Source organism: Litoreibacter sp. (genome assembly GCF_039974535.1).
GTDB lineage: Bacteria > Pseudomonadota > Alphaproteobacteria > Rhodobacterales > Rhodobacteraceae > Litoreibacter.
The window spans coordinates 1-56,910 of record NZ_JBDWIU010000007.1; the positions used below are offsets into that span (position 1 = coordinate 1).

Annotated in this window: 56 protein-coding genes and 1 tRNA gene (1 of these 57 only partly in view); 19 read left to right on the plus strand and 38 right to left on the minus strand. The window is 54.3% G+C overall.

The features are described from left to right. Positions 1 to 184, plus strand: a 184-nt coding sequence (locus tag ABJN86_RS04160) for an antirestriction protein ArdA (protein WP_348364736.1), incomplete at its 5' end; no start/stop codon positions are given. Positions 185 to 219: 35 nt separating this feature from the next. On the opposite strand, the gene ABJN86_RS04165 is transcribed toward ABJN86_RS04160, so the two are convergent. Continuing rightward, a complete protein-coding gene (locus ABJN86_RS04165) occupies positions 220 to 660 on the minus strand; it encodes a hypothetical protein (protein WP_348364737.1) in 441 nt (146 codons plus the stop codon). Positions 661 to 867: 207 nt separating this feature from the next. Here ABJN86_RS04165 and ABJN86_RS04170 point away from each other — a divergent pair, with 207 nt between their 5' ends. Next, the gene (locus ABJN86_RS04170) at positions 868 to 1,425 is read left to right on the plus strand and encodes a recombinase family protein (RefSeq protein ID WP_348365474.1); all 558 of its coding nucleotides are present in this window, start codon (positions 868 to 870) and stop codon (positions 1,423 to 1,425) included. A 169-nt stretch (positions 1,426 to 1,594) separates the two neighbouring features. After that, positions 1,595 to 2,902: a hypothetical protein gene (locus tag ABJN86_RS04175; RefSeq protein WP_348364739.1), complete on the plus strand. Its 1,308-nt coding sequence runs from the start codon at positions 1,595 to 1,597 to the stop codon at positions 2,900 to 2,902. A gap of 608 nt (positions 2,903 to 3,510) precedes the next feature. Here the strand turns inward: ABJN86_RS04175 and ABJN86_RS04180 are convergent. The 4 genes from ABJN86_RS04180 to ABJN86_RS04195 all read right to left on the minus strand — a co-directional run bounded on the left by ABJN86_RS04180 (position 3,511) and on the right by ABJN86_RS04195 (position 6,613). Then, positions 3,511 to 3,861 (minus strand): hypothetical protein, encoded by a 351-nt coding sequence (locus tag ABJN86_RS04180; RefSeq protein WP_348364741.1) that lies wholly within the window; start codon positions 3,859 to 3,861, stop codon positions 3,511 to 3,513. Between the two features lie 64 nt (positions 3,862 to 3,925). Beyond that, the gene (locus ABJN86_RS04185) at positions 3,926 to 4,459 is read right to left on the minus strand and encodes a hypothetical protein (protein WP_348364743.1); all 534 of its coding nucleotides are present in this window, start codon (positions 4,457 to 4,459) and stop codon (positions 3,926 to 3,928) included. Between the two features lie 12 nt (positions 4,460 to 4,471). Further along, complete coding sequence (locus ABJN86_RS04190) at positions 4,472 to 4,741, minus strand: hypothetical protein (RefSeq protein ID WP_348364744.1); 270 nt, start codon at positions 4,739 to 4,741, stop codon at positions 4,472 to 4,474. 75 nt (positions 4,742 to 4,816) lie between these two features. Then, positions 4,817 to 6,613 (minus strand): type IV secretory system conjugative DNA transfer family protein, encoded by a 1,797-nt coding sequence (locus ABJN86_RS04195; protein WP_348364746.1) that lies wholly within the window; start codon positions 6,611 to 6,613, stop codon positions 4,817 to 4,819. A gap of 258 nt (positions 6,614 to 6,871) precedes the next feature. Here ABJN86_RS04195 and ABJN86_RS04200 point away from each other — a divergent pair, with 258 nt between their 5' ends. Both ABJN86_RS04200 and ABJN86_RS04205 read left to right on the plus strand, forming a co-directional pair. Beyond that, entirely contained in the window at positions 6,872 to 7,903 is a 1,032-nt protein-coding gene (locus ABJN86_RS04200) for a hypothetical protein (RefSeq protein ID WP_348364747.1), read from the plus strand. A 12-nt stretch (positions 7,904 to 7,915) separates the two neighbouring features. Then, positions 7,916 to 8,596 carry a hypothetical protein gene (locus ABJN86_RS04205; RefSeq protein WP_348364749.1) on the plus strand — a complete coding sequence of 227 codons (681 nt, stop codon included), beginning with the start codon at positions 7,916 to 7,918 and terminating at the stop codon, positions 8,594 to 8,596. 124 nt (positions 8,597 to 8,720) lie between these two features. On the opposite strand, the gene ABJN86_RS04210 is transcribed toward ABJN86_RS04205, so the two are convergent. The 4 genes from ABJN86_RS04210 to ABJN86_RS04225 all read right to left on the minus strand — a co-directional run bounded on the left by ABJN86_RS04210 (position 8,721) and on the right by ABJN86_RS04225 (position 14,666). After that, positions 8,721 to 9,998, minus strand: coding sequence for a relaxase/mobilization nuclease domain-containing protein (locus ABJN86_RS04210; protein ID WP_348364750.1), 1,278 nt, complete (start codon positions 9,996 to 9,998; stop codon positions 8,721 to 8,723). After that, a complete protein-coding gene (locus ABJN86_RS04215; RefSeq protein WP_348364751.1) occupies positions 9,995 to 10,378 on the minus strand; it encodes a hypothetical protein in 384 nt (127 codons plus the stop codon). The genes ABJN86_RS04210 and ABJN86_RS04215 overlap by 4 nt, the downstream gene beginning before the upstream one ends. Before the next feature lie 425 nt (positions 10,379 to 10,803). Beyond that, positions 10,804 to 12,684, minus strand: coding sequence for an acyl-CoA synthetase (locus ABJN86_RS04220; protein ID WP_348364753.1), 1,881 nt, complete (start codon positions 12,682 to 12,684; stop codon positions 10,804 to 10,806). A 194-nt stretch (positions 12,685 to 12,878) separates the two neighbouring features. After that, a complete protein-coding gene (locus tag ABJN86_RS04225; RefSeq protein WP_348364755.1) occupies positions 12,879 to 14,666 on the minus strand; it encodes an ABC transporter transmembrane domain-containing protein in 1,788 nt (595 codons plus the stop codon). A gap of 154 nt (positions 14,667 to 14,820) precedes the next feature. On the opposite strand from ABJN86_RS04225, the gene ABJN86_RS04230 reads away from it, so the two are divergent. Beyond that, the gene (locus ABJN86_RS04230; RefSeq protein WP_348364756.1) at positions 14,821 to 15,666 is read left to right on the plus strand and encodes a DMT family transporter; all 846 of its coding nucleotides are present in this window, start codon (positions 14,821 to 14,823) and stop codon (positions 15,664 to 15,666) included. Here ABJN86_RS04230 and ABJN86_RS04235 read toward each other — a convergent pair. The 13 genes from ABJN86_RS04235 to ABJN86_RS04295 form a co-directional block, all read right to left on the minus strand. Beyond that, a complete protein-coding gene (locus tag ABJN86_RS04235; RefSeq protein WP_348364758.1) occupies positions 15,651 to 16,679 on the minus strand; it encodes a helix-turn-helix domain-containing protein in 1,029 nt (342 codons plus the stop codon). The two genes, ABJN86_RS04230 and ABJN86_RS04235, sit on opposite strands and share 16 nt — an antisense overlap. A 125-nt stretch (positions 16,680 to 16,804) precedes the next feature. Further along, positions 16,805 to 16,879, minus strand: a tRNA-Gly gene (locus tag ABJN86_RS04240). A 113-nt stretch (positions 16,880 to 16,992) separates the two neighbouring features. Next, the gene (locus ABJN86_RS04245) at positions 16,993 to 18,498 is read right to left on the minus strand and encodes a HAMP domain-containing sensor histidine kinase (protein WP_348364759.1); all 1,506 of its coding nucleotides are present in this window, start codon (positions 18,496 to 18,498) and stop codon (positions 16,993 to 16,995) included. 35 nt (positions 18,499 to 18,533) lie between these two features. Further along, a complete protein-coding gene (locus tag ABJN86_RS04250; RefSeq protein WP_348364761.1) occupies positions 18,534 to 19,214 on the minus strand; it encodes a response regulator transcription factor in 681 nt (226 codons plus the stop codon). A 48-nt stretch (positions 19,215 to 19,262) separates the two neighbouring features. Continuing rightward, positions 19,263 to 21,284 (minus strand): VIT and VWA domain-containing protein, encoded by a 2,022-nt coding sequence (locus ABJN86_RS04255; RefSeq protein WP_348364763.1) that lies wholly within the window; start codon positions 21,282 to 21,284, stop codon positions 19,263 to 19,265. An 18-nt stretch (positions 21,285 to 21,302) separates the two neighbouring features. Next, positions 21,303 to 22,724, minus strand: coding sequence for an exosortase T (xrtT, locus tag ABJN86_RS04260; protein WP_348364764.1), 1,422 nt, complete (start codon positions 22,722 to 22,724; stop codon positions 21,303 to 21,305). Between the two features lie 81 nt (positions 22,725 to 22,805). After that, a complete protein-coding gene (locus ABJN86_RS04265) occupies positions 22,806 to 23,675 on the minus strand; it encodes a dioxygenase (RefSeq protein WP_348364766.1) in 870 nt (289 codons plus the stop codon). Positions 23,676 to 23,687: 12 nt separating this feature from the next. After that, on the minus strand, positions 23,688 to 24,992 hold the full coding sequence (locus ABJN86_RS04270) for a TRAP transporter large permease (protein WP_348364767.1): 1,305 nt from the start codon (positions 24,990 to 24,992) through the stop codon (positions 23,688 to 23,690). Beyond that, positions 24,989 to 25,540, minus strand: coding sequence for a TRAP transporter small permease (locus tag ABJN86_RS04275; RefSeq protein WP_348364769.1), 552 nt, complete (start codon positions 25,538 to 25,540; stop codon positions 24,989 to 24,991). Before ABJN86_RS04275 ends, ABJN86_RS04270 begins: the two co-directional genes overlap by 4 nt. Positions 25,541 to 25,571: 31 nt before the next feature. Next, positions 25,572 to 26,645: a C4-dicarboxylate TRAP transporter substrate-binding protein gene (locus ABJN86_RS04280; RefSeq protein WP_348364771.1), complete on the minus strand. Its 1,074-nt coding sequence runs from the start codon at positions 26,643 to 26,645 to the stop codon at positions 25,572 to 25,574. A 45-nt stretch (positions 26,646 to 26,690) separates the two neighbouring features. After that, on the minus strand, positions 26,691 to 27,149 hold the full coding sequence (locus ABJN86_RS04285) for an OsmC family protein (protein ID WP_348364773.1): 459 nt from the start codon (positions 27,147 to 27,149) through the stop codon (positions 26,691 to 26,693). A 12-nt stretch (positions 27,150 to 27,161) separates the two neighbouring features. Then, positions 27,162 to 27,827, minus strand: a complete 666-nt coding sequence (locus ABJN86_RS04290) for a malonic semialdehyde reductase (protein WP_348364774.1) — start codon at positions 27,825 to 27,827, stop codon at positions 27,162 to 27,164. Beyond that, the gene (locus ABJN86_RS04295; RefSeq protein ID WP_348364776.1) at positions 27,824 to 28,696 is read right to left on the minus strand and encodes a fumarylacetoacetate hydrolase family protein; all 873 of its coding nucleotides are present in this window, start codon (positions 28,694 to 28,696) and stop codon (positions 27,824 to 27,826) included. The genes ABJN86_RS04290 and ABJN86_RS04295 overlap by 4 nt, the downstream gene beginning before the upstream one ends. An 84-nt stretch (positions 28,697 to 28,780) precedes the next feature. Here ABJN86_RS04295 and ABJN86_RS04300 point away from each other — a divergent pair, with 84 nt between their 5' ends. Both ABJN86_RS04300 and ABJN86_RS04305 read left to right on the plus strand, forming a co-directional pair. Continuing rightward, on the plus strand, positions 28,781 to 29,167 hold the full coding sequence (locus tag ABJN86_RS04300) for a YciI family protein (RefSeq protein ID WP_348364778.1): 387 nt from the start codon (positions 28,781 to 28,783) through the stop codon (positions 29,165 to 29,167). Between the two features lie 25 nt (positions 29,168 to 29,192). Beyond that, positions 29,193 to 29,852 (plus strand): GntR family transcriptional regulator, encoded by a 660-nt coding sequence (locus ABJN86_RS04305; protein ID WP_348365476.1) that lies wholly within the window; start codon positions 29,193 to 29,195, stop codon positions 29,850 to 29,852. A gap of 23 nt (positions 29,853 to 29,875) precedes the next feature. Here the strand turns inward: ABJN86_RS04305 and ABJN86_RS04310 are convergent, their stop codons facing one another. The 10 genes from ABJN86_RS04310 to ABJN86_RS04355 all read right to left on the minus strand — a co-directional run bounded on the left by ABJN86_RS04310 (position 29,876) and on the right by ABJN86_RS04355 (position 41,279). After that, positions 29,876 to 30,892 carry a Gfo/Idh/MocA family oxidoreductase gene (locus ABJN86_RS04310; protein WP_348364780.1) on the minus strand — a complete coding sequence of 339 codons (1,017 nt, stop codon included), beginning with the start codon at positions 30,890 to 30,892 and terminating at the stop codon, positions 29,876 to 29,878. A 46-nt stretch (positions 30,893 to 30,938) separates the two neighbouring features. Beyond that, positions 30,939 to 31,841 carry a DMT family transporter gene (locus ABJN86_RS04315; protein WP_348364781.1) on the minus strand — a complete coding sequence of 301 codons (903 nt, stop codon included), beginning with the start codon at positions 31,839 to 31,841 and terminating at the stop codon, positions 30,939 to 30,941. Positions 31,842 to 31,844: 3 nt separating this feature from the next. Further along, positions 31,845 to 32,726, minus strand: a complete 882-nt coding sequence (locus ABJN86_RS04320) for an NAD(P)-dependent oxidoreductase (RefSeq protein ID WP_348364783.1) — start codon at positions 32,724 to 32,726, stop codon at positions 31,845 to 31,847. A 2-nt stretch (positions 32,727 to 32,728) separates the two neighbouring features. Continuing rightward, a complete protein-coding gene (locus ABJN86_RS04325) occupies positions 32,729 to 33,832 on the minus strand; it encodes an FAD-binding oxidoreductase (RefSeq protein WP_348364785.1) in 1,104 nt (367 codons plus the stop codon). Between the two features lie 94 nt (positions 33,833 to 33,926). Then, positions 33,927 to 34,913, minus strand: coding sequence for a Gfo/Idh/MocA family oxidoreductase (locus ABJN86_RS04330; RefSeq protein ID WP_348364787.1), 987 nt, complete (start codon positions 34,911 to 34,913; stop codon positions 33,927 to 33,929). Further along, positions 34,913 to 36,415, minus strand: coding sequence for an altronate dehydratase family protein (locus ABJN86_RS04335; protein WP_348364788.1), 1,503 nt, complete (start codon positions 36,413 to 36,415; stop codon positions 34,913 to 34,915). The genes ABJN86_RS04330 and ABJN86_RS04335 overlap by 1 nt, the downstream gene beginning before the upstream one ends. A 19-nt stretch (positions 36,416 to 36,434) precedes the next feature. After that, the gene (locus ABJN86_RS04340; RefSeq protein ID WP_348364789.1) at positions 36,435 to 38,063 is read right to left on the minus strand and encodes a TRAP transporter large permease subunit; all 1,629 of its coding nucleotides are present in this window, start codon (positions 38,061 to 38,063) and stop codon (positions 36,435 to 36,437) included. Then, positions 38,063 to 38,968 (minus strand): TRAP transporter small permease, encoded by a 906-nt coding sequence (locus tag ABJN86_RS04345; protein WP_348364791.1) that lies wholly within the window; start codon positions 38,966 to 38,968, stop codon positions 38,063 to 38,065. Before ABJN86_RS04345 ends, ABJN86_RS04340 begins: the two co-directional genes overlap by 1 nt. A 29-nt stretch (positions 38,969 to 38,997) precedes the next feature. Further along, entirely contained in the window at positions 38,998 to 40,170 is a 1,173-nt protein-coding gene (locus ABJN86_RS04350; protein WP_348364792.1) for a mandelate racemase/muconate lactonizing enzyme family protein, read from the minus strand. 92 nt (positions 40,171 to 40,262) lie between these two features. Continuing rightward, positions 40,263 to 41,279, minus strand: a complete 1,017-nt coding sequence (locus ABJN86_RS04355; RefSeq protein WP_348364794.1) for a TRAP transporter substrate-binding protein — start codon at positions 41,277 to 41,279, stop codon at positions 40,263 to 40,265. Positions 41,280 to 41,536: 257 nt separating this feature from the next. On the opposite strand from ABJN86_RS04355, the gene ABJN86_RS04360 reads away from it, so the two are divergent. Next, a complete protein-coding gene (locus ABJN86_RS04360; protein ID WP_348364795.1) occupies positions 41,537 to 42,196 on the plus strand; it encodes a GntR family transcriptional regulator in 660 nt (219 codons plus the stop codon). Positions 42,197 to 42,204: 8 nt separating this feature from the next. Here ABJN86_RS04360 and denD read toward each other — a convergent pair whose 3' ends face one another. Together denD and ABJN86_RS04370 are read right to left on the minus strand one after the other, a co-directional pair. Continuing rightward, a complete protein-coding gene (gene denD / locus ABJN86_RS04365; protein WP_348364796.1) occupies positions 42,205 to 43,164 on the minus strand; it encodes a D-erythronate dehydrogenase in 960 nt (319 codons plus the stop codon). Next, positions 43,161 to 44,045: an NAD(P)-dependent oxidoreductase gene (locus ABJN86_RS04370; RefSeq protein WP_348364798.1), complete on the minus strand. Its 885-nt coding sequence runs from the start codon at positions 44,043 to 44,045 to the stop codon at positions 43,161 to 43,163. The genes denD and ABJN86_RS04370 overlap by 4 nt, the downstream gene beginning before the upstream one ends. A gap of 172 nt (positions 44,046 to 44,217) precedes the next feature. Between ABJN86_RS04370 and ABJN86_RS04375 the strand changes: the two genes are divergently transcribed. The 6 genes from ABJN86_RS04375 (at position 44,218) to ABJN86_RS04400 (ending at position 50,317) form a co-directional block, all read left to right on the plus strand. Further along, positions 44,218 to 44,964, plus strand: coding sequence for an SDR family oxidoreductase (locus ABJN86_RS04375; protein ID WP_348365478.1), 747 nt, complete (start codon positions 44,218 to 44,220; stop codon positions 44,962 to 44,964). A gap of 83 nt (positions 44,965 to 45,047) precedes the next feature. Next, on the plus strand, positions 45,048 to 46,835 hold the full coding sequence (locus tag ABJN86_RS04380) for an IlvD/Edd family dehydratase (protein WP_348364800.1): 1,788 nt from the start codon (positions 45,048 to 45,050) through the stop codon (positions 46,833 to 46,835). A 12-nt stretch (positions 46,836 to 46,847) separates the two neighbouring features. After that, positions 46,848 to 47,696 (plus strand): fumarylacetoacetate hydrolase family protein, encoded by an 849-nt coding sequence (locus ABJN86_RS04385; protein WP_348364802.1) that lies wholly within the window; start codon positions 46,848 to 46,850, stop codon positions 47,694 to 47,696. Next, positions 47,693 to 48,649, plus strand: coding sequence for a 2-hydroxyacid dehydrogenase (locus ABJN86_RS04390; protein ID WP_348364803.1), 957 nt, complete (start codon positions 47,693 to 47,695; stop codon positions 48,647 to 48,649). Before ABJN86_RS04385 ends, ABJN86_RS04390 begins: the two co-directional genes overlap by 4 nt. Continuing rightward, positions 48,646 to 49,734, plus strand: coding sequence for a mandelate racemase/muconate lactonizing enzyme family protein (locus ABJN86_RS04395; protein WP_348364805.1), 1,089 nt, complete (start codon positions 48,646 to 48,648; stop codon positions 49,732 to 49,734). The genes ABJN86_RS04390 and ABJN86_RS04395 overlap by 4 nt, the downstream gene beginning before the upstream one ends. A gap of 166 nt (positions 49,735 to 49,900) precedes the next feature. Next, entirely contained in the window at positions 49,901 to 50,317 is a 417-nt protein-coding gene (locus ABJN86_RS04400; protein ID WP_348364807.1) for a hypothetical protein, read from the plus strand. Between the two features lie 136 nt (positions 50,318 to 50,453). Here ABJN86_RS04400 and ABJN86_RS04405 read toward each other — a convergent pair whose 3' ends face one another. Further along, positions 50,454 to 52,028: a bifunctional metallophosphatase/5'-nucleotidase gene (locus tag ABJN86_RS04405; RefSeq protein ID WP_348364809.1), complete on the minus strand. Its 1,575-nt coding sequence runs from the start codon at positions 52,026 to 52,028 to the stop codon at positions 50,454 to 50,456. A 145-nt stretch (positions 52,029 to 52,173) separates the two neighbouring features. On the opposite strand from ABJN86_RS04405, the gene ABJN86_RS04410 reads away from it, so the two are divergent. Further along, positions 52,174 to 52,509 (plus strand): DUF952 domain-containing protein, encoded by a 336-nt coding sequence (locus tag ABJN86_RS04410; protein WP_348364810.1) that lies wholly within the window; start codon positions 52,174 to 52,176, stop codon positions 52,507 to 52,509. Then, a complete protein-coding gene (locus tag ABJN86_RS04415) occupies positions 52,506 to 53,564 on the plus strand; it encodes a quinone-dependent dihydroorotate dehydrogenase (RefSeq protein WP_348364811.1) in 1,059 nt (352 codons plus the stop codon). Before ABJN86_RS04410 ends, ABJN86_RS04415 begins: the two co-directional genes overlap by 4 nt. On the opposite strand, the gene ABJN86_RS04420 is transcribed toward ABJN86_RS04415, so the two are convergent. The 3 genes from ABJN86_RS04420 to ABJN86_RS04430 are packed head-to-tail and all read right to left on the minus strand — an operon-like array spanning position 53,561 to position 55,793. Continuing rightward, positions 53,561 to 54,868 carry an MATE family efflux transporter gene (locus ABJN86_RS04420; protein ID WP_348364812.1) on the minus strand — a complete coding sequence of 436 codons (1,308 nt, stop codon included), beginning with the start codon at positions 54,866 to 54,868 and terminating at the stop codon, positions 53,561 to 53,563. The two genes, ABJN86_RS04415 and ABJN86_RS04420, sit on opposite strands and share 4 nt — an antisense overlap. After that, a complete protein-coding gene (locus ABJN86_RS04425; protein WP_348364814.1) occupies positions 54,861 to 55,352 on the minus strand; it encodes a PaaI family thioesterase in 492 nt (163 codons plus the stop codon). The genes ABJN86_RS04420 and ABJN86_RS04425 overlap by 8 nt, the downstream gene beginning before the upstream one ends. Positions 55,353 to 55,355: 3 nt before the next feature. Then, positions 55,356 to 55,793 (minus strand): PaaI family thioesterase, encoded by a 438-nt coding sequence (locus ABJN86_RS04430; RefSeq protein ID WP_348364816.1) that lies wholly within the window; start codon positions 55,791 to 55,793, stop codon positions 55,356 to 55,358. A gap of 148 nt (positions 55,794 to 55,941) precedes the next feature. On the opposite strand from ABJN86_RS04430, the gene ABJN86_RS04435 reads away from it, so the two are divergent. Next, positions 55,942 to 56,313, plus strand: a complete 372-nt coding sequence (locus ABJN86_RS04435; RefSeq protein WP_348364818.1) for a MerR family DNA-binding transcriptional regulator — start codon at positions 55,942 to 55,944, stop codon at positions 56,311 to 56,313. Between the two features lie 307 nt (positions 56,314 to 56,620). Then, positions 56,621 to 56,910, plus strand: the 5' portion of a protein-coding gene (locus ABJN86_RS04440) for a MerR family DNA-binding transcriptional regulator (protein WP_348364820.1). It continues 112 nt past the right edge of the window; only the first 290 of its 402 coding nucleotides appear in the window; the start codon lies at positions 56,621 to 56,623; the stop codon falls past the right edge of the window.

The window sequence follows — 56,910 nt, forward strand, 5'->3', positions numbered from 1 at the left end:
TGATATTTATCATGCCCGCAGCATGAAGGACCTAGCCGAGGAGTTCGTGGCGGAAGGTCTATTCGGTGACATCCCAGACCATCTGGCCCATTACATCGACTATGACGCCATCGCCCGCGATCTGGCTGTGGATTACAGCGAGACTGAAATAGCGGGCGAGTATTTGATCTATCGGGCAGCATAGCTACTGCCCGACACAGAACAGCAATTGCGACGTGGTTAATGCCAAATCCTGTTGAACGTCATTCTAGAATTCAGCGAGTTGATCGTCCAAATCCCCCGCATGGATGCCCCGTCTTTTTGGGCGATTTCCATCGCTTTGTCATTGCCAGAAATATCCAGATCAACTTTGCAAATATATCTTGAAGTCATGAACCCGCTATCGGTGACCGAGCAAGAAACCGAGTTCGGCACAACGCTGAATTGCATCCCTTGGAATTGCGAATTTGCAACATCCGCATAGGTGCCGCGAAAAGTCCCAAGCTTAAAGTTGGCGAGAACTTTTATGTAGTTTTCGTCAATTTGACGCTCATATTCGCGGACAACTTTTGCAGTATCAATTTGTGGTTCAGCGGTGGCCACTTTGTAGCCAGCAAACGCAACACCAACGACGATGATTGCAACAGCAGCAACAACACCAAAGTTTTCTTTCTTCATCACTTAATCAGTCCATCATCTGGATGAGCGTGGAGAATTCAAAAGGGGTCCCTTGTTTATATCACTAGCACGTACCGATGATCCGATCACCGTCGCCTTGTTTTCCACAGGTTTTTCGGCGGTGATTGGCCACTGAAACCCATGCTGAGTGCTGCATTTGAAAGGGACCCCTTTTGACAAGGAGAAAATGCCATGGATTCCAGTTGTTTGATGACAAAACCGTGTCACTCTAATCAGGTGACACAAGCCCAAAACGCAATTACTGAGTCAGATCAAAAGCATAGCAAGCCAAGGCACCAAAACTCGCACGGTAGAAAAATCGGCTATGTCCGCGTTTCAGACACGGATCAATCCGAAGCCCTCCAGATCGACGCGCTCAAGGCCGCAGGTTGCGCCGTCTTATATCGCGATCACGGCGTCTCGGGGGGCAAGAGAGCGCGGCCTGCTCTGGATAGGATGATGGGTAAACTCAAAGCGGGAGATACGCTGACGGTCTGGAAATTAGACCGCCTTGGGCGATCAACGATCCATCTGCTGTCGATCCTAGAAGACCTACAGCAACGCGGCATCCACTTTCATGCCATCACGCAGGGTATCGACACCTCAACCGCCGTAGGGCGCATGATCTTTGGACAATTGGCGGTGTTTGCAGAGTATGAGCGGAGCTTAATCTCTGAGCGCACTAAGGCGGGCATGGCTGCAGCGAAAGCTAGAGGTGTGCACGTGGGGAGGCCAAAAAAGACTTCAACTAATCTATCGGTCGTATAAGGTGACATCAAAACTACTAGAACGAAGAGCCTGTGCCGTGATGAATGGTTATATTGTTAAGCTTTTAATTTGGTCTACATTTCTTACCTCACTGATATTTATTTTTTTCAGCCTACTCGTTTCACACAGTCATTCGGGTTTTGCGTGGGTGACTTCAACGGCATTACTCATGATCGCCTTCTTTGCATTTACATTAGAAGGGGTACAGCAAGCCGTTAATTCAAGCCGAAAAATTGGAGAAGATGTTATTGATTCTGAATCCGAGCGAAGCGATTTAGCTCAAAACGTCAAAATCCTAACTAAGAATTACGAGGTTTTTTCAGCGGCAAGGCAATTTCTATCCATTTTATCAATATTACTTTTCAAAACGATTCTTGATGCGCAAATACCAACTGAAGCAAAGTATGTACTTTTTAGAGGAAATGACCTAGAGTTCGATATAGCCGAATTGCTTAGAAATCAAATGTTAACCTTAGTTTGCTCAGCATCAATCATTGCTTGGATTCTGCAATTATTGCCAAAGCGCATAGCATCGAACAACCCTATTTCATTTCTGTCACCTTGGAAAATCGCAGTAGGCAAGGCCTTGCTTACTCTTGGCGCATTCGGATTGGAACGTCCAACCTATTGGGTTTTATTTCTAATCAATAAAGCTTTTAAAAAAATACCTCTTGAAGAAAAAATTCTCAAGGTAAGTACTTATGAAAGAGTTCTAGAGGTAGCAAAACAACAGGGAATTTTAGTCAAAAAAAGAGATATTCGAATAGTTGTTGGAAAACGCGTAAAAGTTTTTGAGAAGATTATTTTTGAAGTACTCCCTGAGTTTGTTCAAATAAAATCAAACAAAGCTGTCGCTCAATGCAACTTTGTGGCAGATGGTTACTGGACGCTTGGGGAAGCACAAGGCTGGGCGAACGAAAGCCATGTACCAACGTTTGTTCGACACTCGGAAACTAGATCAAAGACCATTACATTCTACGCAGAAGATGGAAATTTCTTTAGTCGAGACGATACTTCCGATGATTTGGAAGAGCAAATACCGGAACAGGGAATCGAGTTGGAAACAGAATCTGCTGAAAGCCCTTGGAGACAGGCAACTGTATTCAATAGTATTCTGAAGATAAATCCTGCGATGATAAGCGCAAATCACACAGGAATTGAGCTGACATTAGAAGCCGAATACATTCAAGTCCCAGACGAGAATACATCTACCGACGCGGTTCAACATCGTCTCTTTGAATTTTCAGTTATCGACCCCACATCCGAAATTCAAGTTTCCATTTGCTCTGAGCGAGCCCCTGGGCCGGTTCATGCAGAAATCACTATCAACGACTCCTATGGTGTAGAATCGAACTCTAAACTACTTTTTCAACCAATCGAGAAAGAGAACCTTCAAGACCGTGAAACAGAAGGTGTTACAGTAAGCTATAGTAGGCCATTTTTAGATGCCAAAATATTGTTAAGCGTCGATATCTAGGTCTATTAGCCTTTTTACGTCCTCGGCGCCCTACCTTTTATTGGCGTCGTGCATTCTAACTCTTCAAAATTGCGATCAGGAAGCATAATTGATCGATGCGGAAGCCTATAATTCTCACTGTCCAATTCCTCGCGAAGAAATCGGTTCACGACTTCCTCCGTGAGTCTTCCATCAAAAAACTCAGGATACTGCGCCCTCATGTTGAAATGGTCTTTACTATCGTCACTCACCCAAACCCCCAGATATGTTATAAATTTTACTGAGAGTACCATATGTTGATAAAACATCAACATATAGATCACTAATTTTGACCTTGCCTCCTTAACATATGTTGTTGATATTGCGCTAAAAAGGCGTGAGGAAAAGCATGTGTGAAGACACTCAAAACTGCGGTCGCTATACGATATCGGATATTGCAAAGCGCTTTCCGTTCACTCGAAGTTCGGTCAAACGGAAGCTATTTCATTCTAATCATTTACCACAACCAGTCAAAGCACCGCATCCGGGTGGCTTCTGTTGGAAGCTGTGTGAAGAGCACTTACTATATATAGCCCAGTTATCCCGAGAACGCTTCTAGCAAACTCTGTTTTCACTTAACGGAAACATAACTACGCATCATTCGCCCGCTCCCCATAAGGCTCATAGCCCTCTGGGGGCACAGGCGTGGCGGTGGGTTCGCCGTAGCGATGGCGACGACATAGATCGAGCCAGAGCCAGTACATGAGAAGTTGGGAGAGGTTCCAGTCTTCGAACGGGGTTTGTTCGCAGTGAATGACCCAATGGCCAAAGTCGACATCGCCGCGATCTTCTAGCCAATCAGCAATATCCCAGTAGCTTTGCGGCAGATGGATCATCGCGTCCACACCATGGCTGTTTTTGTACAACCGCGTGATGGGTTTATTTTGAGCGTCGGTGTCGTCCTGCGACTTCAAGAATTGCATAAATTCAATGTGGTTCATGTAACGACAGGATAGCATTTTTAGGTACTATCCTGCCATCGGAACATAGTCCTATGCCGTTGATTTATCGCTCAAACCCATGATCCTTACCTTGATCACGTTCAAAACCCTTGAACTCTTTTGCAGGGGTGTCATCAAGGCCATTACGGATGCGGTGCAACGCCTCTCTATGCTCAGCCGTCTTTGGATCATCATCCCAACCACGATCATAATTCATGACCTGCTCACCGTCCTTGCAAACCTGTAGCTTTGAGATTTTTCCACCATCAATCCCAAACTGTGACGGTTCGTCATGCACTTTCGCGGTGAATGTATAACCTTCCATCGTGATGATACGCCCATCGGTCCACAGGCTTGTGTCGTTATCGCGTTCGTTGAATGCGACCCCAGATTGCTTAGATGGCTCTGGTGTGCGCTCTGAGGGCTGTTTTAAACCCGTCCTGATACCCATCATGCCCGCTGGAGCCAGATTGGGCGCAGGTTTTTGGGCAAAGCTTGGTTTGAGCACTGGTGCTGCGTTGTCTTTATCGCACAAAGGCGATCCATCGGGATTGGTCACGGATTGGTTGAACGCGTCCTTTGAGGAATTGTCAGGCATGTTGGCGCACTCCTAAAAGCTATCAAGGATGATGAAGGGGGATGGGTTATCGAAGACATCTTCGAAGTCGATTTGTGCAAGCAAGAGGTGCAGCGCATGCGCTGCTGCTTCTCCCATCTCAAGACACAAGGCGGGGTTGGATTGCATGTGTTCCCACCGATGCGTGATTTGATCTTCATCAATGGGCATGCCGCTAAGTTTGGCGGCTTTGAACAAGTCGGTGGGGGAGAGCAAGAGTTTTACCTCAGCCCAAAACGGCGCATGGGATTCAATGTCTATCATGGTGTGTCTCACATTTTTGGGGGAAGAAGGTCACCACGGCGGCGATTTTGTCCGCCGTGGTTAGTCTTGTGAGGGTCAGTCCTGCTTAGCGTGGAGATTGACGCCTTTGGCAGCCATCTCCGGGTCTTCGAACCATTTAATCTTCGTCGCCATAATCGGGTTGGTATTTTCGATCAGGATCAACTGTTGGTTTGGTTTCAAGCGCATCAGCTCATCGGGGTAAGCCAGCTTACGCTGTGTCGCCGCCCGTGTGTCGGTATCCGTGCTGGAGCTGCTAGATGACCCACCAGAGCCTCCAGAGCTGGAGCTAAACGCCGTGGCTACTGCCGAGCTAAAGTTCCACACCGTGGTCACACCGCACATATCCGAGAAGTAATCAGCCGAAGTCTTATCGGGAGAGCCAAAGTAAGCCACTGCCCCGCTATTGCCGATGAAGCTTTCGTAATCCTCGCCATACACCTTGCGAAGCTGGCAAAGGTCTTGGGTAATCCCCCAAAGCTGGATTCCAAAGCCCGCCATCAAGCCAAAGGCTTGCTCCACCATGGTCAGACGCCCCAAGGCGGGCATCTCATCAAGGATGAACAAGACAGGCTTCTCTGGCTTGTCTTCGATGTTCCGCGCATTGACCGTGATGGCTTGTTGCACCAACAGCCGCAGGAACCGAGCAAATGCGCCCAGCCGATCCGCAGGCAGAATCAAATAGATGGTCATCCGCTTCTTTTTCAAATCCTCGAATTTGAAATCCGACACCGACAGGCTTTCCCGCAAACGCTCACTATCAAGCATGTGCGTCTCGGCCTGAGCCGAGGCCAAGACATTGGCCATCAGCTTTTCTTCCTTTTGCAGTGACCGTGCGCCCGTGGAACGAACAATGTGATGCGGCGACTTCGCCATAAGCTGGAACAACGAGGTCAGCTCTTCTCCACTCAGCAATAGAAGATCACGCATCGTTCCAAGATGGCGTTTGCCTTCGAACTCTTCATCAAAGGCAACGAACAGGATCAGGCCTTGTAGCAAAGCTTTGGCCTCTTCCTGCCAGAAGCTATCACCGTGGCTGTCCTTTTGAACCAAAGCGTCAGCCAGTAGCATGGCGTTTTCGACGGCATCAACATCACCAAGGTCCAACCAATCCAGCGGATTGAACCGCGCCACTGGCAGGCCAGAGATACCCCATGGATCAACGGCGCGAACCTCTTGTCCCATATCTTCCCGCGCTTTAGCGGTGATCATTGCATTCTCGCCCTTAGGATCAATCACGAGAACCGAACCATCGTAGCACAGCAGATTGACGATGATGTGTGAGACGCCCTTGCCAGAACGTGTTGGGGCTGATGTTAAAAGATGCCGATCACCCTTGTATGAGAACACCTCTTCAACCGCGCCATCAATGGCAACAGCCCCAAGAATGATCCCATCACGCCCCATCAAACCACGTTCCATCATGTGGTCCAGATCAGCCCATTCACTAGACCCAAATGTCGTGGGTGTTTGCATCATGGCTTTGACGCCGTGGCCCAGCCAGTAGCCAACGGCGATGGAGAAGCCTACGAACGACACCAGCCATGCTGCGCTCCACCCCAGCATGCCGTTGTTGAACACAGCAATCGCCAGCGTGAGGCATGCGACGGCGACCATGACGATTTTTCGAAACTCTTTGGCTTGCGGCGACAGAAACCATCCAAGGCAAAAGCCGCCGCTAACCGAAACCACCATCATAATGATACGGGCCATAGTCATCTCGAAGGTGTATTGGGACGAGTAGTTATTGTAGCCATTCCCAAACATAGTTTGGGCAATAACGGGTTCTGTTGCGGCAATCGCCGCGATACAGGCCAGCAGGATTGCTGTCTGATTTGTGTTGAGCCAACTCATGGCACTCTCCTTCAAAGAAGTTTCAAGTGCCTATGGGTCTAGGGAATGCGCCAACCCGCTTGCGCGGGTATTGCGCGGGTTAAATCGGGTAGCTCTCAAACTCATTACGCTCAGCTTTCGACCGCAACTTACTCAAGGTACAGAACTCGACGGTGAAGGCAGAATTAGTCGAAACACACCCCCCAGAATCCTTGACACATAAGAAAAATCCATACCTACTATTTCTATTATTTTGATTATTTTGAGGAGCCTCGTAGAATGCGGTTTGGTATCAATCTTTTTGCAGTCATGTTTTTGATATTTTCTGCAAGCTTATCAACAGCTTCAGCACAATCATGTGACGCGAATTACAAAGACCACTTAACTGAAAATGGATTACATTATTCTGTCACTGGGCGAATCGAAGACGCAAGGCGCATTTCTCTCCCAGCGATGAAAAGTGTAGATCAAGACGCCATTGTTGCCCTAGAATCTAAACGACTTCCATATTCCGAACAGGGGAAAATATTTATTCGATCTGGTGCTGGTCAGAAGAATTGGTTGAACTTAGGCAATGCACAGCAACTGCCAGATGCGGTATTAGTGCGTCGTTTGACCCGTAGCATAACCCCATTGACGTCCGATTTCGTAGCCATTTACCGCGAAACACTGGGTGAGACAATTTGTACGGAAAACAACACAGGTGCGCAGTTAGGTACGAACGGACGGTATTTCGTTCCCGAAGCTGAGTACGTTGCGTTTCACAATGGGAAGGCTGCAGGAGGTGGAAAAAATAAGCTTCTTCAACAACGGTTCCACTTTAAATACCATCGTGAAAATGGCTCGGCTTGCCTCTCGACCGACGAAGTGACTGATCTGAATAATATGCCTGTCGCGTCACTTGTGTTCAATGGACGTAAACCTACAAAATCCCTAACCAGAGTACAGGCAATAGTCGAAACCACATCAACACAGATAGCTAGCATTATTCTTCCGTCACCCGCCTATGCGCGTACCGCACCAAAGTCAAAATCGTTGAACGAGGACGAGCAACTACAGGTTTCGAGCGTCGAGGCGTCTCTGCATTACCTTGACGGCTCCCCAGAGAGTTGCATTTCTATGGATGCCCCGGCCCCTACCGCCACCTTAGGGAGCCAGTTCTGGGCAGCAATATCTGGAGTAGGTGTTCATCAGAAAGCAGCGAGAGCATTTGCAGCGTCGGGCGATTGGAAACCTCGCGTGACCGAGCTCCATTTTCAAGAGCTTTCTGGAGACTTTGCAGCAGGCTATATCAGGTTGAGATGGCAATAGTGGAACCAACTAATGATAACTAAAGAGTTGGAAAATATTCTAGATGCCCTGCCTTCGTTCTTAAAAATCATGCGAAGACTTCAGAACCCATTGGTTAAAGTGACGCAAGGCCACAAGGAATACAAACCTCTCGAAACTGCTACAAAAGCTGTTTGGTTGATTGTTCCATTTCACTTTTTAGCATTCTTTGGTATGGTCAACCCACAAAAAGCTGACTTTACCTTTGTGGTCATCTTATCGCTGGCCACTCTGGTACTTTTAATGTGGCTAGGCACGTTAATTGCTGCATTTCTCAATTGGACATCAAACGTTCAAGAATCAGGTATCCGTGATGCCTACACTGGCCATTGGGTTGTGGGTCTTTTCTCGGCGTGGTTCTTTTGCGTCATCATCATCACTCTTGTAAATTTAATAATTTGGGTCAATCAAGATGATACAGCTGGATGGCCAAATGTAGTTGATGACCTAGAGCTTCAAATAAGAGACTGGCCATTCTCTTTGAACCCACTTTTTGTAGTCTGTATATTTGTTCCAACAGCCGCATGCATAGCATTAAGGATATTAGTTTTGCCAAAAGAGAAAAGTGGCACATTTGGTCAATCTGTCTCTTTTCTATTAGTCTGTTGGCTTGTCTGCAGTGGTATCATTAGTGGGTGCGTTACATTACTAGAACCTGTCATTTCGAAGCAATAGCGGTAATTACTTACGACGGCAGTCGCATCGGTCTATTGGATTTTACATGGTCCGAAATTTAAAACGACTTACTCAAGAATCAAGAAGGGGCAAATCTCGTGTATCGCATTCACGACAGCTACGGTTAGGGCGACAGGTTTAGCCTGCGATCACGATTGCGTTGTCGCCTGTGGCTCTGATCATCGGTGTGTCGATGGGTTCGTAGCGCCTGCCCAATTGATCGCGCCAATATCTTCCGATCCTGCGCTTGCTTGTCTCGAAGAGTGACGAACTTACGCTGAAGAGCCTTGCGGCTCCGCATGTGCGCTAGCACCAAACTGTCTCGTTGTACTTGATCGCGCTTGGCGCATTGCATCGCCTCAGTCTCGTTGATCCGTCTGGCTTTGCCGTTCTTGCCAGTCAGCTTGTCAAACAGCCCCCGCAACCCGCCATTGAGCCTCTGTTGCCGTGCAATGGTTTCTTGGGTCCAACGTATCGCTTGACCATCTTTGAGCACCTTGCGTTCATGACGGTGCAGCTTCATCATCTGGGCCTTCTCGTCCAACAAAGGACGCGCATCTTCACCATGTTTGGTCTTGATCTGCGCAATGTATGATTTGAGCTGGCTTGTGACCTTGGATTTCACATCCACACGAACATCCGCCACCGAAGCTAAAACATCAGGCGATCCCAACTTATCTCTGACGTCTTTGGCCTTCTGGCCCACAGGCCTTGCAAGTGAGAATCTCTCGCCGTTTACATCAACCGCGACAAATCCCCGACGATCACCCTTGGCCAGAAAATAGCCCCGTTCTTCAATAGCATTTTTGAACGATTTGAGATTGTCAGACCTCTCCCACGCATCCACAAATAGTTGCTTTATCTCGCGAGGGTCAACACCAACCCGTTTGGCCTGCTGCCATTCCGACAGGGTAAAATTGAGCGGGTTCTTACCGCCGTGACTTTGCAAGCCGTTAGGTAGTTCCCAGCCATGATCCAGATAGAGTTCACGGGAAAGATCAGTCAGTTTGGTTTTGAAATGAGACATGTTGATGGCTCTCATCTCATCTCCATCAATTCGGCTCCACACGGCGTGGGCATGCCTACGATTTTCTTTTTCATGAAGGATGATGGCGCGAGGTTGGCCACCGAGACCCAGTTTCTCTTCGGCGCGGTTAGCGGCGTCCAGTAGTTCCTCTTCGGTTGCGACATGATCTTGTGGCGGACTTAGGCTTAGCGAGAACATGAATTGCGTGCATTGCGTAGCCTTTGAGATCGCATGGGCTTCTGATAACGCACCATGCAGATCATCCGCGACAAAACCTCGAATCTCCATAACTGAGACATGATCGTTATCACGGTCATTCATCAAATGGTCGGCCAGCGCGACAGCGCCAGCTCTTTGAGACCCTTTCAGGATCATGACTTGACCCCCAAAGCCCGCATCAGCGTCACGCGCATCCAAGCAATCTCACCTATGGCCGCGTTGAGGTCAGCCTCTAACTCATCATCGACATAGAGGGTGCCTTGGTGAATGGCCTTGGCAATCTGGTTGAGACTGTTCGCTGATCTCGTCGCACCCAACTTGGCTAGCACCTCAGCCAAGAGCTGTTGCTCCGCAACAGGTGGTTTGGCCCGCTTGCGGTATTTAGGAGCCATATCGGTCAAAACCACAGACTTGATATACGACGCCAAGGGCATAGACCCAGCTTGCGCTTCAAGCTGTTCGCGTTCCTCTGTCGTCAGTCGCAGAGAAAATGGTGCAGGGCGTGAAGATTTGGGATTTGATTGTGAAATGCTCATGGGCGTGGCCCTCGCAATTTAGGTGCCGTTGGCGCATTCGACTTCGCACCGCCCTCTTCCGAATTGGCCAGCAAACGCAGTGCTTTAACCAATTCAGGATCAGATCGCAGGTAGCGTTCCCAACGCTCTAATTCCTCAAACAAATCATGGTGCGAAAGCTGTTCTAGATTTTCGACGCTAAGTGCACCATCTATCCCCCTAAAAAGACTTGAAAACCCCCGTTTCCCTGAGATGTGGGCGGGCGTAAATTGCAGAACGATGCTGCAACTTACATCTAAATTCTGAATAAACCCGTACGAATGGGGATTAGCCAGCACCATCGTCCTTTAGGGCTGTGCAAAAATTCGGAGAACGTTGACCGTGTCACATTCCCCCAGCAACCCCGCTTCGCCCTTTTTTTCTAGAGCGAAGCGTTGTTTTTAGATTTAGTCAATCCATTCCCATGGACGCGTAAATGCCCCCAAAACATGGCTGATAGCGTCTTCGCTCACATCGCCGCGCTTTGCCACCTGCGCCACCAAACCCCGTTTTTTGTCTTCCGCAACGGATACGACCTCCGCCGCAACATCGGCCTTTTCAAGCGCCGCGTTGTAGATGCGAGTGATGGCCATTTTGCGCAACTCAGGCTTGAAGATTTTACCAACAGCGGTTTTGGGCAACTCATCCATCAACTCGATGTACTTTGGATGGGCAGCACGCTCATGCACCTTTTCTTTCGCGAAGGCCATCAAGTCGTCAACCGTCGCCGTACCTCCGTCGATTAACTCAACATAGACGCAAGGGATCTCGCCAGCGTGGGCATCAGGTTGCCCGATTGCACCAGCAAATCCGACCTCAGGGTGTCCGGCCAAGGCCTCCTCGATTTCAGCGGGGTCGATGTTGTGGCCACCGCGAATGATCAGGTCTTTCGCACGGCCAGTGATCCAGAGGTAGCCGTCAGCATCCAAGCGACCCAAGTCGCCAGTGCGCAGGTATTTATCATCGTAGTAAAGACCAATGTTTTTGTCGGCCTCCGTATAGGTGTGCCCTGCAAAGACCCCTGGATTGAACAGACAAATCTCACCGATCTCGTCCACACCGCATTCGGACCCGTCCGTTACACTTCGAATAGTGACCTCTGTATGTGGGAAAGGAATGCCGATGGAACCGACTTTCTTTTCGCCACTTGGGGGATTGATGGACACCAGGCATGTAGCCTCAGTCAGACCGTAACCTTCAACAATGGTCACCCCGCACGCCTTCTCAAATCGGTTGTACAGCTCCACAGGCAAAGGGGATGAGCCAGAGAACGCGATCCGTAAGCTGGAGATATCCGCATCTACGGGACGTTGCATAAGTGCCGAAATCGCAGTCGGAACGGTGATCATAAAGGTCACCTTGTAGCGCTCGATCAGTTTCCAGAAGTTGTCGAAAACCCCGTCACCCCGATACCCTTGCGGCGTTGGGAAGACGACATGCGCGCCTGATGCGATAACCGACATCAGCACCACGTGGCTCGCAAAGACGTGGAATAGGGGAAGCGGGCACATCAGCACATCTTCTTCAGTGAACAACAGCTTGCGGCCCAACCAACCATTGTAAACCACGCCCGAATACTTGTGCTGAGCAACCTTTGGCATGCCCGTTGTACCACCAGTGTGGAAGTAGAAGGCCACGCGGTCACCCACGCTATCCTCAAATGCCAATGTGGTTGGGTGCTTGGCCATCTCGGCGCTAAAATCCAGCACGCGTGCGTGATGGCTGGATTCAACTTTGGGCCGGATAAACGGCACGATAAACTTCTTTATCCCCGAGAGGTATCGAAGCAGGTCTATTTCCAACACCGTCTTCACGTTTGGCGCGTATCCAACCGCCTCGGACACCTTTTGAGCTAGGTCCGTTTTTGGGAACGCCTTAAGCGTCACAACAACTTTTGCGTTGGTTTCGCGTAGGATGGCGCTAATTTGCTCCGGCTCCAACAAGGGATTGATCGGGTTCACAATCCCTGCGATCGAGCCGCCGATCAATGTGAACGCCGTCTCGGATGCGTTGGGCAGAATATAGGCCACAACGTCGTCTTCGCCCACACCCAAGGAACGAAACAGGTTCGCCGTTTGGCAACATTTACCGTGGAGTTCATTCCAACTTAACGTCTCGTTCTTATCCGTAGGCCCCGAGGTAAGCTGGTAAGAGAAGGCATCGCGCTCGCCGAACTTCTCTTTGGTCCGCGTCAAGAACTGGTACATTGTTTTTGGAAGGTCGCGATCTTCCCAAGCGCATTCGGCTTGGATCGCGTCCCGATCCGCCTTGGTGGCGAAATTTCCCATATCTTCCTCCCTTAGCAACCCGTGATCAGGCCGTCATTCTGTTACCAATTAACGTAGTGGGAATGCGGCGTCACGCAATACTGACGCAGCGCAAAATGCGAAAAAGGAGGTCATACCCCCCTCTTTCAAACAATAATGACCTGATGAGTTCCCTCAAACGGCACTCGTTTAGCAATCACAATCCCGTGGAGGCATCACCCCTCCGCCTGCCCCGCAGTGAATTGAAGCTTGGCCAAACGCGCATACAAACCGCCCTGTGCAACCAGATCCTCATGAGTGCCAGTGGCCACGATGCGGCCTTCATCAAACACAACGATGCGGTCAGCTTGCTTCACTGTTGCCAAACGGTGAGCCACAACCAAAGTCGTGCGATCACGGCTCAGATGGTCAACCGCCTTCTGCACAAGCGCTTCACTTTCAGCGTCCAATGCCGACGTGGCCTCATCCAAAAGCAAGATCGGCGCATCACGTAGGATAGCGCGTGCAATCGCGATGCGTTGCTTTTGACCACCAGACAGCATGACCCCCCGCTCGCCCACATAGGTGTTATAACCTTCGGGCAGCTTATTCAGGAATTCATGCGCTGCGGCGGCTTTCGCGGCTTCCTCCACCTCGGCGTCAGTTGCATCGGGCCTGCCAAAGCGGATGTTCTCAAGTGCAGATTCAGCAAATATCACCGGATCTTGCGGCACCAGCGCGATGGAGCGGCGGAAGTCCGTACGAGCCATGTCGCGCATATCAGTTCCATCCAAGCGGATCATCCCTGTTGAGGGATCATAGAAGCGCAACAACAACTGAATAATTGTGGTTTTACCCGCGCCAGACGGCCCGACCAAGGCGACGGTCTCACCTGCCGCCACATCCAACGACACCCCATCGAGGGCCGCAATGTCTGGGCGCGCAGGATAGCGGAAAGTAACATCATCGAACTGCACCGCACCGGTCAAACGGCCAACGGACACTGGGGCTTCAGGGTCGACTACGCTGTCCTCTGCGCCCAGCAGTTCAACCAAACGCTCCGTCGCACCTGCGGCGCGCTGCAGCTCGCTCCAGATTTCTGACAAAGCAGCTACACCGCCCGCAACCATGATTGCGTAGATCAAAAATTGGACCAATTCGCCTGCGGACATGATGTCTGCGCGCACGTCTCGCGCTCCAATCCACAACACGCCGACGACCCCAGTGAAGACCAAGAAAATCACGATCACGGTCATCACCGCACGGGTGCCAATGCGTTTGCGCGCGGCCTCAAATGCCGCCTCGGTGAAGCCTGCGAATTTCACCTGTGCAGGCGCTTCATTCGTGAAGGCTTGCACGGTTTGAACCGACAAAAGCGCCTCGGAGGCATTGCCCGACGAGGCAGCGATCTGGTCCTGATTTTCGCGCGAAAGCTCGCGAAGGCGGCGTCCAAGCACGATAATAGGCACAATCACGGCGGGAACGATCAGCAAAACCAAACCGGTCAGTTTGGCGGAGGTCAGCAGCATGAGGATCAAGCCACCAAGTAAAATCAACACATTGCGCAGGGCAATTGAGACCGATGACCCGATCACGGACAAAATCAGCGTGGTGTCTGTTGTGATGCGGGACAAAACTTCGCCAGTCATGACGCGCTCAAAGAACTCCGGCCCCATGCTAATGGTTTTGTCAAAAACGGCGCGGCGGATGTCGGCCACGACGCGCTCCCCCAGTCGTGTCACGAGGTAGTACCGAAGGCCCGTCCCGATCGCGAGCAAGGCTGCGACGGCCAGCGCCGCGCCAAAGTACTGGTCAAGCAGCGCGGCCTCATTCGTGCCAAACCCGTCAACCACGCGGCGCACAGCCATCGGAAGGATAAGTGACACACATGCCGTCAACGACAATGCGAGCATTGCGGCAACTATTAGCGGCAAATATGGACGCATGAATGGCCAAAGGGCTCTGAGCGCGCCAATCCGCTTGGATTTCTCGCGTTCCGCCTCGCCGCTTGGTGCTTTCGCCATGATGCCTCCATTTATCGTCGGCATGGCTTAACGGAGCAAAGGCACGCTCGCAAGCACCCAGAAATGACGAGGACGTGGTCAAGATGTAGCGTTACTGCTATAGCGCGCAAAACTGCCCAAGGTCCTGCCTACAAATGATGACACATGAGTTGATATGAGCGCCCTGAGTCTTGGGCTAATTGCGGCCGTTTGCTGGGGATTGCACGACATTCTGGTCCGCCAAGTAAGTCAACGCGCGCCGCTTATGGCGTCCTTGCTGATGGTGTTGTTGGCGGGGTCAATTTTGCAAGGCGTCCTCATGGTCGCCACTGACGCGGTTGAGCCGGTTAGCCTAGAGGCGGCGATCTATGCGGCGATCTCGGGCGTGTTCTTCTTGGTCGCGAGCATCGGGTTATATCTTGCCTTTCAACGTGGCCCCGTTCGGCTGGTGTCACCTATCATTGCCAGCTACCCGATCCTCTCGGTTGCTTGGGCCGCGATCTCGGGCACCAGCATCTCTGCGCTAGAATGGTTGGCCGTCTTGTTGATTGTCATAGGCGTATCGATCGTGGCCGCTTTGTCGGGACAAGACGAGGACGACATACCCCCTATGGGGCGCACGGTTGCTTACTCCCTCATCGCATCCGTCGGGTTTGCCGGAACATTTGCCATCGGGCAAATCGCAACCGAGATGTCATCGGAATTGCCAGTGATCCTCATCACGCGCTTGATGTCGATTACCCTGCTCGTTGTGGGGATGATGGTGATGAAACTGCCCTTCAATCCCGGCCGCGCGTCCATTCCGGTTCTGCTTGCGATGGGCTGCCTTGACGGCATCTCGCTGATGGTCGTCTTATTCGCAGGCGGATTGCCTGATGCACAATATGCCTCGGTTGCCGCATCTATGTTTGGCTTGATCACTATCGTTATGGCATGGACCTTCCTGCGAGAACGTATGAGCCCAATTCAATGGCTGGGCTGCCTCGTCGCATTTGCGGGAATTGGTTACTTGGCGCTTTGATCCTCATCGAAGGTCAGCAATGATATCTTACGCCTTGTCCGCATCTTTGACGGTGTGATCCCGTATTCATCCCGCACCGCCTTGGACAGCGTATTCACCGAACCAAACCCCGTGGCCACGGCGATATCGATCATCGGCATCAACGTGTCCTCAATCATGGTGCGCGCCCGCTTTGCACGAAGCTTTTTATAGAACCGCGCAGGGCTGTCGTTGAAGACCCTTCTAAACACGCGTTCCAGATGGCGCGTGGACAGGCCCACACGGGCGGTAAGTTCCGCCATCGGCATGGGATCGGCCAATGTCTCCTCCATGAGGCGAATGGCTTGGGTCACATGCACATCGAACAACCCCTGATTGTCCGCGATGTCTTTGGGCTGTTCTGCATCACTTTTGCGGATCGTGTGAAGCAGCAACTGATTGCCAAGCTCTGCAATTTGTGAGGCCTGCAATTGCGGCGCGATCAACCCAATCACCAATTCTGCGGTGGCGCCTGCCCCAGCCGCGGTGATGATACCGTCGCTGTTTTCAGAAAACCGCGTGGTCAAATTGGGGTAATATCCGCTTTCCTCCAAAGCCGAGATATCGCGCCAATGTGTCGTCACACGGGCCGATGGCGCTTTGACGGCTTTGATGTAGGCGGTCGCCGCATCTGATAGCAACACGGTAAGCTTGCCCTTACGCTTCATTGCCCGCGCACGCGATAACCACGCAGGCTTCTCACTTTGACGCCCGCCAATAACGATCATGACATCTGAGAACCCGTGATCCGCAATCGCCGGCTCCGCACGCACCATTGTGCCAGCTGCCCCCGTCACTAATCCGGGGATGCCGGAGACGAACCGCCATGAGAAGCAGTCTCTTGCCAAAATGTCATTGGCTTCGTTCAAAGTGTGGGTAATCGCCGCCAGTTCCAACTCCGAGAACCTCTTCCCCACAAACACCTCAAACGTGCGCCGTTCAGCGCCGTTTTCTACTTGGTTGGCAGTGATTGCTGAGGGAGGGCGTTCACCCATGGCAGCTAAATCCTTCAGTGGAATACAAATTCTATCTAGGCTGAATTTACGACTTGGGCAACTTAGGCAAACCACAAGAGCAAGATGCCGTCTGGTGGCTAGCTAAAATATGAAATGAGAAGGTTTGGAGCGGGCGGCGGGAATCGAACCCGCATCTTCAGTTTGGAAAACTGAGGTCTTAACCATTACACAACGCCCGCGTCGCTAATAGCGTACTATTCCACGCCATGAAGCGGGTCAAGTAGGTACGCCCTGCCCATACACCAAGATCGCATAAACATCGGAAAGAGATAGCTATTCAGGCGATCATCGCTCAAACAGCCGCATCGTTTTCTTTGAAATCAATCAAGAATGTAGCGCCATTCGTATTGGCCATGCAATCGAGCTTCGCCCCATACCCGTCTAAGACTGCGACAACGATGGACAACCCCATTCCGGTGCCGCCCGCGTCGCGGCGCGTAGTGAAGAATGGCTCGGACACGCGGTGCATATCTGCGGGCGAGACCCCTTCCCCATTGTCGGAAACCTGCAAGGCGAAATCTTGCATTTCTAACCGCAATTCTGTCGCGCCGTGCGCCCGTGAATTTTGTGCCATCTGATGCAAAACCATTTGCCCGTGCTCCAGCGACAACGGCACCGTTGCATCCTCGTCCGCGTCTAGGAAAACCTCCAATCCGTCGATCTTGGGAAGCATCTGTGCCAGCTTTGCGGGTCCACCTGCTTGGGTCAAACGCAGCTTTGTCATTTCGCGCAAACGGCTAAGCAATTGGTTCATCCGCAGCGCTTCTTTTTCGACGTTTTGTAAAAGCTTACGGCGATCTTGCTCACCCAGCTCGTTCCCTTGCAACAACTCGGCCGCCCCGGTGATTGCCGTCACTGGGGACTTCAACTCGTGCGTAACATGGTCACTATAAGTCGAGATATCCCGCGAGCGTTGCGACAAGGTATTCGCCATCGTCGAGACACTATCGCCCAGATCCGCCAGCTCCCTTAACCCGTAATGCAACAGAGGTTTGGCATTAGGGTTGCGCGCCACCGCAATAGCCCGAGAGGAATCGCGCAAAGCGTAAATCGGACGCGAGATTAGTCGCAAGAGCAGCAAGCCAATCAGTGATGCACCAATTGCCGTAGAGACCAGCATGATCATCATAGGATATCGCTCTTGAAACAGGAACTTACTTAAATTCAACGGGGTACGCGACAAATAGATAGCCCCAATGACACGGTCATCCAGCAATACAGGATACGTCAGGAACACTCGGTACCCAGTATCGCGGCTGAGTGAAGAAAACGGGTGCGGATCAAAATCATCTACCCGCGCACGCAGCACGGCCCCGATATCACCCGTCAGCGCGGCTTTCACCTCCTGCAAATCGGCCAATGAGGGCGCTGCTTTCGCATTGATGTCGCGACCATTGTGATCCAAGAAAACCACGCCTGCCAATGTCGTGCGTTGTGATCGGCGTGCGACATGTATCAGTTGATCCGCAATCATTGCGTGGCGGGCATCCAATGCCTGATCAAACGGGACGCCATCGGGCCTGGGGGGCAGGATTATGTCTTGTCGCACGTTTAATTGTGCCCGCGCCGGATGCAAGTTCGCGCCCCAATGCTCCTGTTGCGCTTCGCTCAATTGCGCCCCTATCTCGGGACCCGTTTCAGCGCCAAACGCTTGCGAATATAGCTCTGCGTAAATGGCACCTTGCTGGATCAAGGACTGCTCTGTTTCGCGAACAAATTGGTTCGAAGTCAGCCGCACCGCCAACAACGCCAACAAGGGAACAGAAACCAGCGCTGCGCAAACGATGGCAATGACCATCGCAATGGACGGTCGCCATTTTTGGTGGACGCCGCTCACCCGCTACAAGGCCCGAGTTTCACGCCAACGCCGTGAACCGTAACAAGGATATCGCGGCACCCAAGCTCCTTGGCCTTGCCGCGAATATTGCGCAAATGACTGTCGACGGTCCGCCCCGACATGGTGGAATTGGGACCATATATCTGTTGGATCAATTGATTGCGGTCATACACCTGTTCCGGTGTCGCGAGCAGGATCGCTAAGAGCGAAAACTCGGTCGCCGTAAGGCCCAGCTCCATTCCCGCAATGCTGCAGCTATGTCGCAAGCTATCCATGCTCAACGCTCCATGGGACAATGCAGATACAGGTGCTGATTTACCGCGCGCAAGTATCGCCTTTATCCGCAGCACCAACTCACGTGGACTAAAGGGTTTGGAGACGAAGTCATCCGCCCCCAATTGAAACCCCAACACGCGATCAACCTCGTCATCCTGCGCCGTCAAAAACAGAACCGGCACATTGGAATGCATGCGTATCTGTTTGCAGCAATCGAAACCGTCCATCTGGGGCATACCAATATCGAGCACAACAAGATCAATGTCTTCGCGCGTCACATGCGTGATCGCCGATTGCCCGTTGGAAGCCTCTGCCGTTGCGAAACCTGCGCCCTCGGCGGCAATACGAACCACATCGCGTATATGCGGATCGTCATCAACTATGAGAATGCGGCTGGTCATCTTAGCTACTTTGCAACTTGGTCGCGCTTTGTCCAGAAGGCCCAGCATTTAAGTAACCCTCCGGCGCAGACCCAGTAGGGTCATGGCGGCAAGCATGAGGAAGCCGATGATCGCTTCTGGCTCGGGTGATGATGATCCGGCGAATGGCTGCGCATACGCCTCTTTGGAGACACCAGACACCATAGGCAGCGGGACGCTTGTTACGGTTGCCTGTTGACCGCTGGTGTTCACAGGGTGCTCTGACACCGCGACAAAAGAGGTGTTTTGCGTCTGCAATGAGAACTCTAGCCCCAGCTTTGTAATCTCGCGATCCGCCTCATCTGGGCGCTCTCCAACAGCGATTTGGCGGGTTAGGCCCGCGATCCGGTTACGAGCCCAGATCAACGGAAGCGCCGCTTGCTCTGCATTATTGGTGAGGTTCAAGGTCACTGGCATCTTGGCCTCATGCCCATTCACCAAGCCTTTTAACGTAACCTCTGCATCCCCCGTGCCGTTGTGGCGAGCGTAAATGCGCAGGCTGTTTCCAGCGAACAGATCGGGGATGCGGGCCGGAGTGACGTCTTGAACCTCGAGATCCCCCCAATCGATGGAAATATCAGTCAACAGAGGCGACTTCAGATCTGCGGCCAGCACTTCTGCCACCTCATCGGCTTCCTCGTCCAACCCCACGTAACGTGAATAGCCACGCCCCTCGTCCGCCATAGCATCAAGCAAATAACGGTTGACCGAACGTCCCACACCAAAGGCATAGATACGAGCCTCGCCAATCTGTTCGCGGATAGTGCGCAGCACGCGGGCTTCATCACCAATGTATCCGTCACTTAGAAAGACGACGATGCGCATGGTGTTGTCCGGCTGACTGGTTCCAAATGCAGTGTTGATGGCTCTGTTGATTTCTGTGCCGCCACCAGTGCTCAGGTTATCCACGTATTTACGCCCACGACGAATGTTCCTCGCCGTCGCTTGTGTAGAACCATTTGCGAATTTCTGCGTGGTGTTGGCAAAGGGGATAATGCGAAAGTAATCATCTGGTCGCAGGCCCTTAAGCGCCGCATCCATGAAGTTCTTGCTCGCGTCCATCGGCTGGCCACTCATTGACCCTGAGGTGTCCAGAACGAAAACCAATTCACGAGGCGTGATGCTGGCATCATCGGGAAGCGCTGGTGGCTCAATCATCATGGAGACGAAGCCACCCCGTTCATCCTTATGGGACAGGCTCGCCGCTTCCAGCGTATCGCCACCCAACGAGAACCGGATCACCAGATCGCGGTTATCGTGAACTTTGCCCTTTGCAAAAGTCGCGGTGAGACCTTCATCCCCTTCCGTCACCGCAAGTTGGTGCGTCTCACTCCCTAAACCGGACACTGTCACACCGCTGGTCATCTTCAAATCTAGCGACACGCGCTCTGCGGTAAAGCTATCGGGCAACTCGATCCCAGCAACCTTCGGATAAGCCGGTACATCGCTAACTGTCCAAGAGTTGCTGACGAGATCCTCCTCAGCCTCCAAAGGTTCATCGACCTGCACCGCTGCGCCCTCATATCGAGGCCCGACAATGAGAGGGATCACTAATTCGTGCTGCCCATCGATCTTTGGCACCATCTGCACGTAGCGAAGCGTCACGTCGATGGGCAAGCCCGGCATCAAGTTGGCTATACGCTGGGTGAACATGTTCGGGCGGTGTTGGGTCAATAGAGCGGCCGATTTCCCTTCCTCCGCTGCTTTCTCAAACTCGGCTTCAGCCACTGCTTTTTCCCTGATCTTGGCTTGGATGACCTCATCACCGATGCGCATGTCCATGCTGTAGACTGCCGCGAGTTGATTAAGGGGGAACAGGTACTCCGCCTCCACCGGCAAATGCGCTTCATTCAAGAAGCTCTGGGTGACCTCAACTGTGGCCATGTCCCCTTCAATCGTGACACTGACCTTGCTGTCGAGCATAGGCAGCTCATAGGTGCTGCCAGCAACAGTGGCGACAACGCGCCCTGCCACATCATCGGGCTCCGTGGCCCAAGCTGACAGGGCCCCGCTGAATGATATAAATGGAATGAGAAGAAGGTGAAGTCGCATAGCAATCCTCGTAGTTGGTTATAGGTCGAGTGCCGCCAATGCGGCATGCTCGAAGGAAATTCGGTCTTGTTCTGGAAGCGATTTCAGCGTGACACGTTGCACCGACTGCCAGCTGTGAGAGGCCCCGCTGAGCCAGCTCCATACAGCCTCGCCCACACTTGCCGTCTGTTGGCCGTCATCTGACACAAAGCTCACCGCCACGGTCCAAACTCGGCCATCGGGGCCTGTTGCCTCGTAAATCGAGCTGGGCAACGGGTCGTAACGCGTGCCCAAGAAACGCACGCTATATCCCATGCCCAACAAGCAGGTTTCCGGTGAATGAAGATGGCGAAGGGGCGACGTAGTGCGCACAATGTTTACCCCCATCGGGCCGTATTGCACCTTTTGTGCATGCCCGCCGTATGCGGTAAAATAGGCCTTCTCGGTCGCGCTCAACTCGATGGGTTGAGCCATCGCGCCCAACAGTTGGCGCGGCATCTGAGCGGCGACAACAGGAGCGGACAAATCCATCGGCCGTTTTGGCGCATTCACGATTGCCAATGCGGCGGCACATGCGATTAACACCACCGGCACGTGCAAAACCTTGGGCAAAGCCCGAACATTTGCGCGGATCACTGGGGCCGGTTTGGCCTTCGGGCGGTAAAACACCAGCAGCGGGATCGCCGACACCATCAAGGTGAACAAACCGATGGCATTGTGCAGCACTGGCTCCATCGTATCGATGCCTACGCCCAAGCCACCCGCAAGAAAGCTAATCCGCAGGGCGTTGCCAAACACACTCAGCACAAGAACCAACACTCCGGCACCAAAGGCGGACCTCATGCGAGGGCGATAGATGACGTTTAAGAACGTCCATAGGCTGACCATCAGCAACAAACCCGTGGCGCCAGAGCATGGCAGATCAACCATCACATCGACGCCGTTCAACTGCAGGCGAACGCCCTCACAGATCAAGTTATTGAAGAACGGGGACAGCATAGCGCAGGCAACGTCAGCCGACATCATCTGCAAGGGAAAGCCCGCAACCCGCTCTAGGATTGGAGCCAAGGGCAAGGCGAACAAAAAGAAGATCGCCATCCAGATTGGCGACAGGGCAAACTTTCGGCGCTCTAGTCGAAGAACGATGGCGATTGCAAAGACATCCAGCGACAGCGCCAAGGCGCTTAGGATGTTGATCGCCAGGAATTGCCCTGCCAGCCGGATGACGGCCGCAAACAGGAATAGAACAAAAACGCGCCCCGCGACGGATGGCCCTTGGGGAGGGGAGCTTTTCAGGGACAAGCCGACCAACACGACAAGCACAACACAATAGATTGCGCCGTAGGATTGGTAAGACGGGTCACGCCAGCTGATTGCCAGCCACCGTATCGGTTCGATGGCCAACAGCGCCGAGGCAACCGTCAGTCCAATCCAAAGCAGAGTATCGCGTTTTTGTTCCATGCCGCTGTTCTCGCGGCATGGATTGCAGATCAATCTACGAAGATGTGCAAATTTCGTGCAATATGCGTTTTCTTAAGCCAGTCAGTGTGAAGGGGCCAAGGTCACGTCAAACTTCACGTAGAGGTAGTCCTCATTGACCGAGCCGGACAACTGCAACCCCTCTGGAAAGCTACCCGCCGGTTTGTCCTCATAGGTCATGACCAAATCATCGCGCACACCGAACACGGTGTCTTGGTTCAGATATGGATCGTCGTCAGGGAAAACCTCTGTCACCAAAGAAATGAAGCCCGGTGCTTTAATAATGTAGTGCAGATGCGATGGGCGCCATGGGTGGCGGCCCGCGGCATCCAGTAATTCACCAACGGGGCCATCGGATGGAACCGTGTATTCGACGGGGCGCACGGTGGTGAACTTAAAGTGCCCTGTGTCGTCAGTGTTCATCAACCCATGAAAAGAGTGGATGTCTTGGTCTTCGTCCTGACTGGAATACAGCCCGTTTGGTGCGGTTTGCCAAATATCCAGCTCGGCATTCGGGATCGGGTTCCCCTCAATGTCGCGCACCTGTCCTTCGACCAGCAACACTTTGCCCTCAAAATCACGCTTCATGTCGCCGCCAATCTCAAGCCGCGGTGGGTTGGATACGTGGAACGGCCCAAGCACCGAAGAGCTGGTCGCGTCTGGGTTGGAATGCATCATGTCCACCAATGACGACATGCCCAGCACATCGGAGAATAGCACAAATTCATTGCGCTCTGGCGTGGTGATACGGCCAGCGTGTTCCAACATGGACAGGCCTTTGCGCCACTCATCATGTGTCAGGTTCACCTCGCGGGCGAAGTCATGCATGTGGCGCGCCATGGCCACCAAAACTTCCCGCGTTCGCGGATCCGTGTCTTCGCCAAAGTAGGCAGCAAACACATCGGTAATGTTGTCTTTGGTTACGTTGCGCATGGGGGTGGCCTCCTAAAGTAGGGCAAGGCTAAGGATTGGGAATTGGATCAGGATCATCAACACGATCAACATGACGAACGCGAAGGGCAGCGCCCCCATGAACACGTCACGCAGAGATATGCGATCATCGTTAATTGTCGATTTTATCACGAAACACGAAATGCCAAGCGGTGGCGTAAGCAAGCCGATCTCGGCGCCGACAACGGTGATAATGCCGAACCAGATAAAGGACATGTTCATCGCCTCAACCATCGGCAAAAACAGTGGCACCACGATCAAGATGATGGACGCCGTGTCCAGCAAAGTGCCAAGGAACAGCATCAACAAAACGAAGATCAACATGATGCTCCAGAACGATGCGGAATTCCCGGCCAGCAGGTCTTGCAGCTGATTTGGTAAACCGGCCATTCCAAGCATACGACTGTAGATCGAAGCCGCTGTGATCAAGAACAAAATGGCGGCTGTGATGTGACCTGTTTCTAGCAGAGCCTCCCAAAAGCCTTTCAACGACATGGAGCGACGCGTGATGGCGATGACCATAGCGACGAGCCCACCTGCGGCGCCAGCCTCCACGGCCGTCAACCAGCCGCTGTAGATGCCGCCAAGAACAATGGTGATAAGACCCAAGGTTGGTAGAGTTTTGGACGCGACTTCGCGCTTTGTCATCCATTCAGTGTCTTCAAGCGCATGCCCGCCAATGAAGTTCGGCGTAAAGCGGCCCATAAACCAAATCGCTGCAACATAGGCCACGGCCAGCATCATCCCCGGGATTACACCTGCAAGGAACATGTCGCCCACCGATTGCTCGGCCACGAAAGAGTAGATGATAAGCATCGCGGACGGCGGGATAATCATCCCCAGAACCGAGCTGCCAGCAACCACCCCGACCGCGAAACGCGGATTGTAGCCCTGCGCCATCATTTGCGGCACAGATACTTTGGTAAACACCGAAGCCGAGGCAATGGATGATCCGGTTACGGCAGCAAAAACAGCGTTCGCGCCAACTGTTGCCATACCAATACCGCCCTTAACCTTGCGGAAACGCATGGTCATGACGTCGTATATGTCTTTGCCAAGCCCCGCCTTTGAGACGACTAATCCCATAAAGGTAAACAGCGGTATCGTCGCAAAGCTGTATTCCATCGCACTGTCGCCCACGGCGACTTTAAGCAAGTTTAGGGACAGCGTAAAATTATCACGCAGTAACCAGATCGACACCAAGGACACGGTACCCAACGCAATCGGAATATAAACGCCGGCGTAGATCAGGAAAACAATTGCAACGACCGAGATTAGGCCAATTTCGATAGGTGTCATTGGCTAGGCTCATCATGTTCTGGGGCGCGGATCAGCTGAGGGCGGTCCTGCGCAGTGATAACTTTTAGGAGGAAGATAACACATGACAGCGCACAGCCCGCCGCGATCACCAGCTTCACCGGCCACCAAGGGGCGGTAAATACGCCTGGGACACCGAAGAAGTCTTGGGTCTCCCACATGTGTAAAAACTCTGGGAACATGATGTAGGCGATCAGCCCCATGAAGATTGCCGAGATCGCATTGATGATCCGGCGCAGGTTTGCAGTCAATTTTGGGCGGCTGATGTGCAGGATGTTCAGGAATCCGTCGGAGCGGGTCAAACGGTCCACGCGCACCACATCGGCCAGTTGCAAGAAGACGATGAACACCACCGACATCTGCACGATTTCATAGGTGCCCTTGATCGGGGCGCTGAACACGCCCCGCGCAATCACATCAACGTTGAGGATGGTCACCAACCCCAGAACCGTGATGGTTCCGGCCACATTGGCGGCAATCGCTAAGGAATTGGCGACCCGAGACAGGCCTGCCACTATAGGCTTGAGCATTGGATTAGCCCCTTTCTCGGGTCGCTAGAGTTTAAGGCTTGGACCAGTCACGCGCGCCGGTGAAACCAGCGTCACCCAACTTGGCAAGGTAGTCCTCAAGCATCGCAGTACCCGGCTCACCCTTCGAGTTCAGGTTCTCAGCCCATTCTTGTGCGATGTTTGGCATTGCTGCCGCCCAAGCAGAGCGATCCGCATCAGACACATCAATGATGGTCCCGCCACCTGCAACATAGGCTTCTTCGGACGCCGTTGCGCGGTCCATTGCGATACCAGCGACGTGGTCACGGTAGTCAACGGCGACGGCTTGAAGAACCTCTTTCACCTCATCAGGAAGACCCTTCCAGTAGTCGGCGTTCACAGTGATCGTTTTGGAGTTCACCGCACCAAGGTTCGCGCGCAGCATGTATGGTGCCACTTCCGCGATCTTGAAGGTTTTTGCAGCCTCTGGCCACAGCATACCCGCATCAACCAAACCGGTTTGCAGCATGTTGTAGAAGTCAGTCAAACCGCCACGCACACCGGCTGCATCCTTGATGCCTTCCAGGTAGCGCAGGTTCATCCCCGCACCGGCCACTTTCAGACCTTCCAAGTCAGCAATCGTTGCAACTTCTTTGGTCGAGAACACCTGATAGCTGTCCAACACAACGCCCGTTGCCAAGTACACTTGATTTTGTGCTGCAAACTCGTTCTGCATGGCGGGGTGCTCGCGGGCGATCTCATCCACAGCTTTTGCAACTGCGCGCGCATCCGTCGAGACGAACGGCGTCACTGAAGACAAACCTTGGCTTGGCAATTTGGACGAATGGAAGATCGTGGTCACGATCCCGATGTCACCCAACCCCAGTTGCACGCCTTCCAGCACGCCTTTGGGCTTCACAATGGAGCCGCCGTAGTTTTCCTGCCAGTCCATCGCGTAATTGCCGCTCTCAGTAAGGCGCTTGTTAACTTCAGGAATGAAGAATTCCGTGAATTCTTTCACCCACAAAGCACGAGCGGGATAGCCGTCGATAACGACTGCCGAAATGCGCTCTTGTGCAGCAAGCGGCATAGCCGTCATCGCCGCAAGCGCCGCACCTACAAGGCCACGTCTAGTCCAGTTAATCATAGTGTATTCCTCCCAGAAAATTTAGCTTTTAGCTTAGAAAAATGATCAGTTAGATTTTACCCAATTGACAGTCAGATCCGTGCCAGCCGCTTCGAACAGTTTGGCGATGGCACAGTATTTTGCGGTTTCTTGCCCCACCAAAGTCAGCTCTTCCTGACTGGCGGGGGAGTTGCAGTTCACCGTGATGGTCATCTCGGGAAACGGCACGTCGATCTCTTCTTGCATAAGAACACCACGGCGATCGAACTGGCAATTTGCATCGATGCTGATTTCTCCCAAATCAATACCAAGGCGATGCGCGTTCTTGTGCCCGATCACATTCGTACATGCGATCAAAGCGGTCATTGCAGCCTCTGTTGGCGTTGGGCCAAGATTGGTGCCGCCACGTTCTTCCGGCTCGTCGATAACCACATTCAGGTCACGCACGGGAATTTCGGTGCGCGCATGTGTCGGGCAACTGGCGGTTGCGCGGTAGGTCACGACGGATTTCATCTTAATTGCCATAACGGGTTCTCCTTAGGCGAAGGTGCAAACTTTTTCGAACGGGAAACGAGGCAGCTTTTGGAACAGCGCGCTCTCATCCGCATATCCGATGTTACACAGAAAATTGGACTTCAGCGAAGTGCCTGCGAAGAATTCTTCGTCAACAATCGCATTAGAGAACCCTGACATTGCGCCCACATCCAACCCCAAAGCACGGGCGGCGACCATGAAGTATGCCCCCTGCAAGGTGCCGTTTCTATAGGCGGTATCCTCGCTGTATTCTGGATTGCCATCGAACAAGTGGCGACGGTCTTCATGTGGGAACAGGAACGGAAGTTCGTGCCAGAAATCCATGTCATGCGCGATAATGGCCGTGACTGGTGCGCCCATCATCTTTGCAACATTTTGGGGCTTCAACGACTTGGCCAAACGCTCTTTGCCTTCGGGTGTTTTGACGAAAATGAAGCGCGCAGGTAGCGTGTTCATGCTTGTCGCGCCATTGATTGTGATGTCGTAAAGCTCGTGCAGAAGCTCGTCAGAAATTGGCTTCTCAGTCCACGCATAGTGGGAGCGTGCCTTGCGCAAAATCAAATCAATGGCATCATCCGACAAGCGCCCGATGCGAGAATGAAGTGCGCGATGCTCCTCTTGAGCCTTTGCGCGAGCATCTTCCAACTCTTTTCCAACAGGCGCGTTCATTGAGCGGCCTCCCCACCTTCATCGACGATCGGGTTGGAGCAAATTCCAATACCCTCTATCTCAATGTCGACAACCTCACCCGGGATCAACCAACGCGGGTTAGGCTTCTTGGCGTGGCCAACACCCGGAGGTGTACCCATCGCAATCAGGTCTCCAGCTTCCAAAGTGGTGTATTGCGAAATGATTGCGATGGTTTGCGCCACAGACCAAATCATGTTGCCAGTGTTCGACGACTGCAAAATCTCGTCACCAACGCGGCTTTCGATTTTCAAGCCACTCGCTCCGGCTGGAACCTCGTCAGGGGACACAACGAACGGGCCGATTGCGCCGGTGTCGTCAAAGTTCTTACCTGGGGTCCACTGGTGGGTTTTGCGCTGATAGTCCCGCACGGAGCCATCATTGAACACTGTGTAGCCGAACACGTGGTCCAGCGCGTCAGCCTCAGAGATGTGACGCCCGCCTTTGCCAACGACAAACATCAGCTCGGCTTCGTAATCCAACTTCTCGGAGCAGTTCGGGCGAACCAGCGGCGCACCAGCAGCCATGATCGATTTTTTGCCGCGCATGAACAGCGCGGGGTAGTCAGGGATGTCGTAACCACCTTCTTTGATGTGGTCCGTGTAGTTCAGACCAAGGCAAATGATCGTTCCCGGACTTGCTACTGGCAGAGCGGGTGTGATCGAGGCGACAGCAACCGTAGGTGCGGCCGAGATTTTGTCCTTAACTGATTCTAAAAGCTCCGGAGATTTGATCATCCCCATCAAATCCGCCCCTATCGCAGGGTTCAAAGCCGTTAAATTTACAGCATTTTCTCCGCTTACAGCAAAAACCGCAGTACCGCTTTGTGTCTCGCCTACCAGATATTTCATCAATGGAATCCTTGTCAGTTTGGATAATTTCTGACTACAATGTGATCTAATGTCAACAAATATCGATATTTTGGAGGAAACAAAATGGTTGCGTGGACCGAATATAAATCCGAGGCAAAGAAGCGCGGCGCATTGGCGTTAGAGCTTTACGTAGCGCAAAGCACTCCGGCCAAAGCCCCTGAGGATGTGAAGGCGTCGCTGCCTGATCACCTTGCCTATCAAGCGCAATTGGAAGCCCAAGGGAAATTAGCCTTTGCTGGCCCGATGTCGGATGAGACTGGCGAACATATGCAAGGCATGGGGTTGATTATCTACCGCGCCGACAGCCTAGAAGAGGCTCAAGCCCTCGCGCAAGCAGACCCAATGCACAAAAGTGGCGCGCGTAGTTTCCAGATGCGACGTTGGATGATAAACGAAGGCTCATTGAACTTATCGGTTGGTTTATCGACGAAAACCGTTGGCCTGACTTGAAGTAAAGAGAGATCGCACCGTGAACATGATCGATGCTACATCCGGCAAAGAAACTTCGGCCACTCATGGTGCCTATCTTGCAATTCGCGAGATGATCTTGACCGGAAAACTGCCTGCGGGGCAAAAGTTAAAGATTGAGCAGCTAAGAAGCATGCTGAACACCGGCGCATCCCCGATCCGTGAGGCATTGAGCCTTCTCACCTCCGACATGTTGGTAGAGCGAATTGATCAACGCGGCTTTCGGGCCGCGCCTGCGAACAAAGCCAACTTTGAGGAAATTTTGGCGTTGCGGTGCTCGCTGGAAGGAATGGCGTTGCGCCAATCCATCGCAAACGCAACACCCGACTGGGAAGAGCGCTTGGTCCTCACGCACCACCACATGAAGAAAGCCACCGACGGGGAAACATCCGAATTTGAGAAGGCGCACAAGACCTTTCATATGGCCTTGCTGTCCAACAGCGGCTCCCCGATGCTGCAAAGGTTGTGCGACCAGCTTTATGATCTCAACATTCGGTACCGATACCTGGCGGCGGGAAGTGCGCGCTATCAAAAACGCGACATACCTGCAGAACACGCGGAGATTCTCGAAGCCTGCATTGTGCGTGATGCTGATCTTGCCTGTGGCAGCTTGCTGAGCCACTATCGCCGCACCGGTGACTACCTTTCACGCGAGATGAATCTGTAGCCCTTCGATGCACCCCAATCGGCCTAGACGCTTGGGACCTTCATCCGCTTGCCCTCAATTGAAGATTCCATCAGCGCCTCGATCAAGGCGTGGGTCTTAAGTGCTGCACGCCCAGTAACCATTGGAGGCCGCTTTTCGTCCAATGCTTGCGCGAAATCTTCAATCACCCCTTGGTGCCATTCGTGGGTAAAGGCCATCGGGTCAGCGCCGCCCCCAGTTGCCGCAGTCGCGCCGAAGGTTTCAGTCCGCCCGTCTTGCCAGTGAACGAGCAACACGCCCGACTCCAGTCTTGCCGACCCCTTGGTTCCATGAAGGGCAATCGTCTCCGCCCCCCCTGGAAAGCTCGCCGTTGTCGCGGTTAACGTCCCAACCGCGCCATTGGAAAAGTCCAAGCCCGCCGCGACGACATCCTCGGCTTCCATTCCGTGCATCTTAGAGGTCCGCGCCATCGCTTGAACTTGCGCCACAGGGCCGGTCAGCGACAAGGCCAAGTCCAACGTGTGAATGGCCTGCGTGATCAACACCCCGCCGCCATCTTGCGCGATTGTCCCACGTCCCGGCGCGTCATAATAGCCTTGGTCGCGCCACCACGGCACGCAGATCTCGGCCATAGCCAATTCGCCAAGCACACCTTCCGCCACAAGTTCCGTTAACTTTTGGGACGCTTCGCGCATCCGGTGTTGGAACACGACACCAAGCGGCACATTTAAGGCTTCACAACGCTCAACGATGGCTGTCGCCGCCACAAGCCCACGCTCGACCGGCTTCTCCAACAAAATAGGTTTTCCAGCTTTCGCAAATGCCGCCACGACATCCACGCGAGCATTAGGAGGTGTGGCGATGATGGCGAAATCGATGTCTGGATCAGCAGCCGCCTCGGCCAATGTCACCGCCCGAATTCCGTGCTTCTCTGCGTAGTCTTCCGCCCGCTCGGGGCGGCGCGCACACACCGCTGTGAGGTTGACGAGCTTTGACGCATCCAACGCCATTCGGTGGGTATCAGCCACCATGCCCACTCCGACCAATACAGCGTTCTTCATAGCAACCTCCCGATTGGGCAGAGACTGCGTCAATCGCTCACGATCGTCAACGCCGCATCCCTTCTTGAACGCGTGTCCGCGCCCAGATCAACAGGCCTGACCCGATAATAATTGCGGCACCCAGCAATGTCGCACCGTCAGGGATATGACCCCAGATCAGGTAGCTGGAAATTGTCAGGAACAGCAGGAAGAAATAAGCAAAGGGCATCAGTGTATTTGCCGTCGCGAACCGGTGTGCGCGGGTGAGCAGCTCATGCCCTCCCCAACCCCAAACTCCAAGCAACGCCATCAAAACCCAATCGAGACCTGTGGTTGGGTTTTCCCAATAGTATACGGCGAAGGGCAGCAAAGCCGCCGTGCCAAACAGCCCCATGTAGAATTGCATGATCTCGGTAGAAACCACCCCGGACAGCTTCCGCGTCAGGATGGAATATAGAGCCAAGGCAGTCGCATTATGGACCATCAATAACATCGCCCAATGGAACTCCGTCCCGAAGGGGCGCATCACCACCAACACCCCAATGAACCCCAGAGATATCCCAAAAATCCGCCAAGGCCCCGCACGCTCGCCCAATATAGGCCAGCCCAAGAGGCATACCAAAATAGGCGAGGTGAACATGATAGATGCGGTCACAGTAAGCGGCAGATACAACAGCGCCACGAAGTTCAGCGCGGTTGAAGACGTCAGTAAATAGGCACGAAACAGCACCAACCCCAAGCGATCGGTTTTGAACCGCTCTATGTCCAATCCGCCGCGGGCCACCAAAAACGTTGATATAAAGAAATGAGCAAAGTACCGCATGAAGGCCAACTGCAGGGCAGGAAGCCCCGCCAGCACCAGCCATTTCACGGACGTATCGATCAATGAAAAAATAAGCCACGCCACCAACATCATTGCGATGCCAAGGCTAGCACGGTCCTCCAACCCTGGGATGGCGACGCGGCTCATAACTTAAGATTTCAGTTTTTCAACGTAGAAATCAACCATTTGCGACACCATATCGTCGCCTCGGCCCTCATCACGAGCAGTGTTCAAAGCAGTCAACGTCGATTGGGACATCACTGAATTCGCACCGGAATCTTCCGCCATTTTGGCATAATATCCGACATCCTTGGCCGCGTTCTTGATTGCGAAGGCCAATTGCGCAGGATCACCGTCAACGCCGTAGCCTTTCACGAAGTCCATCATGCCAGAGTGCAACGGCCCAGCGCTCATCACGTCGTATAGGCCCTTGCGGTCAACGCCTTGGATGTCAGCCATCGCGAAAGCCTCAGCCATTGCGTTGGCAACGGTCATACCGAAGAAGTTGTTGATAAGCTTGATCGTGTGGCCAGATCCCAACGCACCTAGGTGGAATACGTTTTCCCCAAGATCGTCCAGCGCTGGCTTCACTTTATCAAAAGCGGCCTGATCGCCCGCGCACATAATGTTCAACAAACCGTCCACCGCATGCGCAGGTGTGCGCCCCAGTGGCGCGTCCAGATATGTACCGCCTGCAGCAGCCGTTTCCTCGCCCAACGCTTTGGTCGAGGCTGGCAAAGATGTGCCAAAATCAACAACCACGGTGCCGGGCTTCAAGCCTGCGATCACGCCATCTTCGCCGTGCATCCGGCCCTCAACTTGATCCGACGTCCCCATGCACAGCATCACAATGTCACTGGCTTGCGCCACTTCACGTGCATTGGCGACTTCAACCGCCCCGCGCTCAATCGCCTTATCGATGTAAGTGCGGTCACGATTGCCCAATACCACCAACTCATGGCCTTGATCTTGAAGACGTCCAACCATCGCGCCGCCCATTAGGCCGAGGCCGATAAAACCAATCTTGCTCATGTCTATTCTCCTGTTCTTTCCAATATTAAAGCCGCACCAAGGCGGCCTATTTCGTCACTACACTTCGCCCCTGCCCCGTTGCCGCCGGTACATACGGACAAACGGTCCGACAGTCGGGCAATCTCGGGCAGGCGATCTTTGGTCCAAGAGGTCACACAGGACCCCATAGATATCGATTTGACCTGCAAATCGGGCATCAACTCATGGAGCATCGCGCCCAAATGATCCCGAACACCTGCGTCTCCTCCGCTTTGAAACCACTCACGGAGATCCTTTTCCCCAGCCAATGGAATATCCTCGGGATCCCCCCCAAGCTTGATGTACTTCTTGCCATCCGGATAGCGAATGGGTGGCAGCAGGTATGGGTCTTCAGGAGTGTCATAAACCAGCGTTGGCATGGTGTTCAACCGATTGGCCTCAGCTTCATCAATCTCGAAAAGCGCGACAGTGCGAGCGTAGACATCCAACTGCCCTGCACGTCCCAAGACCCGATCAGTGTTATACCCCGCAGCCACCAGCGCTTGGTCGAACGCATGCGATCCATGGTGAGTGGCGATCTCAATATGAGTGGCTCGTTCATCCATGCCGATAACTTCGGCTTCAATCAATTCAGCCCCCATCCGCATCGCGGCTTCAGTTTGTGCGGCTACCAATTTTCGCGGGCTCACATGGCCTGCTCGCGTGGGCTCGTAAAAGCCTGAAAACTCCTTGGAAAACCTGAAGAAAGGGAAACGGGCGGTAAGGTCATCATGGCTCAACACCTCGCAAGGCACACCATGTTCCAGCCGGCCTTTATCAACGCGAGCCATAAACGCAGCCTCCCCCGCCATCAGCGCTCCCGTCTCAGTATAGAAGGGGATGCCACTTTGATGCTCAATCTCGTCGTAACGATCAATCGCGGCGGTGGAGACCCCTACCCAATAGGCATCAAGCGCATTCTTTCGCGTGATCCGACCTTCATCATAATGCGACCCGAAGACGCCAGTGTGTGTTGTCTTATCTTTGGGCTCACTTGGCCCTATCAGCGTCACGTCCAATCCAGCCATGGACAAATGGCGCGCAGCGGCGGCTCCAAATAACCCGCGCCCGATGACGGCGACCTTCATGACCAAGCCGCCTTACAGTCGCGGTGGTCCTTGAACAGGGATAATACGGGCGGGTGGGCCGAGGCCGCAGGCGAGGTCTGCCAGCACGATTTTTCTATGCCAGACATGTCACGCCAACCGCCGCTTCAATTGCCAAAGTCGTTTCCAGTGTTTTGCGAGCTTCAACAGCGCTAATCTTGGGCGGCGCTTTCCCCGAACACACATCCGCGAGATGCTCGAGTTGGGAGATTAAAGGGACATTTGCAGCCCAGTCATGCCTGGCCCGCTTAGGTGCCTGCGACCAATCCTGCGCTCCCGACCACACCGTCAAAGACGGAAATGACACTGCACCCTTTGTTCCACAGATGCGCAAATAATCCTCTCCCGTGGCCCCAATATTCGGGTTTTCGCCCGTTCCAGCCTCAAAACCAAACGGGCTGGCGCTGGTGTCCGCAAAGGCAATGCTCGCAGCCATTCCTCCTTCAAACCCTAAAACGGCCGCCCCACTTTCAACCCGCGCTGCATTTCTTTGAGCGTTTGATCCCGTTCCACTAACCGAAATCACATCGCCAAAAAGGTAGCGCAAAAGGTCAACCTCATGGACCAAATTGATCAGAACCGGAGACCCGTCAGGCCCCGCCCGCCAAGCGACATCAAAATACGGGTCAGGCTTCTTCATCGCCCAGATCATGGACGCCAACACAGGGGTACCAATGATGCCCTCAGCCAAGATCGCCTTCAACGCAGCCACCGCGCTATGATGGCGACGGTGATGCCCAACCAATGTTTGAACGCCAGCCGTCTCGGCAGCTGCAATAATCCGGTCTGCGGCATCCAAGGAATGCGCCACAGGCTTTTCGATAAGCATATGCCAGCCACGCGCAGCAGCGGCCTCGGCGTGATCTGCATGAAGATGGGACGGTGTCGCGATCAAAATCGCATCCGCTTCAACGGTGACAGCCTCAATACTGCTATAGTGGGGGACATGTTCTTGCCTTAGTTGCGGGTCGACCACCCCGACCACATCTATTTGCGGCATGGACAGCGCATGCTCCAAATGGCGCCTTCCGATCAAACCAATTCCGGCAATCAGCAACCGCATTACATGACGGCCCCGATTTGCCATGGGACGAACTCGAAGTCCCCCAATCCTTGTGCTTCGGACTTGGACACCTCGCCGGAAGCCACCGCAAGTATCATGTCGTATATTTCGCGCCCCTTATCTTCCAACGACACACCGCCCGTCAGCATGTCGCCCGCATTGACGTCCATATCGTCACTCATCCGCGAGAACATCTCGGTATTAGTTGACACTTTGATCGTAGGGCTCGGCTTGGAGCCAAACGCCGACCCGCGCCCAGTTGTGAAAACCACAATCTGGCACCCACCCGCAATTTGCCCCGTGACGGACGCGGGGTCATAGCCGGGGCTGTCCATGAAGGTGAAACCTTTGGCAGTCACTGGTTCGGCATATTTGTACACGCCAGTTAGCGGCGAGGTCCCGCCCTTGGCCGCGGCCCCAAGCGACTTTTCAAGTATCGTCGTCAGCCCGCCCTTTTTGTTTCCAGGTGACGGGTTGTTATCCATCGAGCCTTTGTTGCGTTCGGTGTAGTCCTTCCACCACTCAATAAGGCCGATCAATCGCTCCCCCACTTGCGGGGACACCGCACGGCGGGTGAGCAGATGTTCCGCCCCGTAAATCTCGGGCGTCTCGGCTAGAACGCCTGTCCCGCCCTGCGCGGCCAGCAGGTCACACGCGTAGCCCAAGGCCGGATTGGCCGTCACGCCAGACCATGCATCTGACCCGCCACATTGCAATGCGACTTTCAATTCTGACACGGGGCATTCGCTGCGCACAGCTTGGTTGGCCAGCGGCAACATCGCGTCGATCTTCTTGATCCCCAGATCGATGGTCTTTTGCAGCCCCGCGACACCTTGAATATTCATCACTTGGAAGCTGTCACTTTGCTTTAGCCCGTAGGCGTCCAGCAGCCAATCGATTTGGTTCATCTCACAACCCAAGCCGACCATCAATACGCCTACATGATTGGGATGCCGCGCGTAGCCCCACATGACGCGTTGCAATGCCTCAAACCCGTCGCCGTCGCCTGCCATGCCGCAGCCGGTTCCATGCACAAAGGCGCAGACGCCATCGACATTTGGGTAGTCTGCCAAACGCTCGGGCGTGAAGTGGTCCGCAATCCGGCGCGCAGCCGTGGCGGAGCAGTTTACTGAGGTCACAATCGCAATGTAATTCCGCGTCCCCACGCCCCCGTCATCACGGCGGTAGCCCATGAAGGTATCGCCACTTGCAGGCGTCACCTGGCGCATGTCCGTGCCAAACTCATAGTTTTGCGCCGTCGGGACAAAGTCGCAGTTATGCGTGTGGACATGGTCCCCTTCAGCAATATGCGTCGAGGCCACGCCAATCATCTGCGCATATTTACGAACCTGTTCCCCCTGCTTAATCGCCTTGGTTGCGATTTTGTGACCAGATGGGATCAACCCCAAGGTGGCCACCCCCTCGACAGCCACCCCTGCCTCTAAAGCACGGGTGGCTGTGACAACATTATCGTCGGGGTCTAGGCGAATGGTATCTTTCATAAATCAACTCTCGGTGCCTTTAAGGCAGTAGGATGGACACGAAAGGCGGATAGATCAGCAAGACCGACAGTGCAGCCAACTGGATGCAAATGAACGGCAAGAAACCCTTGAAGATATCCGTCAACGAGATATGCGCAGGTGCCACCGATTTCAGGTAGAATGCTGCTGGCCCAAAGGGGGGCGACAAGAAGCTGACCTGCATGTTCATGCAGAACACCACGCCGAACCAAATCGCCACGTGGCGCGGGTTCAACTCGCCGAGAAGGCCGATTTCCTCGATGGGGAGGCGCTGCACAATCGGCAAGAACACCGGAATGATCAGCAGCACGATGCCGACCCAATCCATGAACGCGCCCATGAACAGCAATATCAACATCATCGTCAGGATAATGCCCATCGTTGGCAGGTCGGAGCCCACAATAAAGTCAGCCACATAGGTTGGGCCACCTGCGATAGTGTAAGCGCCCGCCAAGGCGGCGGCGCCAATGGTCACCCAGATAATGGTCCCCGTGGATTTAAGCGTCCGTAAAAGCGCCTCCCAAACAAGGTCGAACGAGGCTTCACCTCTAAATGCCGCGATGATCAGAACCGAGATTGCGCCCATGCCTGCGGCCTCAGTGATCCCAGTGATGCCCCCATAGATGGAGCCAAGAACCACGCCGATCACAACGATCGGGGCCACAAGGCCTTTGCCCATATCCCAACCGATTTTGGCGCGTTCACGGCCAAAGGCGAAAAAGATCAGGCCCAGTGAGATAGCGACCAACCCAGCGAACCATGGAACGTGACCTGGGGTTCCCCAGAAGATCTGCTCCACCCCTTCAATGAGGGCATTTTGCCCCGTCACGGTGAAGAACAGCGCGCGCAGGAACAACACACTGCCAAAGCCCGCCACAAGGATGGATAGGAATGCACCGAACAATGCGGCTTTGTCCCAGCCTGCGGGCGCACCCGGTTCAGGTTCTGGTAAGGGAGCGTCCTCTGGATGCAATTGCGTGCGGACAATGATGTAGAGAATAATGAACGACGCCAGCATGAAGCCCGGCAAGAAGGACGCGGTGAACAGCGCTTTGATCGAGGTCTCTGTGATCAGGCCGTAGATGATCAAAACGATGGATGGCGGGATCATCGTTCCCAAGCTGCCCGACGCACAGATCGTGCCGATCGCTAGGTTTTGATTATATCCCAAACGCAGCATCTGTGGCAGGGCGATAAGCCCCAACAGCACCACTTCGCCGCCAATGATCCCAGACATCGCTGCCATGATAACGGCCATGATCGAGGTCACGATAGCGATACCGCCACGGGTGCGGTTCAACCAGACGTTCAGGGACGAATACATGTCCTTGGCAATGCCGGAACGCTCAAGCAATGACGCCATAAAGATAAACAGCGGGACGGATATGAGCACATAGTCCGTTAAAAGCCCGTATATCTTTTGCGCTAAGATATTGAGCGGCCCGGCCCCCGGCCTACCGGTCAGTGTCCCCTCCCCAAAAGACATCGGGTTGGAGAGCAGGTTTGGTTCGAACTTCATCACAAGAACAAGAACCGCCAAGATAGCCGAAGCCATGCCCAGAGGCATTCCGATCGCCAGCAGGACCAAAAGGCCCAACATCAAGACCAAAGAAATTGTACCAATATCCATTATTCTTGCCCCGTCTTAGTAGATTGAACGGCACCGCCAGCGACATCTAAGTCCCCGCCCTCGTCAGCGCCCACGGACTTTTTCAGCCGATCTATTTCATCTTGATCAATGTCGTCCGCCGCCGAATGGATCACCGGTTCGGCGTTCCAATCGGAGATCAGGTTGATGATTGCTTGCGTCGCCACCAAGGCCACCACGAACAACACCATAGGTTTGAGCGTCGCAGGAATGGGTGGATCGAAGGCCGTACCGAAGGTCTCCCAACGGTTGAACTTCGCAAACGCCTCTCCGTACCCGCCGTAGATCAAGAAGAAGGCAAACAATGCGATCAACGAGGTGGAGATCACATCACACACCCGCTGCATCGTACGTGGAAACATGTCGTAGATCAGGAAGATGCGGATGTGGCTGCGTTGTTGCATCGCGTAAAGGCCCGAGCATAGGAACACGAAGCCCGCGAGCCATAGCGACAGCTCGTTCGCCCACAACGTGGGCGACTCGAACACGTAGCGCACGATCACCTCGTAAAGCATCACTGACGTCAGCAATACGATCAGCATCATTGTGACACGGCCAACGAAGACCGCTAAGCGGTCCATCTTTCGCCAATCCTCAAACTCCATCGCGGCGCGGCGCACGGTCATGACCCCCAGAATCGCAAAAACTGGCAGGCCAAGCAGCGCCAAAATATCAATAATGTCTATATGTTCACCCATAACCACCGGCAGATTTGGGGTCACATCAAGACGCGTGAACTGTTCGTCCAACTGTTCCGTGTATACGCCCCAATCTAGGATAAACGCGGGCATATGCCACGTGACCCAAGCCGCACAAACGATGAAGGCGAGCGGAACCAGCCACTCGATCAGCGTTCCTGATTTCAGGTTTTCAGCGTCCTGTTGCATATGCCCCTCCCAAAGAGCGCGTGACGGCGTTAGGCCGCCACTGCGTAGTATTCCAAAAATTCGCGGTCAGGCTCCACGCCCAATCCAGCCCCTTGTGGGATGCCCACATGGCCGTTGTTCGCTTTGACTTGCCCCTGAATGTCCAATGGAACGCTCAGAAGATCGTCGCGAAACTTGTTATCTGTCGTGTCGAATTCCAGCATCGGCTCCCAGGGATGCAACCCGCCCGGCATGGGCGGCATCGCGGCCAGAAGCTGCAAGTTTGTGGCCACCGCGATGGCGGAGCCCCAAACGTGATTTATCACTGGCGTGAAATGCGCATGGCACAATGCCAAAACCCGAAGGTATTCGGATATGCCCCCCAAGGCGCAAACCTCTGGCTGCGCGATATCCAGCCCGCGGTTCTCTAGGATCGCGCGCCAGCCCCAGCGACCGAACTCAGCCTCGCCGCCGGAAATGTTAGTCTTCAACCCCGCGCGCAATTCACGGTAGCCGTCGTGATCCTCGGGTGCCACGGGTTCTTCGAACCAATAGGCCTCCAGCTCGTCCAAGGCGCGCCCCACATAGAATGCATCCGAGGTGGTGTAGCAGTGGTTCGCGTCGACCATGAACTTGAAGTCCGCGCCCAGGCCGTCGCGCACCGCTTGGCATAGTGCCACATCTGGCTTGGGGCCAAGTCCCGTTTTCATCTTGGTGGCGCAAAAGCCCATGTCGCGAATGGCCGCCGCTTCGTCCTTAAACAGCGCAGCCATGTTGGTCGCGTCCATGTCAGGGCGCAGCATCATACCGTAACCATAGACTGGCACGGAGGTGCGATGCGCCCCGCCGATCATCTTGTGAATTGGCAGGCCCGCCACCTTGCCCGCGATATCCCAAAGCGCGATATCAACACCGGACAGGGATTGCATCGGCATCCCCTTTTGGCCGTGGTCGCGCATGAGGTTGTAAACTTTGTGCCAAATCACATCGCGGTCCATCGGGTCCATCCCAAGGATCATGGGTGCGATCACACCCTCAACGATGCCTTTGTTGGCCAACGCAATTGCGCCCGGCCCGAAACATTCGCCCCAACCGGTCACGCCCTCATCCGTCGAGACTTCGACCAAATGCGCGGTGCGCTTGCTGTAATACTGCTGAGAATAACCCAAGGTCTCGGGCATGTCATACTGCAGCACATGGCTTTTGATGTGGGTGATTTTCATGATTGGCCTGTAGGCAATCCACGCAGAGCAACGACGCGTGAATGGAATATGCGAGGCCGACAAAACGCGGCCTCGCACAAAAGCAGGTTAGCTTATTCTTTAACCAGACCAAGCTGGGACAGGTAAGCGATGTGGCTCGCAACCAGTGCTTTAGCTTCTGGTGTAGTCGCGAACTCAGGCCATGTGGCCTGTGCAACATCACGGAACGCTTGCAAATCTTCGTCGCTCCAAGTGTTGATCGTCACACCTTCAGCGGCCAATGCGGCAACAGCTTCGGTGTTTTGCTTTTCAACAAACAACGCAGCCTTCAGCGCCGCGTCAGCCATAGCGCCTTCCATGATCGAGCGGTGCTGCTCTGGCATCGCATCCCAAACGGCCTTGTTACACGCTAGGTGATCAGACGGCATGGAGTGGAAGCCAGGGTAGTTCGCAAACTTCGCGATGTCGTAAAGACCCAAGCCCTTGTTTGTCGCAATATTGGACGCATCCGCGCCGTCAATGATACCTGTTTCCAATGCGGTGAAGATCTCGGTGAAATCCATCACAACTGGCGATGCGCCAAGCTTCTCAAAGATTTTGGTCTCCATGCCCGGAGGCGAGCGGAATTTCCAGTCTTTCAGATCGGCGATGCTTGCAATCGGTCTGGTGGACGCGAAGCTCTCTTGGCCATAAACCATCCAGCCAACAAGCTGCATGTCGTATTGGTTGTAGAGGTCCTGCGCAGCTTCCAAGCCACCGCCGTAGTACAACCACGACAGTTGTTGGGTCGGAGTAGCGTAGCCACCCATGATGTCGCCAACGAATTGGAATGCTGGGTTCTTACCAGTTTGGTACGCGCCGCCGGTTGCGTCGCAGTCGAGAATGCCAGTGGCAGCCGCGTCAAAAGTTTCAACCGACTTCACAACGGAAGAGGAGAAAAACGCTTCGATTTCGATCTCGCCGTTGGACATCTCTTGGATGTTGTCAAACAAGCCAGAGTACAGTTTGCCGGCAGTCGTTTCAGGCGCGTGGTGGGTTTGAATGCGCAGTTTTGTGGTTTCGGCGACAGCGCCAGAAGCCAGAAGCGCAATTGCGGCAACAGAGGTCGCGGCAGTCTTCATAAATTTCATGGTGTCCTCCCAGACGAATTTTTCTTTATCGCTCTCTGGGTCAACCGGCATATCAGTCGCCATGTCGACCTTGCGTCCGAGGAGCCTAGCAATCGAATCTGAAGCTGCCAACAAAAAATCTATTTTTCTTATAATTTTGAGATTTTGACATAATATCAAAATTAATCTATAGGCTACTCGCCATCCCGCCGGTGTATGGGCTCTGGTCTTATAGACACCAACGCGCGGCAATTGAAACATGGAAGCTGGAGGCTACGATGGCTGAAGCAACGGCATTATCAAAGATGGAAACCCCTGCAATATATGACGATCTTCACCTTAAGTTGGTAACCGCGCAGTTTGCGCACGGCGAAAAGCTGAAGTCCGAAGAGCTTCGCCAAAATTACGGCTGCTCCGCCAATACCATTCGTGAAGTATTGTTCCGACTATCCACAGCAGGCCTCGTCGCCTTTGAAGAGCAACGCGGTTTTCGCGCCCGCCGCACCTCACGTGCACGCCAACATGACCTGACCCAATTCCGAATCCTTCTGGAGCAAGAAGGCGTCAGCATGTCGATCAAAAACGGCGATCTAGAGTGGGAAGCGCGGCTTTCCGCAGCCCACCACAAGCTTAGCCATATCGAAAGCGAAGTTCGTAAAACCGGCACCGTGGAGCACTTGCTCCCCTTATGGTCCAACGCCGAATGGGAGTTCCATGACACGCTGATTTCGGCCTGCAACTCCCCCCTGCTTCGCGAAACCTACAAGACCGTCTACGACCAGTTCCGCCAACAACTTGTTTCTCGCGAAACCAACTACGGCTACTTTGAAGACAACATCGAAGAGCACAACGCGATCCTAGTGGCCGCGCTGACGCGCAACGAAACACTGTGCCGCCAGCGCATTCACGACCACCTAGCCCGGAATATGATCAGTTAGCGCCCAGCCTACATTTCATCATCCAGATAGACCTGAACGATCTCCTTGAAACTGCTTTCGGCCATGAACCCAAGTGCTATCGCGCGCTTGGGGTCAAAGTCCCTAGGCCAACCTTCGACGATCTTCTCGATCACTGGATCAGGTTGCGGTTTGATCAATTTGACCACGTCATTCCCCGCCAAATCACGCAGAGCATCAATCTGCTCGGCCACGGTACAACTGACCCCTGGCAAGTTCAAAGCCCGCCGCCCTTGCAAAAGCTCAGTGTCCAGTGTGGCCGCATGGGTCAAAAATCCAGTCGCAGAGCGCGGGCTAGCGTGCCAGTGGCGCGTGCTGTCGGAGACAGGCAATATCGCCTCCTGCCCGTTTAACGGCTCGCGGATAATGCCAGAGAAGAACGACGATGCCGCAGCATTGGGCTTCCCCGGACGTACGCAGATTGTGGGCAACCGAATGGAGATGCCGTCGACAAACCCTTTACGGGAGAAATCAGAGATCATCGCCTCACAGATCGACTTCTGCGCGCCATAACTGGTTTGCGGGGCGGACAGAAACTCGTCATTGATCTTGTCGGGGTATGGCCCACCAAAGACCGCAATTGACGAAGTGAACACCAATCGGGGGCGATAGTTGGAATCGGCCTCATGCTCGGCACGCAACCCCTCTAGAAGCGCCCAAGTCGGGTGCATATTGACAGCCCAACCCTTGTCAAAATCTGCCTCCGCTTCGCCCGAGACAATGGAGGCAAGGTGAAAGATCACATCTGGCTTGGTCTTCGCCAGCTCACCTGCCACACCCGCATCGGTGATGGATCCGACCACTTGTTTGGAGCCGGCAATCGGGGCCGGAGGAAACGCGATGTCGTGCAATGTGATGTCAGCGGTTTGTCCGCCAAGGCCATGCAATGCGATCTGTTGTGCAAGCTTTTGGCCAACCATGCCGCCACCGCCAAGAATAAGAACCTTCATGCGCTCAACCCATTGCGCTTCAACAGCTCCAAATAGAGGCCGGAGTGATCTTGATCCCCACCGTCCATGTTCTGGCAAAAATCATCGAACCGATCCCGCGTCATCTCGGATACCGGCAACGACAACCCCAACTGCCCCGCCTCACCGAGCAGGTTGTTGAGGTCTTTGAGTTGGAATTTGGACAATCCCCCAGGTGCAAAATTGCCTTCAGTCATCCGCTCCCCGTGCTGCTGTAAGATGATGCTGTCGGCAAACCCACCTTTCAACGCGGCACGCACCGCGGCGGGGTCCGCGCCGCCCTTTTGGACGAGCAACATGGCTTCTGCCACCGCTGCGATGGTGACGGCGACAATCGACTGGTTGGCGAGCTTGGAAAGTTGCCCCGAGCCGGTTGGTCCGACAAGAACGGGGCGTCCCATGGCGCTCAAGACAGGGACCGCTTGGTCGAACGTCGCAGCGTCACCACCAACCATGATTGCAAGCGTGGCATCCTGCGCCCCACGTGTTCCACCCGAGACAGGCGCGTCGAGATGCCCGAACCCAAGAGCCCTCAGATGTGCGGCTTGATCGCGTGCCTCTTCGGGTTTGACAGATGACATATCGATCCACATCGCACCCGGCTTCATAGCGCCTGTTACCGCCTTGTTCGTTATCAGCCCATCAACTGCGCTGCCATCCGACAACATTGAGATAATCATATCTGCCCCGACCACGGCTTCAGCCACCGTGTCATGCAGAATTGCGCCATCTCCAACCAGCGCTTCTGCCTTATGGCGAGAGCGGTTCCAAACCACCAATTCGAAGCCCGATTTCATTAAGTTTCGCGCCATCGGGGCTCCCATTAATCCGGTGCCAAGAAGTGCTATTTTTCGATCTTTCATGGAAGTCCCTATAGGTGCTCAAAAACATTGAATTCGATAACACTAGTCCAAGCATGTTGATGTGAAAAGCATTGAAGACCGACTTCTTTGGTTCTACGCATTGGGGTGAATCAAGGTCTGGCCGGCTTCGATACGACCATATTTTTAGCCATCCAACGGAGAATTAAAATTGATTAATCAAAGGCTTGGAGGCAAGAGAGCCATCGTCACTGCAGCGGGGCAAGGCATTGGCAAGGCTTCCGCTCTTGCGATGGCAAATGCTGGCGCAAAGGTATTCGCCACAGACGTGAACCCCGATTTTTTGGCCGACCTGACACATGAAAATATTGAAACATTCGTCCTGAATGTTCGTGATATCGATTCTGTGAATGAGGGCGTGGAGCGGGCAAAAGCTGATATCCTTTTCAACTGTGCGGGCATCGTTCACCACGGCTCCGCACTGGACGCGACCGACGACGAATGGGACTTCGCCTTTGACCTGAATATCCGCTCCATGTGGCGCATGATGCGCGCCTCTTTGCCCGGAATGTTAGAACGTGGCAGCGGCTCAATTGTGAATATGTCGAGCGCTTGCTCCAGCGTCATTGGCGCGCCCAATCGCTTTATTTATGGCACCACAAAAGCAGCCGTAATCGGCATGACGAAATCCATTGCGGTTGACTACATCACCAAAGGTATCCGCTGCAATTGCATCTGCCCGGGAACGGTAGAAAGCCCGTCTTTGGAGGCCCGTATTCAAGAGCTTGGCAAGCAAGTTGGCGGCTATGATGAAGCGAAGAAGATGTTTGTGGCGCGCCAACCGATGGGGCGTATCGCGACGGCTGAAGAAATCGCGGCCCTTGTCGTTTATTTGTCTAGCGATGAGAGCGGGTTCACAACGGGGCAACCGCATATCATTGATGGCGGTTGGTCTGGTTAAGGTTCTGATTTGAGTATTTGGGACCAAATGGAAATTGTAACGCAGCACATCGAGGGCCGCGTTAAACTTAACGGAATGTGAAAATGGTAGAGAAGTCGAAGTTGCGATCCCAGAAATGGTTTAACAATCCTGACAATCAGGAGATGACGGCCCTCTATCTTGAGCGCTACCTGAATTATGGCCTGACCCGCGAAGAGCTACAGTCCGGCAAGCCGATCATCGGCATCGCACAAACCGGGTCCGACCTGAGCCCCTGCAACCGCCACCACATTGAGCTGACCAAACGTGTCCGCGACGGGGTCATTGCGGCGGGCGGCACTGTGATTGAAATACCCGTGCATCCGATACAAGAGACCGGCAAGCGCCCCACGGCGATGCTGGACCGAAACCTTGCCTATCTGTCGCTGGTCGAGACGCTGTTTGGCTACCCTATTGACGGCGTGGTGCTGAACATTGGATGCGACAAGACCACCCCTGCCTTGTTGATGGCCGCAGCGACGGTCAACATCCCCGCAATTGCGTTGAGTGTCGGCCCGATGTTGAACGGCTGGTTCAACGGCGAGCGCACCGGCTCCGGCACCATCGTTTGGAAAGCGCGAGAGATGCAGGCCGCAGGCGAGATTGACGATGACGGGTTCATGGATATGGTCGCCTCCTCAACACCTTCCGTGGGCTATTGTAACACCATGGGCACCGCGACCACGATGAACTCCTTGGCCGAGGCATTGGGCATGCAATTGCCCGGCGCCGCCGCGATCCCCGCCCCCTACCGCGAGCGCGGCCAGATCAGCTACCACACAGGCCAACGCATTGTGGAAATGGTGCACGACGACCTACGCCCTTCCGACATCATGACACGGGAAGCCTTTGAAAACGCAGTCGTAATCAACTCGGCCATTGGGGGATCCACCAATGCCCCGATCCACTTGAACGGCGTCGCCAAACACTTAGGCATCGAGCTAACTAACGATGATTGGCAGGGCATCGGCCATAAGGTTCCCTTGCTTGTGAACTTGCAGCCTGCGGGCAAATATCTGGGCGAGGATTATCACCGCGCGGGCGGCGTGCCAGCGGTCATTGGCGAGCTGTTAAAAGCCGGACTACTGCCCTACCCTGACGCCATTACCGCCAACGGCAAAACCATGGCCGAGAACTGCGACGGCGTGCTGACGGGCAATGATGACGTGATCTATTCCACAGACGCGCCGATGCTGACAGATGCAGGCTTTATCAACCTCAAGGGCAACCTGTTTGATAGTGCCATCATGAAGACCAGCGTGATCTCGGACGAGTTCCGCGACCGGTATTTGTCGAATCCGGATGACCCAAATGCCTTTGAGGGGCGCGCCATCGTGTTTGATGGGCCGGAGGACTTCCACCACAAGATTGATGACGAGAGCATGGGCATAGACGAGAATTGCGTCTTGATCATGCGCGGCACGGGTCCAAAGGGGTATCCGGGGGGGGCTGAGGTCGTGAATATGCGCCCACCGTCTTACCTGTTGAAGAAGGGCATCCATGCGCTGCCTTGCGTAGGCGATGGGCGTCAATCAGGCACCTCTGGCAGCCCCTCCATTTTGAACGCCTCGCCCGAGGCGGCGGATGGTGGTGGCTTGGCCTTGGTTCAGACCGGTGATCCTCTGCGAATTGATCTGAACAAATGCACCGCCAACATGCTGGTTAATGATGATGAGCTAAAACGACGGGCAGAGAAGCTGGTAAACGGCTCCATTGAAGTGCCCGACAGCCAAACCCCGTGGCAGGAAATTTTCCGTGCCATGGTCCGCCCTTTCTCGGAGGGCATGACCCTCGATGGGGCCACGAAATACCAAGACATCGCGCGCAAACATATGCCGCGTGACAACCACTAGGGAGAGACCTGAATGAAACTTGTACGATTTGGTGCCGTTGGCGAAGAAAAGCCCGGCATGATCGACGCGGACGGCGTGTTGCGGGATTTGAGCGCACATATAGCCGACATCAACGGCGCACATCTGAGCGACGCGACCTTGGCCATCTTGAAGGGCCTTGACCCAAGCAGCCTGCCTGCCGTTGAGGGAAGCCCACGCTTGGGCGCTTGCGTGGGCGACATCGGGAAGTTCTTGTGCATTGGGCTGAACTACTCAGATCACGCGGCAGAAACCGGCGCGGCCATCCCCGAGCATCCTATCTTGTTCTTCAAGGCCAACTCGGCGGTTGTGGGGGCCTATGATGACGTTATCATGCCCCGTGGCTCCACCCATACGGACTGGGAAGTGGAGCTGGGCGTGATTATCGGCAAGGAGTGCAAATACGTCTCCGAGGCCGACGCGCTGGACTATGTGGCGGGCTACTGCGTGATCAACGACGTGTCGGAGCGGCACTTCCAAACGCAGCTGACCGGCCAATGGACCAAGGGCAAGTCTTGCGACACCTTCGGCCCCACAGGCCCGTGGCTCGTCACTAAGGATGAGGTCGGCGACGTGCAAAACCTGGCCATGACCTTGGACGTGAACGGCAAGCGCATGCAGACCGGCAACACCAACACTATGATCTTCACCGTGGCCCAAATTATTGAGCACCTGTCCGGCCTCATGACCCTGCATCCGGGTGATGTGATCACCACTGGCACCCCTCCGGGTGTTGGCATGGGGATCAAGCCCGAGCCGGTGTACCTTAAGAAGGGGGACGTGATGGAGCTGACGATCGAGGGGCTTGGCGTGCAACGTCAAACCGTAGGTCAGGACGCATGAGCACCCCCAACTTATTGATGATCGGCGGCGCGACAGATGAGATGATGTCGCGCCTGACACAAGAATTCACCATCCACAAACTTTCGGAAATTGCCGATCTAGATGCTTGGGCCAGCGAATTTGGCGCGTCGGTTGAGGCGGTGATGACCAATGGCCACGATGGGGTCCCTGCCCCGATCATGGCGGCCTTGCCAAACCTCAAGGCGGCGGCGGCGTTTGGTGTGGGGTACGATGGGATTGACACGGACGCTTGCGTCGCGCGCGGCATCAAGGTCTCGCACACGCCCAACGTGTTGAATGCTGAAGTGGCCAACACCACCCTGTTGCTACTACTAACCGGCTTGCGTAACTTCCGCCACGATGAGGCATGGGCGCGCTCCGGCGATTGGGAGGCGAAGGGCGCAGCACCGCTTTCGACCTCCCCCGACGGCAAAACCATCGGCATCTTGGGGCTGGGGCGCATCGGGCAAGAGATCGCGGACCGACTGTCCATTTTCAACCCCACCATTGTCTACCACACGCGCACGAAGAAGGACGTGGCCTACACATATTACGACAACCTCGTTGATATGGCGGCGGCATGCGACGTGCTGGTGTGCATCACACCGGGTGGGCCATCCACCGACAAAATCGTCAACAAGGACGTCCTAGAGGCCTTGGGCCCGAAAGGCATGTTGATCAACGTCTCGCGCGGCTCGGTCGTGGATGAGGCAGCATTGATTGATGCCTTGGACAGCGGCAAACTGGGCCTTGCGGGCCTCGATGTGTTCGCGGGAGAGCCGCATATCCCTGACGCCCTAAAGGCATCGGACCGCACGGTGCTCTTGCCTCATGTTGGCTCCGCCAGCCATGAGACACGCGCCGCAATGGGGGCGTTGACGGTCGACAACCTGCTCCAATGGAAATCAGATGGCACGCTGCTTACCCCTGTGCCGGAGTGCGCGCACCTTTGAAAATCACCTCGATCCAGACGCGGCTATTTAACGTCCCGCTGGACGAGGTTTTGGTGGATGCCAAACACGGCGACCACCATTTCTTTCAACTGATCACCTCGACCATTCACTTGGAGGACGGATCAAAAGGAACCGGCTACACCTATACTGGCGGCAAGGGTGGCTCCGCGATTGCCGCCATGATCCGTGACGACCTTACCCCCTTTCTAATTGGACAAGACGCAAGCGCCATTGAGACGCTTTATGACGCGATGCAATGGCATCTACATTACGTGGCGCGTGGCGGCATTGCTTCCTTCGCAATATCTGCCGTCGACATTGCGCTATGGGACTTACGCGGCAAGCGGCAAGGCCAACCGCTTTGGAGGATGGCCGGCGGCGCGTCTGATCGCTGCCGTGCATATGGTGGCGGGATAGACCTTGGCTTTCCGCTCCCTAAACTATTGGACAGCATTCAATCCTATCTTGATCGCGGATTGCGCGGAGTGAAGATCAAAGTCGGTCAACCGGCCTTGGCGGAAGATGTTGCTCGCATCGCGGCAGTGCGTGAATTGATTGGCCCAGATGTGGGCTTCGCGGTGGATGCGAATTACTCCATGAGCGTGGATCAGGCCATTGAAGCCGCCCACGCCTTCGAGCCGTTCGAGTTGATGTGGTTTGAAGAACCGACCATCCCCGACGACTACAAAGGGTATGGGCGCATCGCAGAGGCCACAAGAATTCCATTGGCCATGGGCGAGAACCTGCACACGCTCCACGAGTTCGAATATGCCGTGGCAGATGCCAAATTAACCTATCTACAACCTGACGCCTCCAATTGCGGGGGGATCACGGGGTGGTTGCAAGTCGCAACGCTTTGTCAGAAGCACGGCATCCCGCCCTGCTCTCATGGAATGCAAGAATTGCACGTCAGCCTCGTCGCGGCTCAACCAAATACGGGCTGGATCGAGATGCATTCCTTCCCGATCGAGCGCTATACCCAACGTCCAGTGATCATTGAGAACCACATGGCCGTAGCACCAAGCGTTGCTGGAACCGGCGTGGAGTTCATCTGGGAATTGCTCGCCACATATGAGCAAGGGTGATCTGAGGGCTGACCACGCCTTGTTCTCAAATTGGCAACTGGTTGTTTCCGTATTAGACATCTTCCGCCCCATTCGCGCCCAAATGTTGCCCCATTGTCTATGCATTAACCGTTTCCAGATAGTTGGCGAACATCACGCCGGACAGTAACCCGTGAGGAATTGAACGATGCGTAAATTGATAATGAGCTGTGCCGCACTAGCTGTGACTGCTGGACTAGCCGGTGCACAAGAAAATAACCTCGGAGACGATTCGCTTATTCTAGCGCTGAATAATCGTCACGTTGACATTAAAGGTGGCGTGTTTTTCCCGCCTTTGATTTTGGCCAGCGCTGGCGAAACTATCACGATTAGCAATGAAGAAGATTCAACACATGACGCCACTGCCATCGATGGTAGCTGGACAACTGGTGCGATCGCGCCGGGCGAGTCTGTTGAGGTCACCGTCGTTGCAGAAATGGTTTTGTGCTTCCAATCGTCCTACAATGAAGAACTCAAGGGCGCTGTTGGCTCTCCTGAGACTGGTGAAGCCCCTGAATGCCACGTGCTTTCAGGCGAAGGCGACGGTCAAGAAGACATCAACTAAGACTTGATCTAATTCTAAATAAAAGCCCCGCCAGCAATGGCTGGGCTTTTTCGTTTTGGTAATCTTGAGCAGTGACTTCTCAAGGAAGTTGGTCGAACAGGCCACATGCCAGAGGGCACATGACCCGCTCCTCCCATTATTTTTTGACGATACGTCCGTCAGTGTAGGCTTTTACAGGGCCTTTCTCAGCCATGTATTCAGCAAGTACATCCGCCACATCAGGCCCAAAGTCATAAGCATTGGCCGCTGTGGTAAACATTTTGAAGCCATCACCGCCGCCACGAACGAAGTTGTTGGACACCAATTTGTAGGTCGCAGCAGGGTCAATCTCGACCCATGCGTCACCGTCCTTCACCGAGACCGCTTGGATGCGGCCCTCATTTGGTGGAACTGACGCATCCCAGCTAAACTGAAGCCCCGCCACTTGTGGGAAGCGGCCTTTGACCTCTTCAACTTGGCTCACACCATTCTCCAACGCATCAATAACCGTTTGGCCAGTCACCTCAAACGTCGACAGCGTATTTTGGAACGGCAGCACAGACAAAACCTCGCCCATGGTGACTTCGCCCTCGTCAATGGACGACCGGATACCACCGGAGTTTGCGATTGCGATGGTCACGCCTTGGTCCTTCACCCGCGCCAACATCGCGTCTGCAATCAGGTTGCCCATGGAGCATTCCGCAACACGGCACACCGCACGGTCGCCATTGATGAGGGCGCCTGATTGGGCCACGACCTTGTTGCGAATTTCATCCAAGGGTGCTGCCAACTCGCTTACACGCGTCAAGATCGCCGCATCTTCTGCCACTTGGCCGTCGATCAAAATCGGCTCACCTTTGGCCTCAATCAATTTACCTTCGTCGTCGAAAGTCGCGTTCAGTTCGCCAAGAAACTTGCCGTAGGCATAGGCCTGCACAATCGCCGTATCGTTCACCATCACAGGATAGACGTCATCCGCCCCCTCTTGGGTGTTGGACAGCAGCCTGTTGTCGTGACCCCCAACGATCACATCAACGCCAGTGGTGTTCGCCGCAACCAACTTGTCCACCAAAAGACCGGAGTGGCTAAGCACAATGATCTTGTTCACACCTTCTGCTGTAAGCTTATCGACTTCGCCCTGAACCGCGCCGGACGGGTCGGTAAAGGTGATGTTCTTACCTGGCGACGCCAGATCTGGCGTATCCCACGGCGTCAGCCCGATAAGACCAATCTTCTCACCGCCGCGCTCTATCACGCTGGATTTCATCAGCTTACCCGCCAAAGCAGGCTCTCCCGAGACGTCCGCATTAGACATCAAAACCGGAAAACCCACGGACGCCATGAAGCCGGCTAGCACTTCGGGGCCATCATCAAATTCATGGTTACCGACGGTCATGCCGTCATATTTCAAGCCGTTCATCATCTCGGCTGCGACCTTGCCCTTATAATAAGTGTAGAACAGAGAGCCTTGGAATTGGTCGCCGCCATCCACCAAGATCGCGTTGTTTGTGCGCCCGCGCGCATCCTTCACGGCGTTCACCAGCCGCGCCCAACCACCGAAGCATTCGCCTGCGGTGTTGTCCTCGGCCGAGCAACCGCTGTCGTACTTGCTAATAGGCTCGAATCGAGCATGGAAATCGTTGGTGTGCAAAATCGTCAATGAATAGTCAGCGGCCGCGATTCCCGTGGTCAACGTCAATGCGGCAGCACTGGAAAGAAAGGTCTTAAGCATTTTGGATGGTCCCCCAATTGTATATCTGCAAACAGATTGGCGCTAATGTGGCGTTGAGTCAAAGCCCAGTCGCAAGGTTGCGTTACGTAACTTTGCGACTGGGCTATGACTTGACCAATCTATAGGCAGCGGGCATGTGAGGCGCATGCTTATTTACAAGATCATGACCGCCGACGCGTGGTCCGCCTTTCAGGCCAGCTCGCGCTTCACGGGCGCCCCGATTGACCTGACGGACGGCTACATTCATTTCTCCACCGCCCAGCAGGCGCAAGAGACCGCCGCGAAGCACTTCGCGGGTCAAACTGACCTCTGTCTGGTGTGGGGGGATGCGCCAAGCGACGACGCCATGAAGTGGGAAGTCTCACGTGGCGGGGACAAATTTCCGCATCTATACCGCGACTGGCTGCTGGCAGAGGTGTCCGGCAGCGCCGCCTTGCCGTGGGATGGCGCAGCACATCAATTTCCAAAGGACATGTCATGAAGCTGTTTGAACGCATCGCGCTCGCAGGCATGCACCGCGTAGACCCCGAGCGCGCACATGGGTTGGCGGTTCAATCCTTGAAGATGGGATTGGGGTTCGGCCAAGGCCCCGTGCGCAGCACACGTCTGTCAACCACGCTTGCGGGCATGCCCTTGGCCAACCCTGTCGGGCTCGCTGCGGGGTTCGACAAGAACGCCGAAGTTGTAGGCCCGCTAGCGCAGGCCGGTTTCGGGTTCGTTGAGGTCGGCGCGGCCACCCCGCGCCCGCAACCGGGCAACCCAAAGCCGCGTTTGTTCCGCCTGACCGAGGACCAAGCCGCTATCAACCGGTTTGGCTTCAACAACGAGGGCATGGATGTCATCGCGGAGCGTCTGGCCTCGCGCGTTGTGGGTATTCCTGTGGGCCTGAACCTAGGGGCGAACAAAGACAGCGAAGACCGCGCGCAGGACTTCGCCACCGTGTTACGCCGTTGCGGGCCGCATGTGGATTTCGCCACAGTGAATGTCTCCTCGCCCAACACGGAAAAGCTGCGTGACCTTCAAGGGCGCGCCGCGCTCTCCGCCCTGTTGGCTGGTGTCATGGTAGCCCGCGCCGAGTTGCGCACGCCCGTGCCTGTTTTCTTGAAAATCGCACCTGATTTGGACGACGACGCACTTGCAGAGATCGCGGAAGTTGCGGTGGAAGCTGGCCTTGCGGGGATCATCGCCACCAACACCACCTTGTCGCGCGACGGCCTGAAATCGGTCTATAAATCCGAGGCAGGTGGTCTGTCCGGCCAGCCTGTGTTTGAAAAAAGCACCCGCGTTTTGGCCCGTCTTTCACAACTTCTGGACGGTGCAATCCCGCTTGTTGGAGTGGGTGGCGTCGGCTCGGCGGATCAAGCTTACGCCAAGATCCGCGCAGGTGCTTCTGCGGTTCAAATATACACCGCTATGGTTTATGGCGGCTTGTCCTTGGCGGGCGATATCGCCCTAGGGCTGGACGATTTATTGGCGCGTGATGGCTTTGACAATATCGCCGATGCCGTAGGCACAGGGCGCGACGCGTGGCTTTAACCTGCCTGCGCCTCCAACGCGGGATAGCGTAGCCCCAAGGTTATCCCGCGCGCGATAAACAAGACCAACAGGCTTAGCCAGAGCCCGTCATTGCCAAAGACCGGCATTAACACCGCCAAAGTCGCACAGTAGATGGCAAACGAGATTGCCATCATGTTGCGCATGTCTCTGGTGCGCGTGGCACCAATGAAAATGCCGTCCAACATCCAAGCCGACACTCCAACGATTGGGGCCGCGACCATATATATCAGGTAGCTCCGCGCCTCGGCCTGCACGTCTGGCGCAGTTGTCATGATGTCGATGATTGTGCCGCCAAATAGCGCAAAGCAGACTGCCAAGCTAAAGGTGACAATCACGCCCCAAAACGAGGTCAAATACGCACTACGTCTTAAGCGGGGCCGATCCCGCGCGCCTAAGGCTTGGCCCACCAAGGCTTCTGCCGCGAAGGCAAACCCGTCTAGGGCAAAGGCCGTTATATGTAGAAACTGCAAAAGGATTTGGTTCGCCGCCAAGGTCACGTCCCCAAAGTCTGCGCCGTAAAACAGGAAGGATATGAAGGCGGCCTCAAGTAGAATTGAGCGCAGCATAATGTCGGAGTTCACCGCAGCCATCCGCGTCAGGCGCAAGCGGTCGAACACTCGCGGCCAGTCTTTCCACGCAGGCGTCCGGAAGATATCTCGGCACAGCCACACCCCAAGCCCAAGCCCTGACCATTCCGCCAAGAACGTAGCGAACGCAACGCCCTCCACGCCCCACCCCAACTGCAGCACGAAGAACAGATCAAGCAGTATGTTCAGCCCGTTCATCCAAATTTGGATGACCAAAACCGCACGTGTCCGCTCCAACGCGATGAGCCAGCCCGTGATCCCGTAAATCGCAATCGCCGCAGGTGCAGAGAATATGCGAATGCTCATATAGTCGCGCGCGAGCTTCTCCACTTCTGGGCTGGCAGGCGACAATTGGAACGCTCCCCAAAACAGCGGGACTTGGAGAAGCATCAAGACAAAACCCGCCACGACCCCGATCATCAATGAGCGAGACAGCATGGCGGAAACCTCGCCCGTCTCTCCTGCCCCTTGTGCTTGCGCGGTCAATCCGGCGGTGCCCATGCGCAGGAAGCCAAACAACCAATAGAGCCCTGACAAAACGATTGCGCCAATGCCCACCGCGCCAATAGGGGCCGCGAGCCCCATTTGTCCAACAACGCCAGTATCTACGGCCCCAAGAATTGGAACCGTTGCGTTGGAAATCACAATGGGGAAGGCAATCTTCAGGACCCGCCCGTGGGTTAGATCCTCAGCCATTGTCTGACGTTGGCATCAAGAAATGACCTGTAGCTTGGGCGAATAGACGTGCGCGATTGTCTTGCCATGCTTCCACGTGCACGGACGCGTAGCGCCGTCCCGACCGGTTCACCCGTGCTCGCGCATAGGCATCGCGCGGAAGCCCCGTGCGCAGGTAGTCTACGGTGAAATCAATGGTCTTGGGCATTTGTGGCAAAGCCCCCGCCTCGAACTTTCCGTCTTCCATGTCGGACCAATTGGACGACCACGTCAGCCCAATCACCGCTGCGATCTCCAGAAACGCCGCAGTGGCACCGCCATGCAGAGCGGGCAACATCGGATTGCCGATCAAATCCTCACGATATGGCAGAACCGCCGTCAGCTCATCGCCGCGCCGGTCGAATTCGACACCTAGGAATTGAATGTAGGGCACGCTTTCAACCAAGCCCCGCAAAGCTGCGTCGCGGCGGGTTTTAATAACTTGTACCGGCTCTGGCTTGCGCATGACTTAAGCCCCCTTCGCTCGTTGGAAGGTGAAAGCCCCTGTCGCCGAGGCCACAGGATTGCCGTCATCATCGTCCACCGCGGTGGCCCGCACAAAGGCTACAGAGCGCGTGACATGGTAGCATTCGGCGCGTGCTCGGATACGCTGACCCGGCGTCGCGGCGCGCATGTAGTCGATGCGCAGGTCAATCGTTGCCGTCCCAATTGGAGCTTGCTCATGAGACATCACAGCCGCACCGCTGCAGGTGTCCATCAAGGCAAAAACCGCGCCACCGTGAATGACCCCGGTTGCCGGGTCCCCGATGAAACGCTCGTCATACGGCATAGAGATCTTCGCCACACCATCACCGATTTCATCCAAGCTCATCGCCAAAGCGCGAGAATGGGGAATCGCCTCGATGAACTGGCGCGCTACATTTGTGCGGTCGGTTTTAGTATTCATAACAACATCTGTGGCAGCTTTCACCGGCGCGGCCAAGCCATGCAATTGTGCTTCGTACAATACTTCGTTGCAACTGCGTCTGGATTGGTACGAGATCCTATGCCAATATGACGCATGTGAAACAGGTTTTTGGGACAGGACATACTTTATGACGTCGAGTAATCGCCTCACTTTTAAAGAAATGTGCGCCGAGTTTGACGTAACCCCACGTACCCTTCGCTACTACGAATACATCGAACTGCTCAGCCCTGAGCGTGAAGGCCGGTCTCGTTTCTACCACCCCCGAGAAGTGGCACGCATGAAACTCATCATGCGCGGTCGAAGATTTGGTTTCTCACTCGAGGACATTCGCCAATGGTTGGATATGTATAATTCAGAGCATCAAAACCGTCCCCAAATGGAAGCCATGATTGAGTTCGCAGACAAGCAAATGGGCGAGCTTCTGAGTCGAAAACAACAAATCGAAGAGTCTATCTCAGAGCTTCAAGCGTTACGAAATCAGGTCGCCAAAGACCTTTGAGACCCGTTTTTAATTTGACGAAAATGTTTGCCCCCGCAAGCTTCCCCAAGGTAACTTACGGGGAGCTGCCGAACAAGATTCCCCTTATTTATAAGGGTTTTTAGGGGGAATTCCCCCACCGTTTTGTCAATTCGAAAAACGCCAAGCATTGTCAAAAGTTGCGCCAATGCTGCTCAAACTTTCGTGACATTACGTCAAGGGGACTATGACGTGACGTTACATTTACGTTAACGTCAACATTGCTTGTAAGGTGCATTCACGTTCAACATTTCCGACGCATCAAACACACGAAGCAAAGGAATACAAAATGTCAGAGGATACGATGACCATCCGTGAAATGTGCGATGCATTTGGGGTTACCCCACGCACCCTGCGTTTTTACGAGGCCAAAGAACTTCTGTTCCCCATACGAGAGGGGCAACGCCGCCTGTTCACCAAAAGTGACCGTGGTCGTCTGAAGCTGATTATGCGTGGCAAACGCTTTGGATTCTCCCTTGAGGAGATCCGCCAGCTGCTAGACCTCTATAACGTCGGTGACCAACAAGCATCGCAATACGCCCTAACCTTTGAAATTGGGCAACGTCGTTTGGCTGACAT

Bases quoted from the DNA above. Each gene is read 5' to 3' on its own strand.
- ABJN86_RS04225 (WP_348364755.1), bottom strand. From the start codon at position 14,666: ATGGCGAAAGCACCAAGCGGCGAGGCGGAACGCGAGAAATCCAAGCGG.
- ABJN86_RS04380 (WP_348364800.1), top strand. From the start codon at position 45,048: ATGGTAGAGAAGTCGAAGTTGCGATCCCAGAAATGGTTTAACAATCCT.
- ABJN86_RS04415 (WP_348364811.1), top strand. From the start codon at position 52,506: ATGAAGCTGTTTGAACGCATCGCGCTCGCAGGCATGCACCGCGTAGAC.
- ABJN86_RS04180 (WP_348364741.1), bottom strand. From the start codon at position 3,861: ATGAACCACATTGAATTTATGCAATTCTTGAAGTCGCAGGACGACACC.
- ABJN86_RS04265 (WP_348364766.1), bottom strand. From the start codon at position 23,675: ATGCGCAACGTAACCAAAGACAACATTACCGATGTGTTTGCTGCCTAC.
- ABJN86_RS04210 (WP_348364750.1), bottom strand. From the start codon at position 9,998: ATGATCCTGAAAGGGTCTCAAAGAGCTGGCGCTGTCGCGCTGGCCGAC.
- ABJN86_RS04190 (WP_348364744.1), bottom strand. From the start codon at position 4,741: ATGATAGACATTGAATCCCATGCGCCGTTTTGGGCTGAGGTAAAACTC.
- ABJN86_RS04170 (WP_348365474.1), top strand. From the start codon at position 868: ATGACAAAACCGTGTCACTCTAATCAGGTGACACAAGCCCAAAACGCA.
- ABJN86_RS04205 (WP_348364749.1), top strand. From the start codon at position 7,916: ATGATAACTAAAGAGTTGGAAAATATTCTAGATGCCCTGCCTTCGTTC.
- ABJN86_RS04425 (WP_348364814.1), bottom strand. From the start codon at position 55,352: ATGCGCAAGCCAGAGCCGGTACAAGTTATTAAAACCCGCCGCGACGCA.
- ABJN86_RS04410 (WP_348364810.1), top strand. From the start codon at position 52,174: ATGCTTATTTACAAGATCATGACCGCCGACGCGTGGTCCGCCTTTCAG.
- denD (WP_348364796.1), bottom strand. From the start codon at position 43,164: ATGAAGGTTCTTATTCTTGGCGGTGGCGGCATGGTTGGCCAAAAGCTT.
- xrtT (WP_348364764.1), bottom strand. From the start codon at position 22,724: ATGGAACAAAAACGCGATACTCTGCTTTGGATTGGACTGACGGTTGCC.
- ABJN86_RS04345 (WP_348364791.1), bottom strand. From the start codon at position 38,968: ATGCAACAGGACGCTGAAAACCTGAAATCAGGAACGCTGATCGAGTGG.
- ABJN86_RS04355 (WP_348364794.1), bottom strand. From the start codon at position 41,279: ATGAAATTTATGAAGACTGCCGCGACCTCTGTTGCCGCAATTGCGCTT.
- ABJN86_RS04335 (WP_348364788.1), bottom strand. From the start codon at position 36,415: ATGAAAGATACCATTCGCCTAGACCCCGACGATAATGTTGTCACAGCC.
- ABJN86_RS04300 (WP_348364778.1), top strand. From the start codon at position 28,781: ATGGTTGCGTGGACCGAATATAAATCCGAGGCAAAGAAGCGCGGCGCA.
- ABJN86_RS04290 (WP_348364774.1), bottom strand. From the start codon at position 27,827: ATGAACGCGCCTGTTGGAAAAGAGTTGGAAGATGCTCGCGCAAAGGCT.
- ABJN86_RS04275 (WP_348364769.1), bottom strand. From the start codon at position 25,540: ATGCTCAAGCCTATAGTGGCAGGCCTGTCTCGGGTCGCCAATTCCTTA.
- ABJN86_RS04175 (WP_348364739.1), top strand. From the start codon at position 1,595: ATGATCGCCTTCTTTGCATTTACATTAGAAGGGGTACAGCAAGCCGTT.
- ABJN86_RS04310 (WP_348364780.1), bottom strand. From the start codon at position 30,892: ATGAAGAACGCTGTATTGGTCGGAGTGGGCATGGTGGCTGATACCCAC.
- ABJN86_RS04340 (WP_348364789.1), bottom strand. From the start codon at position 38,063: ATGGATATTGGTACAATTTCTTTGGTCTTGATGTTGGGCCTTTTGGTC.
- ABJN86_RS04280 (WP_348364771.1), bottom strand. From the start codon at position 26,645: ATGATTAACTGGACTAGACGTGGCCTTGTAGGTGCGGCGCTTGCGGCG.
- ABJN86_RS04305 (WP_348365476.1), top strand. From the start codon at position 29,193: ATGATCGATGCTACATCCGGCAAAGAAACTTCGGCCACTCATGGTGCC.
- ABJN86_RS04405 (WP_348364809.1), bottom strand. From the start codon at position 52,028: ATGCTTAAGACCTTTCTTTCCAGTGCTGCCGCATTGACGTTGACCACG.
- ABJN86_RS04250 (WP_348364761.1), bottom strand. From the start codon at position 19,214: ATGACCAGCCGCATTCTCATAGTTGATGACGATCCGCATATACGCGAT.
- ABJN86_RS04230 (WP_348364756.1), top strand. From the start codon at position 14,821: ATGAGCGCCCTGAGTCTTGGGCTAATTGCGGCCGTTTGCTGGGGATTG.
- ABJN86_RS04350 (WP_348364792.1), bottom strand. From the start codon at position 40,170: ATGAAAATCACCCACATCAAAAGCCATGTGCTGCAGTATGACATGCCC.
- ABJN86_RS04235 (WP_348364758.1), bottom strand. From the start codon at position 16,679: ATGGGTGAACGCCCTCCCTCAGCAATCACTGCCAACCAAGTAGAAAAC.
- ABJN86_RS04360 (WP_348364795.1), top strand. From the start codon at position 41,537: ATGGCTGAAGCAACGGCATTATCAAAGATGGAAACCCCTGCAATATAT.
- ABJN86_RS04195 (WP_348364746.1), bottom strand. From the start codon at position 6,613: ATGAGTTGGCTCAACACAAATCAGACAGCAATCCTGCTGGCCTGTATC.
- ABJN86_RS04220 (WP_348364753.1), bottom strand. From the start codon at position 12,684: ATGGGAAATTTCGCCACCAAGGCGGATCGGGACGCGATCCAAGCCGAA.
- ABJN86_RS04320 (WP_348364783.1), bottom strand. From the start codon at position 32,726: ATGAGCAAGATTGGTTTTATCGGCCTCGGCCTAATGGGCGGCGCGATG.
- ABJN86_RS04295 (WP_348364776.1), bottom strand. From the start codon at position 28,696: ATGAAATATCTGGTAGGCGAGACACAAAGCGGTACTGCGGTTTTTGCT.
- ABJN86_RS04315 (WP_348364781.1), bottom strand. From the start codon at position 31,841: ATGAGCCGCGTCGCCATCCCAGGGTTGGAGGACCGTGCTAGCCTTGGC.
- ABJN86_RS04385 (WP_348364802.1), top strand. From the start codon at position 46,848: ATGAAACTTGTACGATTTGGTGCCGTTGGCGAAGAAAAGCCCGGCATG.
- ABJN86_RS04255 (WP_348364763.1), bottom strand. From the start codon at position 21,284: ATGCGACTTCACCTTCTTCTCATTCCATTTATATCATTCAGCGGGGCC.
- ABJN86_RS04245 (WP_348364759.1), bottom strand. From the start codon at position 18,498: ATGGTCATTGCCATCGTTTGCGCAGCGCTGGTTTCTGTTCCCTTGTTG.
- ABJN86_RS04325 (WP_348364785.1), bottom strand. From the start codon at position 33,832: ATGAAGGTCGCCGTCATCGGGCGCGGGTTATTTGGAGCCGCCGCTGCG.
- ABJN86_RS04185 (WP_348364743.1), bottom strand. From the start codon at position 4,459: ATGCCTGACAATTCCTCAAAGGACGCGTTCAACCAATCCGTGACCAAT.
- ABJN86_RS04200 (WP_348364747.1), top strand. From the start codon at position 6,872: ATGCGGTTTGGTATCAATCTTTTTGCAGTCATGTTTTTGATATTTTCT.
- ABJN86_RS04400 (WP_348364807.1), top strand. From the start codon at position 49,901: ATGCGTAAATTGATAATGAGCTGTGCCGCACTAGCTGTGACTGCTGGA.
- ABJN86_RS04435 (WP_348364818.1), top strand. From the start codon at position 55,942: ATGACGTCGAGTAATCGCCTCACTTTTAAAGAAATGTGCGCCGAGTTT.
- ABJN86_RS04390 (WP_348364803.1), top strand. From the start codon at position 47,693: ATGAGCACCCCCAACTTATTGATGATCGGCGGCGCGACAGATGAGATG.
- ABJN86_RS04270 (WP_348364767.1), bottom strand. From the start codon at position 24,992: ATGACACCTATCGAAATTGGCCTAATCTCGGTCGTTGCAATTGTTTTC.
- ABJN86_RS04430 (WP_348364816.1), bottom strand. From the start codon at position 55,793: ATGAATACTAAAACCGACCGCACAAATGTAGCGCGCCAGTTCATCGAG.
- ABJN86_RS04420 (WP_348364812.1), bottom strand. From the start codon at position 54,868: ATGGCTGAGGATCTAACCCACGGGCGGGTCCTGAAGATTGCCTTCCCC.
- ABJN86_RS04285 (WP_348364773.1), bottom strand. From the start codon at position 27,149: ATGGCAATTAAGATGAAATCCGTCGTGACCTACCGCGCAACCGCCAGT.
- ABJN86_RS04370 (WP_348364798.1), bottom strand. From the start codon at position 44,045: ATGAAAGATCGAAAAATAGCACTTCTTGGCACCGGATTAATGGGAGCC.
- ABJN86_RS04215 (WP_348364751.1), bottom strand. From the start codon at position 10,378: ATGAGCATTTCACAATCAAATCCCAAATCTTCACGCCCTGCACCATTT.
- ABJN86_RS04330 (WP_348364787.1), bottom strand. From the start codon at position 34,913: ATGCGGTTGCTGATTGCCGGAATTGGTTTGATCGGAAGGCGCCATTTG.